The sequence below is a fragment of the Mycobacterium sp. NPDC050853 genome (assembly GCF_040653875.1).
GTDB lineage: Bacteria > Actinomycetota > Actinomycetes > Mycobacteriales > Mycobacteriaceae > Mycobacterium.
This window is the reverse complement of the sequence record NZ_JBFAGW010000002.1, coordinates 228,310-284,729: the sequence shown is the minus strand read 5'-3', so window position 1 is coordinate 284,729 and position 56,420 is coordinate 228,310. Positions and strand designations below refer to the sequence as shown.

Annotated in this window: 58 protein-coding genes and 3 tRNA genes (2 of these 61 only partly in view); 33 read left to right on the top strand and 28 right to left on the bottom strand. The window is 63.3% G+C overall.

Translation table 11 applies throughout. The annotated features are described in order from the left end of the window. The 10 genes in view from AB0H22_RS09680 to AB0H22_RS09635 are tightly spaced (at most 15 nt apart) and all read left to right on the top strand, a layout consistent with a single transcriptional unit that may run on beyond the window. Positions 1-11 carry the 3' end of a hypothetical protein gene (locus AB0H22_RS09680; RefSeq protein WP_358146456.1) on the top strand. Its footprint begins 961 nt before the window's first position, so the window shows 11 of its 972 coding nt (coding positions 962-972); its start codon lies off the left edge, out of view; it ends in the stop codon at positions 9-11. Further along, a complete protein-coding gene (locus AB0H22_RS09675) occupies positions 4-411 on the top strand; it encodes a hypothetical protein (RefSeq protein ID WP_358146455.1) in 408 nt (135 codons plus the stop codon). The genes AB0H22_RS09680 and AB0H22_RS09675 overlap by 8 nt, the downstream gene beginning before the upstream one ends. Next, the gene (locus AB0H22_RS09670; RefSeq protein ID WP_358146454.1) at positions 408-3,182 is read left to right on the top strand and encodes a hypothetical protein; all 2,775 of its coding nucleotides are present in this window, start codon (positions 408-410) and stop codon (positions 3,180-3,182) included. Before AB0H22_RS09675 ends, AB0H22_RS09670 begins: the two co-directional genes overlap by 4 nt. A gap of 3 nt (positions 3,183-3,185) precedes the next feature. Beyond that, on the top strand, positions 3,186-4,331 hold the full coding sequence (locus tag AB0H22_RS09665) for a hypothetical protein (RefSeq protein WP_358146453.1): 1,146 nt from the start codon (positions 3,186-3,188) through the stop codon (positions 4,329-4,331). 15 nt (positions 4,332-4,346) lie between these two features. After that, entirely contained in the window at positions 4,347-4,745 is a 399-nt protein-coding gene (locus AB0H22_RS09660; RefSeq protein ID WP_358146452.1) for a hypothetical protein, read from the top strand. A 10-nt stretch (positions 4,746-4,755) separates the two neighbouring features. Continuing rightward, on the top strand, positions 4,756-5,109 hold the full coding sequence (locus AB0H22_RS09655; protein WP_358146451.1) for a hypothetical protein: 354 nt from the start codon (positions 4,756-4,758) through the stop codon (positions 5,107-5,109). After that, entirely contained in the window at positions 5,106-5,249 is a 144-nt protein-coding gene (locus tag AB0H22_RS09650; RefSeq protein WP_358146450.1) for a hypothetical protein, read from the top strand. The genes AB0H22_RS09655 and AB0H22_RS09650 overlap by 4 nt, the downstream gene beginning before the upstream one ends. Beyond that, positions 5,249-6,682, top strand: a complete 1,434-nt coding sequence (locus AB0H22_RS09645) for a chitinase (protein WP_358146449.1) — start codon at positions 5,249-5,251, stop codon at positions 6,680-6,682. The genes AB0H22_RS09650 and AB0H22_RS09645 overlap by 1 nt, the downstream gene beginning before the upstream one ends. A 2-nt stretch (positions 6,683-6,684) precedes the next feature. Then, complete coding sequence (locus AB0H22_RS09640) at positions 6,685-7,122, top strand: hypothetical protein (protein WP_358146448.1); 438 nt, start codon at positions 6,685-6,687, stop codon at positions 7,120-7,122. Continuing rightward, complete coding sequence (locus AB0H22_RS09635) at positions 7,119-7,370, top strand: hypothetical protein (RefSeq protein WP_358146447.1); 252 nt, start codon at positions 7,119-7,121, stop codon at positions 7,368-7,370. The genes AB0H22_RS09640 and AB0H22_RS09635 overlap by 4 nt, the downstream gene beginning before the upstream one ends. Before the next feature lie 79 nt (positions 7,371-7,449). On the opposite strand, the gene AB0H22_RS09630 is transcribed toward AB0H22_RS09635, so the two are convergent. Beyond that, positions 7,450-7,830 carry a hypothetical protein gene (locus AB0H22_RS09630; RefSeq protein ID WP_358146708.1) on the bottom strand — a complete coding sequence of 127 codons (381 nt, stop codon included), beginning with the start codon at positions 7,828-7,830 and terminating at the stop codon, positions 7,450-7,452. 748 nt (positions 7,831-8,578) lie between these two features. After that, positions 8,579-10,240 carry a hypothetical protein gene (locus AB0H22_RS09625; RefSeq protein WP_358146446.1) on the bottom strand — a complete coding sequence of 554 codons (1,662 nt, stop codon included), beginning with the start codon at positions 10,238-10,240 and terminating at the stop codon, positions 8,579-8,581. A gap of 236 nt (positions 10,241-10,476) precedes the next feature. On the opposite strand from AB0H22_RS09625, the gene AB0H22_RS09620 reads away from it, so the two are divergent. Beyond that, positions 10,477-10,941: a hypothetical protein gene (locus AB0H22_RS09620; protein ID WP_358146445.1), complete on the top strand. Its 465-nt coding sequence runs from the start codon at positions 10,477-10,479 to the stop codon at positions 10,939-10,941. Positions 10,942-11,034: 93 nt separating this feature from the next. Here AB0H22_RS09620 and AB0H22_RS09615 read toward each other — a convergent pair whose 3' ends face one another. Next, on the bottom strand, positions 11,035-11,325 hold the full coding sequence (locus AB0H22_RS09615) for a helix-turn-helix domain-containing protein (protein WP_358146707.1): 291 nt from the start codon (positions 11,323-11,325) through the stop codon (positions 11,035-11,037). A 284-nt stretch (positions 11,326-11,609) separates the two neighbouring features. Continuing rightward, positions 11,610-12,179 carry a hypothetical protein gene (locus AB0H22_RS09610; RefSeq protein ID WP_358146444.1) on the bottom strand — a complete coding sequence of 190 codons (570 nt, stop codon included), beginning with the start codon at positions 12,177-12,179 and terminating at the stop codon, positions 11,610-11,612. 238 nt (positions 12,180-12,417) lie between these two features. Here AB0H22_RS09610 and AB0H22_RS09605 point away from each other — a divergent pair, with 238 nt between their 5' ends. Then, the gene (locus tag AB0H22_RS09605) at positions 12,418-12,894 is read left to right on the top strand and encodes a hypothetical protein (RefSeq protein ID WP_358146443.1); all 477 of its coding nucleotides are present in this window, start codon (positions 12,418-12,420) and stop codon (positions 12,892-12,894) included. A gap of 26 nt (positions 12,895-12,920) precedes the next feature. Here AB0H22_RS09605 and AB0H22_RS09600 read toward each other — a convergent pair whose 3' ends face one another. From AB0H22_RS09600 to AB0H22_RS09580, 5 genes are all read right to left on the bottom strand, one after another. Continuing rightward, positions 12,921-13,301, bottom strand: coding sequence for a hypothetical protein (locus AB0H22_RS09600; RefSeq protein WP_358146442.1), 381 nt, complete (start codon positions 13,299-13,301; stop codon positions 12,921-12,923). Between the two features lie 4 nt (positions 13,302-13,305). Beyond that, positions 13,306-13,866 (bottom strand): LppA family lipoprotein, encoded by a 561-nt coding sequence (locus tag AB0H22_RS09595; protein WP_358145262.1) that lies wholly within the window; start codon positions 13,864-13,866, stop codon positions 13,306-13,308. Positions 13,867-13,874: 8 nt separating this feature from the next. Next, a complete protein-coding gene (locus AB0H22_RS09590; protein WP_358146441.1) occupies positions 13,875-15,746 on the bottom strand; it encodes an alpha/beta hydrolase in 1,872 nt (623 codons plus the stop codon). A gap of 37 nt (positions 15,747-15,783) precedes the next feature. Continuing rightward, positions 15,784-16,140: a hypothetical protein gene (locus AB0H22_RS09585; protein ID WP_358146440.1), complete on the bottom strand. Its 357-nt coding sequence runs from the start codon at positions 16,138-16,140 to the stop codon at positions 15,784-15,786. 502 nt (positions 16,141-16,642) lie between these two features. Further along, positions 16,643-16,718, bottom strand: a tRNA-Lys gene (locus AB0H22_RS09580). A gap of 158 nt (positions 16,719-16,876) precedes the next feature. Here AB0H22_RS09580 and AB0H22_RS09575 point away from each other — a divergent pair. Next, positions 16,877-18,094 (top strand): Ig-like domain-containing protein, encoded by a 1,218-nt coding sequence (locus AB0H22_RS09575; RefSeq protein WP_358146439.1) that lies wholly within the window; start codon positions 16,877-16,879, stop codon positions 18,092-18,094. Here the strand turns inward: AB0H22_RS09575 and AB0H22_RS09570 are convergent, their stop codons facing one another. Then, positions 18,095-18,982 (bottom strand): DivIVA domain-containing protein, encoded by an 888-nt coding sequence (locus AB0H22_RS09570; protein WP_180751695.1) that lies wholly within the window; start codon positions 18,980-18,982, stop codon positions 18,095-18,097. Between the two features lie 670 nt (positions 18,983-19,652). Between AB0H22_RS09570 and AB0H22_RS09565 the strand changes: the two genes are divergently transcribed. From AB0H22_RS09565 to AB0H22_RS09535, 7 genes are read left to right on the top strand one after another with little or no spacing between them, the layout of a single operon-like run. Then, positions 19,653-20,090, top strand: coding sequence for a DUF2000 domain-containing protein (locus tag AB0H22_RS09565; RefSeq protein WP_219603396.1), 438 nt, complete (start codon positions 19,653-19,655; stop codon positions 20,088-20,090). 7 nt (positions 20,091-20,097) lie between these two features. Further along, positions 20,098-21,504: a hypothetical protein gene (locus tag AB0H22_RS09560; RefSeq protein WP_358146438.1), complete on the top strand. Its 1,407-nt coding sequence runs from the start codon at positions 20,098-20,100 to the stop codon at positions 21,502-21,504. After that, complete coding sequence (locus AB0H22_RS09555; RefSeq protein WP_180751697.1) at positions 21,504-22,475, top strand: branched-chain amino acid transaminase; 972 nt, start codon at positions 21,504-21,506, stop codon at positions 22,473-22,475. The genes AB0H22_RS09560 and AB0H22_RS09555 overlap by 1 nt, the downstream gene beginning before the upstream one ends. Continuing rightward, positions 22,472-23,119 (top strand): hypothetical protein, encoded by a 648-nt coding sequence (locus tag AB0H22_RS09550; protein ID WP_358146436.1) that lies wholly within the window; start codon positions 22,472-22,474, stop codon positions 23,117-23,119. Before AB0H22_RS09555 ends, AB0H22_RS09550 begins: the two co-directional genes overlap by 4 nt. Further along, positions 23,119-23,463, top strand: a complete 345-nt coding sequence (locus tag AB0H22_RS09545) for a Dabb family protein (protein ID WP_180751698.1) — start codon at positions 23,119-23,121, stop codon at positions 23,461-23,463. Before AB0H22_RS09550 ends, AB0H22_RS09545 begins: the two co-directional genes overlap by 1 nt. Further along, a complete protein-coding gene (locus AB0H22_RS09540) occupies positions 23,460-24,476 on the top strand; it encodes an ornithine cyclodeaminase family protein (RefSeq protein ID WP_358146435.1) in 1,017 nt (338 codons plus the stop codon). Before AB0H22_RS09545 ends, AB0H22_RS09540 begins: the two co-directional genes overlap by 4 nt. Then, positions 24,473-25,588, top strand: coding sequence for a histidinol-phosphate transaminase (locus AB0H22_RS09535; protein ID WP_358146434.1), 1,116 nt, complete (start codon positions 24,473-24,475; stop codon positions 25,586-25,588). Before AB0H22_RS09540 ends, AB0H22_RS09535 begins: the two co-directional genes overlap by 4 nt. 107 nt (positions 25,589-25,695) lie before the next feature. Here AB0H22_RS09535 and AB0H22_RS09530 read toward each other — a convergent pair. After that, a tRNA-His gene (locus tag AB0H22_RS09530) sits at positions 25,696-25,771 on the bottom strand. Positions 25,772-25,800: 29 nt separating this feature from the next. Beyond that, a complete protein-coding gene (gene orn, locus AB0H22_RS09525) occupies positions 25,801-26,457 on the bottom strand; it encodes an oligoribonuclease (protein WP_358146706.1) in 657 nt (218 codons plus the stop codon). 139 nt (positions 26,458-26,596) lie between these two features. Here orn and AB0H22_RS09520 point away from each other — a divergent pair, with 139 nt between their 5' ends. Beyond that, entirely contained in the window at positions 26,597-28,150 is a 1,554-nt protein-coding gene (locus AB0H22_RS09520; protein ID WP_358146433.1) for a helicase HerA-like domain-containing protein, read from the top strand. 2 nt (positions 28,151-28,152) lie between these two features. Here AB0H22_RS09520 and AB0H22_RS09515 read toward each other — a convergent pair whose 3' ends face one another. Beyond that, positions 28,153-29,103 (bottom strand): diiron oxygenase, encoded by a 951-nt coding sequence (locus AB0H22_RS09515; RefSeq protein WP_358146432.1) that lies wholly within the window; start codon positions 29,101-29,103, stop codon positions 28,153-28,155. 137 nt (positions 29,104-29,240) lie between these two features. Between AB0H22_RS09515 and AB0H22_RS09510 the strand changes: the two genes are divergently transcribed. After that, positions 29,241-29,900 carry a TetR/AcrR family transcriptional regulator gene (locus AB0H22_RS09510; protein WP_358146705.1) on the top strand — a complete coding sequence of 220 codons (660 nt, stop codon included), beginning with the start codon at positions 29,241-29,243 and terminating at the stop codon, positions 29,898-29,900. On the opposite strand, the gene cmrA is transcribed toward AB0H22_RS09510, so the two are convergent. Beyond that, positions 29,897-30,700 (bottom strand): mycolate reductase, encoded by an 804-nt coding sequence (gene cmrA, locus AB0H22_RS09505; protein ID WP_180751703.1) that lies wholly within the window; start codon positions 30,698-30,700, stop codon positions 29,897-29,899. The two genes, AB0H22_RS09510 and cmrA, sit on opposite strands and share 4 nt — an antisense overlap. Before the next feature lie 149 nt (positions 30,701-30,849). On the opposite strand from cmrA, the gene AB0H22_RS09500 reads away from it, so the two are divergent. Then, a complete protein-coding gene (locus AB0H22_RS09500; RefSeq protein ID WP_180751905.1) occupies positions 30,850-32,169 on the top strand; it encodes an MFS transporter in 1,320 nt (439 codons plus the stop codon). Here the strand turns inward: AB0H22_RS09500 and AB0H22_RS09495 are convergent. Then, on the bottom strand, positions 32,166-32,897 hold the full coding sequence (locus AB0H22_RS09495; RefSeq protein WP_180751704.1) for an MmpS family transport accessory protein: 732 nt from the start codon (positions 32,895-32,897) through the stop codon (positions 32,166-32,168). The two genes, AB0H22_RS09500 and AB0H22_RS09495, sit on opposite strands and share 4 nt — an antisense overlap. A 135-nt stretch (positions 32,898-33,032) precedes the next feature. Between AB0H22_RS09495 and AB0H22_RS09490 the strand changes: the two genes are divergently transcribed. Continuing rightward, positions 33,033-34,427, top strand: coding sequence for a cation:dicarboxylase symporter family transporter (locus tag AB0H22_RS09490; protein WP_180751705.1), 1,395 nt, complete (start codon positions 33,033-33,035; stop codon positions 34,425-34,427). A gap of 18 nt (positions 34,428-34,445) precedes the next feature. Here AB0H22_RS09490 and AB0H22_RS09485 read toward each other — a convergent pair whose 3' ends face one another. Beyond that, complete coding sequence (locus tag AB0H22_RS09485; RefSeq protein ID WP_358146431.1) at positions 34,446-36,281, bottom strand: APC family permease; 1,836 nt, start codon at positions 36,279-36,281, stop codon at positions 34,446-34,448. A 157-nt stretch (positions 36,282-36,438) separates the two neighbouring features. On the opposite strand from AB0H22_RS09485, the gene AB0H22_RS09480 reads away from it, so the two are divergent. Beyond that, positions 36,439-36,780, top strand: coding sequence for a DUF732 domain-containing protein (locus AB0H22_RS09480; protein ID WP_180751707.1), 342 nt, complete (start codon positions 36,439-36,441; stop codon positions 36,778-36,780). A 22-nt stretch (positions 36,781-36,802) separates the two neighbouring features. On the opposite strand, the gene cysC is transcribed toward AB0H22_RS09480, so the two are convergent. From cysC to AB0H22_RS09455, 5 genes are all read right to left on the bottom strand, one after another. After that, complete coding sequence (gene cysC / locus AB0H22_RS09475; RefSeq protein ID WP_180751708.1) at positions 36,803-38,680, bottom strand: adenylyl-sulfate kinase; 1,878 nt, start codon at positions 38,678-38,680, stop codon at positions 36,803-36,805. Then, the gene (gene cysD / locus AB0H22_RS09470; RefSeq protein WP_358146430.1) at positions 38,680-39,609 is read right to left on the bottom strand and encodes a sulfate adenylyltransferase subunit CysD; all 930 of its coding nucleotides are present in this window, start codon (positions 39,607-39,609) and stop codon (positions 38,680-38,682) included. Before cysD ends, cysC begins: the two co-directional genes overlap by 1 nt. Further along, the gene (locus AB0H22_RS09465; protein WP_180751710.1) at positions 39,606-40,409 is read right to left on the bottom strand and encodes a Stf0 family sulfotransferase; all 804 of its coding nucleotides are present in this window, start codon (positions 40,407-40,409) and stop codon (positions 39,606-39,608) included. The genes cysD and AB0H22_RS09465 overlap by 4 nt, the downstream gene beginning before the upstream one ends. 76 nt (positions 40,410-40,485) lie before the next feature. Beyond that, a complete protein-coding gene (locus tag AB0H22_RS09460; protein ID WP_358146429.1) occupies positions 40,486-41,847 on the bottom strand; it encodes a sulfatase in 1,362 nt (453 codons plus the stop codon). 109 nt (positions 41,848-41,956) lie between these two features. Next, positions 41,957-42,901 carry a LysR family transcriptional regulator gene (locus AB0H22_RS09455; RefSeq protein WP_358146704.1) on the bottom strand — a complete coding sequence of 315 codons (945 nt, stop codon included), beginning with the start codon at positions 42,899-42,901 and terminating at the stop codon, positions 41,957-41,959. 83 nt (positions 42,902-42,984) lie between these two features. Between AB0H22_RS09455 and AB0H22_RS09450 the strand changes: the two genes are divergently transcribed. Next, a complete protein-coding gene (locus AB0H22_RS09450; RefSeq protein ID WP_358146428.1) occupies positions 42,985-43,251 on the top strand; it encodes a hypothetical protein in 267 nt (88 codons plus the stop codon). Between the two features lie 12 nt (positions 43,252-43,263). On the opposite strand, the gene AB0H22_RS09445 is transcribed toward AB0H22_RS09450, so the two are convergent. Then, complete coding sequence (locus AB0H22_RS09445) at positions 43,264-44,463, bottom strand: AAA family ATPase (RefSeq protein WP_358146427.1); 1,200 nt, start codon at positions 44,461-44,463, stop codon at positions 43,264-43,266. A 57-nt stretch (positions 44,464-44,520) separates the two neighbouring features. Here AB0H22_RS09445 and AB0H22_RS09440 point away from each other — a divergent pair, with 57 nt between their 5' ends. Continuing rightward, positions 44,521-45,249, top strand: a complete 729-nt coding sequence (locus AB0H22_RS09440; protein ID WP_358146426.1) for a hypothetical protein — start codon at positions 44,521-44,523, stop codon at positions 45,247-45,249. 6 nt (positions 45,250-45,255) lie between these two features. Here AB0H22_RS09440 and AB0H22_RS09435 read toward each other — a convergent pair whose 3' ends face one another. The 3 genes from AB0H22_RS09435 to AB0H22_RS09425 all read right to left on the bottom strand — a co-directional run bounded on the left by AB0H22_RS09435 (position 45,256) and on the right by AB0H22_RS09425 (position 49,149). Further along, positions 45,256-47,610 carry a Tex family protein gene (locus tag AB0H22_RS09435; RefSeq protein WP_358146425.1) on the bottom strand — a complete coding sequence of 785 codons (2,355 nt, stop codon included), beginning with the start codon at positions 47,608-47,610 and terminating at the stop codon, positions 45,256-45,258. Between the two features lie 54 nt (positions 47,611-47,664). Then, positions 47,665-48,117, bottom strand: a complete 453-nt coding sequence (locus tag AB0H22_RS09430) for a GNAT family N-acetyltransferase (RefSeq protein ID WP_358146424.1) — start codon at positions 48,115-48,117, stop codon at positions 47,665-47,667. Positions 48,118-48,246: 129 nt separating this feature from the next. After that, positions 48,247-49,149, bottom strand: coding sequence for a hypothetical protein (locus tag AB0H22_RS09425; RefSeq protein WP_358146423.1), 903 nt, complete (start codon positions 49,147-49,149; stop codon positions 48,247-48,249). A gap of 98 nt (positions 49,150-49,247) precedes the next feature. Between AB0H22_RS09425 and AB0H22_RS09420 the strand changes: the two genes are divergently transcribed. Continuing rightward, positions 49,248-49,841 carry a TetR/AcrR family transcriptional regulator gene (locus AB0H22_RS09420; protein ID WP_180751716.1) on the top strand — a complete coding sequence of 198 codons (594 nt, stop codon included), beginning with the start codon at positions 49,248-49,250 and terminating at the stop codon, positions 49,839-49,841. A 45-nt stretch (positions 49,842-49,886) separates the two neighbouring features. Here AB0H22_RS09420 and AB0H22_RS09415 read toward each other — a convergent pair whose 3' ends face one another. Further along, positions 49,887-50,948 (bottom strand): ferredoxin--NADP reductase, encoded by a 1,062-nt coding sequence (locus AB0H22_RS09415; protein WP_358146422.1) that lies wholly within the window; start codon positions 50,946-50,948, stop codon positions 49,887-49,889. Positions 50,949-51,022: 74 nt separating this feature from the next. Here AB0H22_RS09415 and AB0H22_RS09410 point away from each other — a divergent pair, with 74 nt between their 5' ends. From AB0H22_RS09410 to AB0H22_RS09395, 4 genes are read left to right on the top strand one after another with little or no spacing between them, the layout of a single operon-like run. Further along, on the top strand, positions 51,023-51,886 hold the full coding sequence (locus AB0H22_RS09410; RefSeq protein WP_358146703.1) for an SDR family NAD(P)-dependent oxidoreductase: 864 nt from the start codon (positions 51,023-51,025) through the stop codon (positions 51,884-51,886). 35 nt (positions 51,887-51,921) lie between these two features. Beyond that, complete coding sequence (locus AB0H22_RS09405) at positions 51,922-52,842, top strand: ferritin-like domain-containing protein (protein WP_180751718.1); 921 nt, start codon at positions 51,922-51,924, stop codon at positions 52,840-52,842. A gap of 11 nt (positions 52,843-52,853) precedes the next feature. Further along, positions 52,854-54,353 (top strand): NAD(P)/FAD-dependent oxidoreductase, encoded by a 1,500-nt coding sequence (locus AB0H22_RS09400; RefSeq protein ID WP_180751719.1) that lies wholly within the window; start codon positions 52,854-52,856, stop codon positions 54,351-54,353. Then, complete coding sequence (locus AB0H22_RS09395) at positions 54,350-55,117, top strand: MerR family transcriptional regulator (RefSeq protein WP_180751720.1); 768 nt, start codon at positions 54,350-54,352, stop codon at positions 55,115-55,117. Before AB0H22_RS09400 ends, AB0H22_RS09395 begins: the two co-directional genes overlap by 4 nt. A gap of 217 nt (positions 55,118-55,334) precedes the next feature. On the opposite strand, the gene AB0H22_RS09390 is transcribed toward AB0H22_RS09395, so the two are convergent. Both AB0H22_RS09390 and AB0H22_RS09385 read right to left on the bottom strand, forming a co-directional pair. Beyond that, positions 55,335-55,847 carry a hypothetical protein gene (locus tag AB0H22_RS09390; RefSeq protein ID WP_358146702.1) on the bottom strand — a complete coding sequence of 171 codons (513 nt, stop codon included), beginning with the start codon at positions 55,845-55,847 and terminating at the stop codon, positions 55,335-55,337. A 213-nt stretch (positions 55,848-56,060) separates the two neighbouring features. Further along, positions 56,061-56,134 (bottom strand) — tRNA-Arg (locus tag AB0H22_RS09385). Positions 56,135-56,207: 73 nt separating this feature from the next. Between AB0H22_RS09385 and AB0H22_RS09380 the strand changes: the two genes are divergently transcribed. Beyond that, a protein-coding gene (locus AB0H22_RS09380) for a cytochrome c oxidase assembly protein (protein WP_358146421.1) crosses the window boundary here: on the top strand, positions 56,208-56,420 show its beginning. Its footprint extends 1,797 nt past the window's final position; only the first 213 of its 2,010 coding nucleotides appear in the window; the start codon lies at positions 56,208-56,210; its stop codon lies off the right edge, out of view.

The following is a 56,420-nucleotide window of genomic DNA, read 5'->3' as shown; positions in this document are numbered from 1 at the left end:
ACAATGCCTGATCTCGAGCAGGCCCAGCAGTGCGAGCAGCTGGCCAAGGCGCTGTGGTTCCTGGCCCCGCCGGCGCGTGGCCCTGTCGCGGCAGGCCTCTACAGCCTCGGGGTGCGGATCCACCCCGATCTGGCCACGAAAGCCCTGGAAACCGAGGGTCCGTCGAACTGGGGCAACCATGCACCTTCTCGGCTCGTGAGCAAGGCGGCGACCACTACAGATCCCATCGCGCTGCTGCGCAGCATGGGGCAGGTGCAGCCCAGCCTGGCCGAGTTGGCCGACAAGATGGAGGCCGCCAAGACCGAGAAGGACAAGCAGCTCCTGATCGCCGAGATCCGCGCCCAGTTCCCCGACATGATCAAGAGCACCGAGGACCGCATCGCGCAGTCGCGGCCGGAGGACTTTGAGTGACCACTCCGGGCGGACCCGGATCGCTGAACCCCAACGCGCGATTCGGCATCACCGGCAGCAGCGCGCACGGAGAGACCGCCGCGGACCTGTCCCAGCGTCTACAGGGGGAGATGGAGGACCGCCTCAAGGCGGATATTAAGGGCTCGTCGGGATGGAAAGGCGCCTCTGACGCGGCATTCGGCGGCCTGATGCTCGGGGGGACTCCCGGGCAGCCGGTGTCGATACCGCTGGCGATTGTCGCCTCCCTGGCCGCCCGGCTCCTGGGGGTGGACCCGCAAAGCTGGGTGATCAGCACCGACCCCCACGAGAACCTCGAACGCGTCCTGGCTGACCTCAAGAAGGTGCCGCTCCTGGGCGATCTGATCGAGGTGATCACCGGTGTCGAGGATGGCGACGAATCCGATCTCGGCACCTGGGCATTGGGTATCCGCAACGCGCTGCAGGGCATCGACCTATCGGATCCCGGGTCGATCCTCACCGCGATAGGCAAGGCCGCCGGTCAGTTCTTTAAGGGCGTCATCCCGGTCTCCTGGCTCGCCGATGTCATCCAGGATCTGATCAACGGTGCCGGCGAGTTCCTGAACCCCAGCAGCGTCACGGCCAACCCCTACTGGTCCTGGGACTCGGTCATGCCGGGCTGGCACGGCGGCGGCTCGGTGCGGGCCACCGCGAACGGAACCCAGCAGGTGCTGCGCGTGGAGGATCCAACCGACGTCGTCGCAGGCCAGATCCTCAAGATCCAGTCCGGGGTGCGCTGGACCGGCCTCACCGCCACCGCGGGATCGAACCCCATCAAGGTGGGCTGGACCCCGTACGACGCCAACGGAAATCCGCTGGCCGACGTGATCGTGAGCCAACTACAGCCATCGACCACCGACGGCGCCTGGCAATGGGTTCCAGCCATATCTGGTCTGGACAAATGGACCGTGCCCGCCGGAGTGTCCAAGGTGACCCCGCTGCTGATCCTGGACTCTGGCGCCACCGCGGGCAACGTGTGGTTCTCCAACGTGCTGCCCTGGCTCTCAAACCTGGCTGGGCAAGAGCTGATTCACAACTTGCCCGATGATCTCGGAGATCTAGCTGACGGTATCGCGGCCAATGTCGTTGCCCTGGCGGGAAAGCTGGCACAAGGCGACTTCGACGGGTTCCTCGCAGCGATCTTCGGGATCGTCAACCCATCGCACTCGGCCATTGCCGCCAAGTTCCAGGCCTTGGGTGCTGACGGAAAGATCGATATCACCAACATCATTGGCCTGGCCGCCCAGCTGGCTGCCTACGCACTGCAGTCGGCGGTGCAGACGTTCATGGACACCGTCGGCGGCACCGTCGGGGCGTCCATGACCGACATCTTCAACCGGCTCTCAAAGCTCAGTTCCACCGGCACGATTGCCGGTGCGGCCATCACGGGGAGCATCTCCAGCGCGGTGACCGGGTTGGGGGCAGCCCTTGATGCGATCGGTAACGGGCTCGGGCTGATTGGTTCGGGGCTTACGAATCTTCAGGTGCAGAATCAGACGACACTCAACACGCAGATTGCCGCGCAAGCGGCGGCGGCAACGTCGGCACTTCAGGCCCAGTTCCTGCGCAATCAGGTGACCGTTCCGGCTGGCCTGATGACTTACATCACCACCTTTGGCGGCTCGGATGGTTCGGCGCTGCCTGCCGAGTTCACCGGCTCGGATCTGAAAATCCGCACCGCGAACGGCTATTGCGGTATCGACGCATCTAAGGCCGATGGCACCTACTACGTCGCCTGCAACAAGGCGACCACCACCGACGACGTACAGACCACAGTCGTCATCGGGGATGCGGGCGGCCTGAATTCCATTGCCACGTACACCCTGTTCAGCGCCGATAGCACCTACTCGACCGGTGCGTATCTGGCGGTAAGTGGCAACTCGGTGCAGGTCGGCAAGTTCACCCGCTCGGGTGCGACGTTCACGTTCGCGGCGCCGTTCATGTCGTGGTCGGGGCCGCTCGGGCAGGGCATCGCGGTCACGACGTACCGCAAGACGAACAACTGGGTGCTCGACGTGGGTGGCGACGTCAAGGCCACCGCAACAGACAGCACCGTGACCACCGGGGCATCGAACCGCTACGGCGGCGGCATTGCGATGATCCGCAAAACCGCTAGCACCGGCTGGTTTTCGGGCAACTACCAGTACGACTCGCTGCGGCTGGCATCTGTGTTCCTGGGCGACTTCTACGCCAAGGCCACCAACTACACCGGTGCCCGGTTCACACGCGCCACCGGGGCGGCCAACACCGCTGGCCCGACGCATCCGTATTCGTTGGCGGGCAACGCCTCTGTCACAGTCACCGGCGCCTGGGGTGCGGGCGCCTTTGGCATCATCGGCTTCAGTTCTGATGACATGGTGGCCAATACGGCCAACGGCACCATCACCGTCAACACCTCTGGGCTCTACTACGTCGAGCATCGTGACCCCGCCTGGACATGGTCGGCGGGCACGGCCATCGAACCCTCCGCGTCGGCACTCGATGTTGTGGTCAACACGGTCAATCACATCACGCTGGAAGGTGACTACAAGCTGCTCGATGGCACGGCGAGCACTGACACGGGTCTTTGGGGAGTGACCGGTCACACCGCTGTCCCGATACCGGCGTTCCTGCGTCTCAACGCAGGGGACGTGATCCAGCTGGGGTACACGGTAACCCTGAAAAACACTGGCGGATCGTCGCGATCAGGCAATGCCGTGTTCACCCTAACCGGGACCGTGCCGGGCCTCCTGGGCATCTACAAGATGGGCTAGCCGATGCCCTGGTCCCCGAACCCGACCATCCCGCCAAGGCGGTCGGGCGGTAAATGGTCGCCGAACCCGGTAGTTCCGCCTAAGGCCTCTGGCGGGCGCTGGTATGCGGTCATCGGCATCAACGCCTCACTGGCGGTCATGGCTGTTGGCGAGGTCGAGCTGATCGCCATGCAGGCGCTCGGCGTTGTGCTGTCGATCCACGTGACCCGCGACCTCGCATTGCAGGCGGTGTATCAGCTAGCCGTCAATCGGTCGATCGTCGTGACCCGGAACCTGCAACTACAGGCCACGTTCCAACAGGATCTCGCGCTGGCCGTCACGATGGAACGGGCCCTGTTCCTGTCCAAGGTGATGGGCATCGACCTCGCGCGCGCCGTGGCGATGACCGGCACGGTGAACCTGGCCCGAGTCGCCCCCATCGACCTGACGCAGAACCTCACCGCGCCAAGCTCAATCAGCTTCGACAAGATCCTTCCGATTGGCCTGACGCGCACGATCACAACGTCGGCGACGTTGGTGGTCGAACGGGTGGCGAAGATCGACGCGGCGCTCTCAGTGACGACGGCGCGCGCCTGCACGATCGGATACCCACCCACCGGACTGCCTTCGAGTCCAACACCATTCACCGCTGCGGGGGCCTATGCGTACACATTCCCGCGCAACTGCGACTTCATTGACGGGATCTGCGGAGGTGCGGGGCGCGGCGGCACGTCAGGCAGTGGGGCTTTCAACGCCGGTAAGGGCGGCGCATGCGGCAACTGGGCCACGGCGACGCTCGACCGCTCCACGATCCCTGTGACGGCCACTCAGATCACCGGCACCAACGGCGCGGGCGGGACTGGCGGTGCCGCGAGTGCCATCAACAACCCGGGCGGCAACGGCGGGAACACGACCGCCACTGCCACGGGGTGGGCGGGTATCACCGCGGCTGGTGCGACGGCCGAGCGCAGTTCGGGGCAAAACGGTGAAGACCGCAGTGCAACCACATTCAACGGCTACGCCAGCGTCACCGGCACAGGCGGTACCGGCAACGGCGGCAACGCCACGGGCAACGGCGCCGGGGGCGCTGGCGGAAACGGCGGTTTCGGAGTCGGCACCAAGGGCGGCAACGGCTCGCCCGGCGCCTCGATGTTCCGCGCATACCAATAGAAGGGAAATCTAGAAATGGCTGCAGCATGGGGTATTTCGACATATCTAGTCAACAAGCTGCTTGATCACATATGCCGCAACGTGGCGTACACGCCACCAGCCACCGTGTACGCCAAGATGCACACCGGCATCGCCGGTGCGGCGGGCACAGCCAACGCGTCCTCGGTCACCACCCGATACGCGTGCTCATTCGCGGCAGCGGCATCGGGTTCTATCTCACAGTCAAACACTCCCGAGCACACGCTCGGTGCAACGGAATCGATTGCTGGGGTGAGCTTCTGGGATACGCCTGGGCCATCCGGCGGCAACTTCATGTGGTCGTCGGCGGCGACGGTGAGCAAGTCGGGCGCCTCTGGGGACATCATCCGAATCAACTCCGACACATTGGCTTTCGGGCCACTCGCAAGCGACTAGGAGAACCAACATGCCAGATCTTGATTGGGCCGTGCAATGGGTAGCGGCCACCCCAGACCCAGAGATCCTTGCCGCCAAGCCCGAGCCGCCAACCTTCGTTGAGGTCGAGTCCAGCCCGGGCGCCGAGGCTGAAAATGATGCAATCAGAGCGCAATACATCGAAGCGGTACGCGCCCATGAAGCTCTCATCGAAGCCGATCTGGCCAACCCGGAGCGGTGGCAGACCGTGCAGTCGGTGGCCGCCAATGAGGCCGAGGCTCGGCGCCTGCTGGCCGACCTGCAGCGCCTGCACGCGACGAACCCACTGGCCCGGAACTTCGAGCTAGTGACCTCGCCGCCTCGGATGTGGTCGCCGGTCCAATGACCAAGCAACTAGCCGCATATGGCGCGTTCTACACCGCAGTCGCGGCCGCCGGGTTCCTAGCCGGATGGCATGCCTCGGCATGGCTGTCTTCATTCGCGGTCGAGATCGACCCCCGTATCGAACGGAAGTACACCAAATAATGGCAGCTACACGCACCAATGTTGAGTTCGCCAAGCGGATCTTCACCGACCGCGTCGGCAATGACTATGTGTACGGCGGCAACTGGAACCCGTTCAACCTCCGCATCGGCACAGACTGCTCAGGCTTGGTCATCGATGAGCTCGACGCCGTAGCCAACGGCACCGCGATGGCGTGGTCTCGGCACGGCATGTCCACCGAAAGCTGGCGACCGATCGAAGTCGGCCAGAGCGGCACTATCTTCAACACCGTCTGCGTGGCCTCACCCAAGGACTTTCCCGCCGACGCCGCGGTGAAGATCGCCATCCATCACGGCCCGGGCGGGGGAGCCAACAGCCACATGTGGTGCGAAGTCGACGGAATCCGCATGGAATCCAACGGCTCGGACGGGTGCGTAACCGGCAGCGCCGCGCGCTCGGTGTACGACACCACCTACGCCAACGACTGGCACTACCTGCCCGGCCCCATCGTGGACGCTGCTGGCGGGGGAGGGAGCGGCGCCGGGGTGCTGGCCGAGGCCACCGGGCTCTCGCTGGCCAGGGCCACTGAGATCTTGGCGGCGGTGAGCTCGGGGCTTGGGCAGAGTCAGTGCACCAACGTCAACCGGATCGCGATGTGGCTGGCCCAGGTTGGCCACGAATCGGCCGGGTTCAGCGCCACCGCCGAACACGCCTCCGGGGATGCCTACGACACCCGCACCGACCTGGGCAACACACCAGAGGTGGACGGCGACGGGCGGCTCTACAAGGGCCGCACCTGGATCCAGATCACTGGCAAGTCCAACTACCGCCAGTTCTCGCAGTGGGCCTACAACCGCGCTCTGGCGCCGACGCCAACGTATTTCGTGGATCACCCGCTGGAGTTGTCGAACCTCGAATACGCGGGGGTCGGTGCTGCCTGGTACTGGACGGTGGCCCGCCCCGACATCAACGCACTGTGCGACAGGCGCGACTTGGTAACCGTGACCTACCGAATCAATGGCGGCGACAACGGGATTGACCTGCGCCGTGACCGATACAACCGTGCGTTCCTTCTGGGCGACCGGCTTCTGCAACTACTCACGAACGGAGACGATGAATTCATGTCCGCACTCACCGCCGACGAACAACGCGAAGTGCTCTCGCTGCTGCGCGTTCTCGCTAAGAACCCCTACCCGTCCCGGTCCCCGCTGCGCCACCTCGGCGAGGGAGACGTCGACACCATCGCCGGAATCGGCCTCAACGAGGACGGCAATGTCCACGTTCTGTCGGTCATGGCACTGGCCCGGCTGGGGGATCGCGGCGCGCTGTCGCTACTGGCCGAGGTAGCAGGCGCCGGCCCTGTCGCCTATCCGGACCGGCAGCTCGACGCAGGCCTGGCCCGCACCATCCTTGCCGATATCGAGGCCACCAATCCTGCTGTCCTGCAACAGTTCATCAACCAGAAGGGAATCTAGTCATGACCGATCAAATCCGCAAGTGGTTCTACCTGCTCAGCGCCGTACTCGCCTCGGTGGTCCCAATCCTGGTGACACTCAAAGTCATCACTGACAACCAGGGCAACCAGTGGGTCAACCTGCTCGCCACCGTGGCCGGCGTTCTCGGTGTCGCCGCACCCACGACCGCGGGCGTTATCTTGCACAAGCAGATCAAGGGCGCCGCTGGCGAACCCATCGACAAGGTGGTTACCAGCCTGCAGGACGTGCAAGCCCAACTGGACTCGACCACCCAGGCCGCCCGCGACCAGCTCGCCACCGCCACTCAGGCCGTGGCTGACACCGTCAACCGGATCCAGCAGACCATCGGAGGCCCCGCTGCGGTGGCCAGCATCGCGCTGGGACCACTGGCGGCGCAGGTCATCGAGGCGGCGGTCAAGCAAGCCGGGCCACGGGGGTGAGCCCCGAGCAGATCCAAGCTGTGGGCGTCGCTGTCGCCGCGATCCTGGGCGGCTGGCAAGCACTCACCTCACGCAAGGTGCGCGACCTCGAGACCCGACTCAAAGCCGTGGAAACCGAGCGCGACAACTACCGCTCCAAGTTCATGATCGCCGTACGACACATCCGCCAATGGATGCGATGGGCTGCCCAACACCTACCCGGCATCCCCACACCAACACTGCCACCCGAACTGGCCGACGAGGTGTAGATCCCGTCCCGGACCCCGAAACGAAACGCGCCCCCACGCCCGAAATCCTCGGAGCGGGGCGCGTTTCGGCGTTCGTGGGCTACTTCTGTGCCTCCGTGCACACCGTGAACCGACGCTGCGGGTGCTTGTAGCCGCCGGACGGGCAGCCGTCGAGACTTGTGGTATCCAGAATCACTTTTAGGGGCTTGATCCGCTTAGCCGCGGTGGTATCGGTGCAGGCAACCTTGGTCACCGGCTGGCCCAGACTGATGCAGGACGACTTGTCCCAGGCCAAGTCTAGACACGCGGTGTACTGCCCGGTGGCCTGGGAATTGTGATAGAACGACCTGTCCGTATCGCCGCATTCTTTCGGAGTGTTAACCCGCTGAACGATCCGATACGTGTTCCGTTCCGAACCACAATCGACGATAGTGAGTGAGGAATTCACCAGCTCGCCGCCCAGATTCACACACCCACCCACCGGAGCCTCTGCCTGACCATTAGCCGTCAGCGACCCCGGGGTGGGAAACTGGCCGGGAATGTTCGCAAAATCAGTCGACTCCCGATGCCCAGGCGACGATGACGGCGTCTCAGTAGGTCCGGCACAGCCGGCGACCGCCAGAACGCACACACCGGCGATAACCCCCAGCGTCGTCAACAAAAGAACTCCCCTATATCCCGGTCAACCAGCCATCAGAAAACAAACGAGCCTGAGGGCTGCAACACGAAGCCTCGTCCGCCGCCCACTCTTTCGATGCAGGCAATCAAACCACCATCCCCGACAACGCATGTCACGTTCCCATACGACACCTTCTGGCCGGGATTGAGAACCTTCCAATTATGCCTGACATCTCTACAAGCACCTTTAGAGTGGCTAATTCCGAAAGTATTAACATTCCCAAAATCACATGGCCCCGACCCTACTGAAGGAACGTCCTGAAGCCCGCTAATGGGTCCGTTGCAAAATACAATTTGATTCTGGTCATTGGGGGTCTTGGGCGCTCCAAATGAACAGTCAACCCCATCTGGAGTTGAAAAAGCTAATGTTGGCGCGCCTCTTCCTTCAGTTGATATGTAAGGTTGCGCAGGCACTTCCGCGTAGTTGTTGAGGTCAGGGAATCCCGGTGGTTCGGCGGAAGCTTTATTCGGCGGTGTACATGCTAGGGCTGCGAAGGCAAGTAACGCTGTTGTATATGTGGCTATTGAGCGCATCATCGGAAGCCTTTCTTTCATTGAACCGTGCAAGTGGTGTTGTAGACGCGCGGGTCATAGGGCACTTTCGGGTTATCGGGGTTGGCGGCTTTCCATAGCGGGTCCCAGAACTGGCTGACCCTTAGCCCCAGGCTACCTGTGCCGGTGGCAGAGTCGAGGGTTTGGCTGGTGATAGTCGGCCCGTATACCCCAGCGACTTGTTCGGGGTTTTGTACCAAGGTTTGACCAGCGAGCTTTTGGGTGAGTTCTTGGGGAGTTGACGCCAGGACAGCTTCTATGGGGCCTTTATCTCTTGATCCGACGAAGAGGAATCCGTCTTTACCCTGCTGGCCAAGGGCGATGAGTTGGCTTTCTCGGTCTCCGGGCATGAGGTTTCCGATCTTATGCCAGTTGTTGATCCAGCTATTAGGGTTTTTCGGGTCGATCGGCGAGGACTGCCACAGTTCCCGGGCGCCATCACCAGGTGTAGCGCTGGGGTTTCCGGCGAGAAGCATGGTGTTGGAGGCTGGGTCGTAAGCGCCGCTGGTTTGTGCTAGGGGTGAGTTGCCAATGATTTTGGAAGGGTTGGCCAGGTCTACGATGGCCGAATTCGGGGTCACGTAGTTCTCGTTCAGACTCCCGCCTGGATTGTGATATTGGGGCGTGCTGTAGAACGCATATTGCTTCCCTTGTGGCCCGAGAGCTGTCCCAGTCGGGATTGGCCGCTGGTCTTTGGGCAGTAATTGGCTGTTTAAGGGGTTGTCGCTGCCGTTGAGTTGGGGCGGCTTATGCAGGCTTTCCTTGGGGTCGCCGCCGATGTTGATGTTCGTGTTCGGGATTGTGGAGTCAAGGTCATCGCCGACGGCGCCTTGTGTGGGCGGCTCACAATTGATCTTCTGGTCAGAACGTGGCGGTTGTTGCTGATCCGGTGACGGCTCGGAGTCTTGCGGCCCGGCTTGTTCAGGGGCGCAGTTGCATTCGCCACCGGGACCCACTTTCCGGCTGGGCTGCTGGAACATTGACCCGACACCACCGAACGCCGAAGCCATGAAACTGAGCATCTGCTCAGCGATCCCATAGTCCTGGGCCGCCGACATACACTGCTGTTGGCGCTGTTGCTGCTGCTGATCGAGCTGCTGCGTGGTGTCGTCCTGCTTGTTCTGCGGCTGCTGATTCTGTGACGGCTGCTGTTGTTGAGGCTGCTGGCCCTGTTGGGGCTGTTGTGGCGACTGCTGCTGGGGCGCCTGGACATCAGGGTTCGGCTTCCCGGGACCCTGCGTATATCCGGGATTGGACTGGTAATCGGGGATCTGACTTCCATGTTGCGGTTGCTGATTGCCTGGCTGTTGTTGCGCGCCTTGCTGACCGCCTTGCTGAGGTGCTTGCGGGGCGCCGCTGTTATAGATGGACACACCATTGTCCTGATTCAACGGCGGTTGATTCCCGCCCTGGTAATCAGGCTGCTGCGCAGGCATTTGAGGCGGCTGGAACTGCTGGCCCCCGTCCATGCCTGGCCCGCCGGTGGGTCCGCCCGGACCCGTTGGGTCCGCAGCGGCGGTCTGGACGGTTGAGAACCCTGTGCCGGGCATCGTGTGGTCGCTGGCGATCTTCGCGCCACCGATGGCAAGGGCGGCAATAGCGACAACAGCTGACGTTCGACGCAAACCTGGCGACATGCGCCAGCGGTCACTCATAACCATCTTGGGTAGACCCTCCCGATCCTTGCTGCATGCGGCCCGCGCGTGTAGCTGTTGCGAGGATCATGACAGACCACACCGGAATATGTCTAGAGAACCGTGTTTGCTGGACCAGGCCAGAGGGCGAGCTGTAGGCACCGAGTCTGTAAGTAATCTGCTATCACCTGGCAATATGTCGAACTCGATGTCAAACGTAGGGTGGCGAACCTGGCCCTCGGCTACTTATCCGGGTTCTGGGAGTGCCTGACGAGTTCGGCGTGGTGTTGCTCGATGAGTTGATGGATTTCCTGGGCCTGGCGCCATTGCAGCTCGTCGAGTGCCCCGGGTTGGGCTTGGCGCCGCACAAGGGTGATCCGGTTGCGTACTTGTTTGGTGGCGCGGCGCTGATCGGCCAACAGCCATGCGTGGTCCCCACCGGCCAAGGCTTCCCGATACTGGCGCTGACGCTCTACTTCCTGGGCCGCCTTCCGGCGTTGGCTCTCGATGACCCCTTGCTCCTTGTTCAGCAGCCGCTGCTCAAGTTCGGCGCGAGCCTGCGCTTGGCGTGCCGCGAGCGTTTGTTCGCGCTCCACGCGCCGACGCTCGCGCGCTACGGCCTCTGCTTCGCGGCGTTCCTGCATGGTTCGCGGTACGCGTCGGCCACTGTCTGCCCAGCGCCGCCGTTCCGCCTCCGCAATCGCGGCCTCCCGCACACGCTGCGCTGAAACGCACACCTCACATCGGCACCTGGCCGCATACCCGGCAACACCATGAACCGCCATATCCCGACCACCCTACAAACCCGGTGACGAGGCCGTTCAATCCAATGCATCCGGGGCCGCACTCAGGCCCCGGCGCCAACCGGCCTTCTCGGGTGGGATAGGCACCGGGTTGCGGTTGTTGGGCCCGCCCCGCCCGCGCAGCTGAGTACCCGTCTCAACGAGGGCATCATGGACGTAGCCGTAGGAGTGGCCATTGGCAACAGCCAGGGCGCGGATACTTGCCCCAGCTTCGTAGGCCGCTTTCAACGCCGCGCGTTCCTCGGCGCGCTGCGCCCCATGTGTTTTCATCCTGTGCCTTCCCCGATCTGCTACCCGCCCTGCCTGCAAGCGTCTGACCCCAGCTAAGCTTCTCACTGCCCCCGCGCTCACCTCACCCCCCCGATGGTTCGAGCGCGGGGGCACCCTAATTGTCTTGGGCGATCAGTGTCGCTAGTTCGAGGCGATTTCGTCGCGCCGATATCGGCCCCATTATTAAGCCGAAGACGACAGCGACGATGGGCCGCTGCGTCCAATCGGGTCGGGAATCGGCTGGTGTCGCTTAGAACGTCCACAGCGTGAAGAACAGCACTGAATAGGCCAGGGCTTGCACCCACCACGGGGCGAGCGGAGGCTCATTGTTGTAGCCGCAGTGGCTGGGTTGTGGACGAGTCGTCGCTGTCGCTGTTGAGGAATGCCTGCCGTTCGCTGGCCTGGATGAGTAGTTGAGCGCGAGCGTCCAGGCGGATCGGATTGATCCACGAATAGACCCCCATCGCAGCGAAGAGGGCGACCATCACTAAATCACGAACCTTGAAATGTCCGTCCAGATTGGCCAGCATCAGCAGCACGGCATAGACAGCCATCCATCTGGTCGGCGTGCTGCCAAGATTGGGTTGCGCCAGCTGTGTGGCGGCGCGCAGTGTTGCCGGATCGGTGGGGATCGGGCCAAACAGAGGTGCATTGAACGCTTCGGCGCGACGCTCTGGTTCCACCGTACTGAGAGTCTCGTGAACGAATGCCGCCCGCTTGCGGCCAATGCGCGCGAACCACAAGCCAAGCACGGCCGAAATCGAGGTGCTCGCAACGACTTTGATGGTGGAAGGCTCGCCGTTCCAGAAACCCACCGCCAGCGCTCCGAGTGTCAGCAGGAAGTACAACGCCCAATGCGCCCACCATGGAGCAATCTCTAACCGAAGCCTCACAAGGCGAGTCTAGGCCTACAGCGAAGTACTGGGCGCATGGAATCGGTGCTGCGAAGTGGCTGGCCCAGCGTTAGCTCCGTGCCCGCACTGCCTCGGGCACGGCCCGCCACAGGGTTACGCGGCACAGTCCCACGGCACTGGTCCACCGTGGTCGACGGCGCCCCCGACTCCTCGAGCGTTCGGGGAGTTGGGCGTTTACTGTGTTCAGCAAAGAAGACCAGCTGCGGAAGGAGAGATGATGACCGACGAGATAGCCGCGGCCTATCAGGCATCCTCGGACTGGCAGACGGCCCACGGGGCTCGCGGGGTGTTTATCAACGCCGACTTCGCCCCGCAAGAAGAGGCACAGTTCTGGGTCGAGGAACTCCTCAATGGGATGGTTGCGGCGATGACTGACGCGGGAGTCGTTGTCGAGTCCGGCAACGTCCGCACCGTCGAAGGCAAGGTACTCGCCACGCTGGAAGGGCGAGACTTTATGGTCCGCGATGTTGAAGCCGAAGGCAGCAAAGCTCCTGACAGTCTGGAGCGCGTGCTCGCGCGCTTCGCCAGGATCGCGGCCGACCGCGGATGCGCTCAGCGCTGGTACTACTTCTACGACGGCGACCCTATTGGGATGGCCTACTTCGTCACGCCCGACGAACTGAAAACCGCAGCGGGCCTTGATGTGCGCGAACTAGGAACCGCCGAGCAGTGGTACGAAGCGCAACCTGACTGAGGAAACGGGAGACGTAGTGGGGGTGTCTACCGGACCGATTGCATCCACGAAGTAGGGCCGCCGCCGTCATCATCGAGGTCGTCGGGTTGGTCGCGCTGGTGCAGGAAGGTGTGCCACTCGTGCTGGATTTGGCGGTGACAGTCCTGCTCGATCTGCTCGCGCACATCAGCGGGAACGGCTTGGCCGCGATAATCAGCCAGAGCGCCAACGTGATAGTCCTCGGCGGCAAGCCAGTCCGCGATCTTCTCGGCAACCATCGCCTGATAGCGCTCCCGGAAACGCGCCTGGCCGGCGTCCTCGATCTGCTCACCGTCACCCTCGGCGACAGGAGAGGTCACGCCCGGTGGCAGTTTCCCCGTCCGCAGCACATACACGATGTCATCGGGAAGCCCCGAAAGATCCGCCAACGCACTACTTCTTCGCGGCAGGCAAACGGCAACCCGTATACCCGCCAACGCTCAGGTTGCCTGCGTAGCCGAGCCTGATATACAAACCGGCGGGGCCGTAGAACCTGGCGTCATGGTTACCGGGTTTGTCCTGAAAAACATGGGGTGTGGTGGCGCCGAGCTTAGCGGCAGCAGTTTTCGTTACCTCAAGAATCTTGGGCCAATCATCTTCTGAAACAGACACACCCGCCGCCACGGCGTTCGGCGCGTACCAGGACCGGCCATCGCTTTGGTCGTAAGGTTTGAGGTTGGAGCAGCCCGCCGTTTCCCCATTGTCTTGATTGCTCCATGTGTTGGTCGTTGCGAGCGTCTTGCTGGCTGCGGTGGTGATTGACTCGATGGTGTCTTGTAGCTGTGTTTTGGTGTCTTCCAGGGAGGGAAGGGTTTTGAGTTCTTGGAGGGCTTTGGCGGATTCGTCGGGTGGTGTGGGTTCGTAGGGGGTGTTCACGTGACATCCTGTCATTGTCAGAAAAATTATCGCGGCGATGCATCCGATTGCTTTGCGGTTCAGCATGTTTCGGGTCATGTGATGATCTACTTCTCCTGAATGGCGTTTTGGTCGCCGAGGCCGGAGATGACTGCGGCGATGTTGTAGCCGGGGGTGTAGGGCTGTCCGTTGTTGGCGGTGCGCGGGTAGTCGCTGTGCCCGGATGCTGCTTCCAGGCTACGCCCGTCGGGGGTGGTGACTGCCCCGGTTTCTAGGTGTGTGAAGTTGGGATTGGTGGCGGGATTCGGGCCAAAGTCCCCCAAGCCCATGACTTCCCGGCCGAATATCAGACCAGCGGGCACTATCGGGATCACTGGCGCCAGCGGCAGTGAGGCCAACTCGGCTAGCGGTGGCCCGTCGTAGACCCATTGGATGGGGTCATTTGGGGTTTCCATGGTGTACACGTGGCCAGGTTGCACGCCCAGTTGTGCTGGCGTGGTGGCTTCGATGCCCGGGGAGCCGTAGAAGATGGCATTGGTGATGCCGTGCGCGCCGGGCTCTTGCAGAGCGAGTCCTGTGGTCAGTGAGCCGTAGGAGTGCCCGATGGCGGTGACATCGGCGGGTGGGCCTTGGTGGGTGTTGCCCAGTCCGTCGTAGAAGCGTGCCAGGCTGCGCGCGCCGTCGCGGGCTTGGTCGTCGTGCATGACATCCCAGGCCCCGCCAGCGTTTTGGCCGCCCCCTTGTGTGTCGTTGATCTGCGGCGGGTCGTATCCAATCCACGCAATCGTCGCCACCGACTCGCCCTGATGGCCAGGGGTATTGGATAACTGCGCAAGGCTCTCGCGTCGGAGGGTTGCCGCTTCGTCGGTCATGCTGGTGATGCTGGTGGCGGTGGTGTTGATGCCGGGGGTGGTGACCGCGATGTGATCGGCGGTATCGGGGTCACCGACCGCGACGGCGACGCGGGCTTGGCGCCCGGTTTGGGTGTCCAAGACCATGAGCTTGCGATCGGGGTTATCGCGCACCGCCTTATCGATAGCCTGTAGCTCGGGCAGGTACTTGGCTCGCCCGCTCGCGTCGTCGAACTGGCGCTTCCATGCCTCGTAGTCCTGGCGGTCCTTGAAGATAGCGCCCGGATGGTTGGGTTCGGGGACGTTTCTTCCCTGCGCCCAATCCGGGTGCGCGGAGGTGAGCGCATCGACCTGCTTGCCGGCCGTACTAGCGCGGCCGAGTTCGTCAACAAGTTTGAGACGGTTGAAACGGTCCCGATCAGCAGTAGGCATGTTGTCGTTGTTCCCGATGTACTGATCACGTTGGAAGACAGTCTGCTTTTGTGCCTCGGTCAGCGAATTCCACCACTGGGCGAACGCTTTCGGATCCTTCGGCGGGATCAGCCGCGCCTCCTGCACCGCAGCCGGGGACGGAAGCAGCGCAGCCAGCTCGGTTTTGGCGTCGGTGATGGCTTTGCTGGTGTCCTCGTCGGCGGTGCCGAGTTCATCGGCGAGCTTCTGCAAACTCGCGGTGCCCGTGGCGGCCTCGTTGGCCCGTTCAGTGTGTATCGCGGCGAGCCGGTCAAGGATGGCTTCATTGCCCGCCGCGAGGGTTTTGGCCAGCTCGTATGGGAATTTGTCGGTGACTGTCCAGTCCTCGGACACAGCGAAACTGTCGGCCTCAAACCCTTGCCCGTCAGCTTTGAGTTTGTCGATCATCGGCCCCATCGCGTTTTTGCCGTTGTCGTAGGCCTGGGCCAGCTTGTTGTAGCCGTCCTCGACAGCCTTGCGATCCTGCACGTATTCACGGTCCCCGCGATCGGTACACGCAGAGGCGGTATCGCCCTTCCAGTCCAGCTCATGGACCGCACCACGGACCTTGTCGGCCTGCTCCATCACCTTGGTGCCCACACCACGGGTTCCGGTGGCCATATCCCCCAACGGGGACACATCGAGCTTGTAGACCACACTCTTTTTCGGACGCCCCACCCCATCAACCCTTCACGATCATCAGTTTCGTGGTTGATCAGGCCGGCGTGGCCGAGTTCAGATCACCCATCGACGTAAACGACTTACCCACGATTCCGGTCAACGTCTGCGCCCGCGTCGAGGGCTCCAACGTCGCGGACACCAGCATGAACGCGAAGACCGCGCCCTCGATCAACTGGGCCATCTTGTCGTAGCGGCCCCCGATCACACCCAACGAGTCAGTGACCGCCTGCTGCACACCGGCCAACGCCGTCGCGGTCGCCAACCCCGACAACCCCGCCGTAGCCCCCGAAGCATCCGGCGAAGAAATCCCCGCCACCACCGACTTGGCGCCCGCGATCTTGGCCGCCCCCGCACGCACATTCTCAGGAGAAACCGCCAAAACCGGAGCCACAACCCACCCCTTCTCCGCCCCCACTCGGGCGCGAAACAGAATCGAGTGATACAGCCCACCCGATGTTGACAACAAAGGTAGTAGGCAAATTCACTGCCGTCCAGTGAACGGCGCAATCGCCGCTAAATCTGAACACGGCACACGCTGCTGCTGGCGGCCGCGACCCACACCCAGCGGCAACGTCGACACGCTTGGGGCGAGCTGCTTGAACGGCACGCGCCCGCTAACGCTCGCAGCTGCACAAGATGCCCGCCGCGCGGGCGCTTTGACAGTGTCAAGGAACTTCGTAAAAGCCCATGAAAACTCGCTCATTTTCATTGACAGTCGCGGCCTCAGGACCGGTATTTCCCCCGCTCGCAGCATATTTGAGCCGGGTTCAATCCCGGCATCCCTTGTCTCGAAACGAAAACCGCCCCGGTGCCCATAGGCGGGACCGGGGCGGTTCTCTTGAGCTTTGGCGGGAGTGTAGGCGGGACCAATTTCCAGCCTAACTACTCCTACCTGGTGCGCCGTCAGGGGCTCGAACCCCGGACCCGCTGATTAAGAGTCAGCTGCTCTACCAACTGAGCTAACGGCGCGTTAACGTGCGTGGAAGACCTTAGCAGCCTCGGTGCCCGTAACGAAAATTCTAATCCGCGCGATAGCCCGGTCACGTTGATTGAGGTCGTCGCCGACCATCGCGAAGCCGTACAATCATCGCTGAACTTGATGCATAAAGATTCAAAGGGAGCAAAGCATGACCCAGGGTCGTCCACGCCTGCTGGTTGGCGCGCGCCGGCGGTGGACAGCTGCGCTTGCTCTCTCTGTCGTGGCAACCGCTGTACTGGTCGGATGTGCGGGCACTGCGCCCCAGGAACCATCGAAAGTCATTGACAAGGCAACGCCTTACGCCGATCTGCTGGTGCCCAAGTTGGCGATGTCGGTTAAGGACGGAGCCGTCGGTGTGCCAGTTGATGCGCCGGTGACCGTGAGCGCCGGCGAGGGTGTGCTCGGAACCGTCACCATGGTCAACTCCGATGGCAAAGAGATTGCCGGCGAAGTCGGCCCCGACGGTGTGACCTGGTCGACCATCGAACCGCTCGGTTACGACAAGCAGTACACGCTCACCGCGGACGCCCGGGGCCTCGGCGGTGTGGCCCGCGCCAACGCGACTTTCCGCACCCACTCGCCGGACAACATGACGATGCCGTATGTCGTGCCCGGCGACGGTGAGGTGGTCGGGATCGGTCAGACCGTCGCCATCCGGTTCGACGAGAGCATTCCGAATCGGGCCGCGGCCGAGAAGGCCATCAAGATCACCACCAACCCGCCTGTCGAGGGTGCGTTCTACTGGTTGAACAACCGCGAAGTGCGTTGGCGCCCAGAGGCGTTCTGGGAGCCGGGAACATCGGTCGACGTGAAGGTCAACACCTACGGGGTGGACCTGGGCAGCGGCGTCTTCGGGCAGGACAACGTGACGTCCCGTTTTTCCGTTGGCGACGCGATCATCAGCCGCGTGGATGACAACAACAAGGTCGTCAACGTCGAGCGCAACGGCGAGATCATCAAAACGATGCCGACCTCGATGGGTAAGGACAAGGCGCCCACCAATAACGGTACCTACATCATCGGCGAGCGGTTCAAGGATCTGATCATGGACTCATCGACCTATGGTGTCGCGGTCAACTCGCCCGACGGGTACCGCACCAAGGTGCAGTACGCCACCCAGATGTCCTACAGCGGGATCTATGTTCATGCCGCGCCGTGGTCCGTTGGAGCGCAGGGTCGCACCAACACCAGTCACGGCTGCCTGAATGTCAGCACTGCGAACGCAAAGTGGTTCTACGAGAACACCAAACGCGGCGACCTCGTGATCGTCTCCAACACCGTGGGGCCGGTGCTTTCCGGCACCGAGGGTCTGGGCGACTGGAACATCCCGTGGTCACAGTGGAAAGCCGGAAACGCGCGGCTATAACTACCCCTCGATGACCTTCTGATCCAGGACTCGCTTGGACGGCACCATGATGATCGACTTCGAGTTGTCGCGATCGCGGTACGCCGACTCCAAGATCGACGGGATGCTTTCGAGCTTGCCGTGCACGCTCATCAGCTGTTCAAGGATCGAGATCCGCTGCTGGCCAACCTCTTCCACGGAGCGACGGGCCTGCTCCAGGCGACGTTCGATCTGCTCGTCGGCTAGCCGCAGGCGGCGATCTGCCTCGTCCCTGGCATCGGTCAGCCGCTTCTCGCACTCGGCCTGGATGCTGCGCCGCTGCTCGTCGACGGCCGACTGGGTCTCGGTGCGCAGCTTGGTCAGCTCCTCGTCCAACTCCGTCTCTGCCTTGTCGCGCCGCTTGTTCTCGGCGGCGCGCAGCCGCTCAGACTCGCTTACCGCCTGGGCGACAATCTGATTGGCTTCCTCACGGGCCCGCGCCATGACCTCGGTGTACTCGGTCTCCAGGGCGCTTTGCCGTGCCGCCATATCGGCGAGCATTTCCTTGTGCTTGGTGCGCATGGCTTCGGCATCGGACTTGGCGGAGGCGACCAGGGCGGCCGACTCGGTGCGCGCCTCGCTCTGCATCTCAGAGACCTCGTCGACGGCGATGCGGAGCATCTTGGCCATCCGGTCAGTCATCGCGTGTGCTGACGGTGAGGTGTCGCTGAGAGTAGACACCTCGCCCTTCAGTGAGGTGATCTGATTGGTGGAGTCCTCGAGTCGGCTCTTCAGCGTCTCGACATCGTTCAGCCCCGACTGGTGCATGATCGTCAGCCGACTGATGTACTCGTTGACCTCAATCGGGTCGTACCCGTTGCGGGTACGGGTGAAGTTCCGAGTGGACTCATTGGTGGTGGTCGCGGTCACGGGTACCCCTTGAAAACAGGTATGGAAGTAGTGGGAAGGCGTTAGCCCGCGAAGAGTATTACACGCGTGCCCACTTCACGTATAGCAGTGTTGGTAAATAGTGGTGCGCTGCGTTGCCAGATTACCCACCTCTGACATGCCTGGTCATAGCGCTGATATTGGTCGGCGTGTTCAAGAGTGATCAGGGCCAGCATGATGGATACGGATTCGCCACTACTGGCAGGGTTTACGGGTTGAATTTGCTAGCTATTTCTGGCAGAGATCACTGTGGACGCATGAGGTCGGTACCGTCTGGTTTGCCATAGACACGGTTTCAGAACGTGCGGCCTATAGAGGGCGTTTCCTGAAACCGATCTTGATTGCGCGAGGCCGGGTAGCGATGACGGGAAAAGCCTGATCGCGGTGTGATCGCCGGTCAAACGAAAACGTCGTCTACCTCGGTAGATGGCGTTCCTGTTGGTTGGGTGATGGTTCGATTTCCACGACCCGGGGCGTCAACGGGTCCTTGTCCACCACCGCACAGACCGAACGCGAAATCGCGTTCTGGCCCACGCCGCCCGGCGGGATCGTGGTTCGCGATGATCGGAGGGCGTTACCGCATTCGAGTAGCCAATTGTGATATTGCACACATGCTGTCGCTGTACACTCGAACCGCTGAAAGGAGCTCCTAGTGCGAGAGCCGGGCATGGCGTTCATTGCAGCGATTCACAAGTCGGTTGTTCTCGTGGACGAAGAGCTCCCCATCGGCCTTTCAGCCAACGCGGTCAGCGTGATCGGAGTCTCGATGGGTCGCGCTTTGGATGGACTAGTCGGTCCGCCACTGGAGAGTCGGGACGGGCACCGGTACCCGGGGGTGGTGCTCGCGCCACTACCGATCCTGGTAGCCCCGCAGATGGAGTTACGCGCAAAATATCTTCGCGCTGCCGACGATCCGGACATGATCGTCTTTCCGTTCAGCAACTTGGCGCAGTCCTGCAAGACCTACGACGAGTACGAGGCGCTCCTTTCGGCCGCTGACAGCGCTGAGATCCCGCTGTCAGCCGTAGGAATCGTCGGGCCACGCAAGAGCGTGAATAAGTTGGCCGGAAGCTTCTCGCTATTGAAGTAGGAGCGGAATGTACGCCTTCTTTCACCCAGAACTCGCAGCAGTAGCGACGCAGGTGTACGACGAACAACTCCGCTACGAGACCGGTGGGTACTCCACCACGTCCGTCGCGGCAGTTCAGCGCGACCGATTGAAATCCGTTCTCGAGTATGCCCATTCGAATTCGACGTTCTACTCGCGTCGCCTGGACGCTTTCGTCGCCGCTCACCCCAACGGATTCGAATTGGCGGACGTTGACCATATTCCCTTCACCACCAAGGACGACCTGCGGATGGCTCGGCACGATATCGCGTCGCAGCCGCTTGAAAAGGCCTGGGTGTACTACGAGACCACAGGAACAACCGGGCCTGCGACGCCCTGCCCGCGCAATGAGATCGACTCGATCGTCAACAACACGGCGCTCATCCTCCGCTATCGGGAGGTGCTGGCGCAGCATGGCGACGTACACATCATCGGCATCATGGGGCCAACCGAACTCCATTCCACGGGGGATACCTTCGAGGACGTCTTCCGGGCGCTCGGGCACACAGTCGTAAAAATGTGGCCACGATCTCCGTTGGTTGGCATCGAGCGCGCGTTGAACCTGATTGAAGATTTAGGGATCACCGCATTGGTGTGTACGCCCGGCGTTGCTGTTGAACTGGCCCGACACCTGATTCGCGCAGGCGAAAGCCCGGCCAAGTTGCGGTTGAAATGTTTGTTCGCCCTCGGCGAGCTGATAACACCGCAACTGCTGGCCAACCTCGGAACAATATGGAACACAACGATATACAACTGTATGTATGCCTCCCAGGAGGCGTCCATCCTGGCAGTGGTTTGTGCTGACGGTAAGCAACGCACGGTCCCGCTGAACAACTACTACGAGCTGATCGACCCGGATACGACTCGCCACATCGAAGTGCCTCTCGACGGCAGCGATGCCAGAGGTGAGTTGGTCGTGACCAATCTCTATCGCGGGCAAAAGCCGCTCATCCGATACCGCACCGGGGACATGGTCGTCGCCAGCGCGACCGGCGACGGTGGCTGGGTGATCGAGCCCGTCGGTCGGGTTCGCGACACGGTAGAGCTCTGCGGCCGAAAGTTCACGGCCTACGAGATCGAAGCTTCGATCTTCGAGCACCTCAATGGCTGCTTGGACTATCAGATCAGCGTGACGGACGGGGAAGGGGGAGAGTTCTTAGACATCGTGATCGAAATCCCTTATGCCAAAGATGATTCGCAGGTCGAACTGCTCGCGCGTCATGTCGAACTCCGCCTCGGTGTGCGCACGACGGTACGACGGGGTGAGACCGACGCACTGACCGGTACGGCCGCGATGGTCAGCTGGAAGGCCGCCCGGTTCCACGATCGCCGATCAACCGGCGTTGACGACGAACGTATTGTCGCGCAACGCCTTGCAGCGAGTCGGCGACAGTGATGCAACGCCTCGACGGGGTGCCGGGCCTGGTCTGCTTCAACGGGCAGCTGATCCCGCGAGACGATGCGCGCATTTCGATCACCAACCAAGCCTTCAACTATGGAACCGGCGTATTCGAGGGAATTCGCGCATATACAAACCACACCCGGTCGGCGCTGAACGTGTTCCGGCTGGAAGACCACATGAATCGTCTCAAGCGGTCGGCGAAGTTGATGCGGCTCGATCTCGATCTGTCGGCCGAGGAAATGTCCACGCTCGTCATCGATCTGCTGACTGCCAACGATGCGCAACATGACACCTACGTGCGTCCGATCGTGTTCAAGTCGGCCCTACTTCCGGGAGTGGGCTTCGGGGTCCGGCTGAGCGGTGTGAGTACCGAGTTCGCGATAACGATGATTCCGATGGGCAGCTACACCAACCCGGCCGGACTGCGGTGCGCGATCAGTACATGGCGCCGTGTGCCGGACGGCGCGCTGCCCGCCTGCGCCAAGATCACCGGCAGCTACGCGAACAACGCACTTGCCATGGAAGACGCCCAATCGGCGGGTCTCGATGACGCACTGCTCCTCAACATGCGGGGCACCCTATCCGAGGCGACCACCTCGAACGTGTTCGTCGTTGTGGGTGGGCGGCTGGTCACACCACCAGTTACCGCGGACATCCTCCCCGGGATCACACGACAAACGGTCATCGAACTGGCCGCGCAAGAACTCGATATGCCCACCCACGAAAGGGAGGTGCGACTCTCCGATCTCTACGACGCTGACGAATGTTTTCTGACCGGCACCGGCGTGGAGGTCGCGCCGGTGATCGAGATCGGCCACCGACCAATCGGTGCCGGCGTTATCGGCCCCATAACCGACGCCGTCCGCGGCGTCTATCGGGACGCAGTTCGGGGCGCACTACCCAAATATCGACATTGGATTACTTCCGCTGCAAGCCTGGCGGATCGACGATTGGTGCAGTCATGAACACGACGGTGCAAGTACCCCACATCCTCGACATAGCTCTGACACCCGGCGAGGCGATGTCAATCGCGACACTCGGACCGGCCGGGACAAGTAGTGAGGCAAGCGCTCAGCATCTGTTGGACTGGGCAGCGCAAGACCACAATGCCCGCGGCGGACCGGTCCAACTTTTTTCGACGTACGAACATGCCAAGGAAGCTGTGCTGACCGCAAGCGCAACGCACTTGCTCGTAGCGAATGCGTATCGGGAAATCAGCAAGTTTTACATGGATCCGAAGTTGAAAATTGCGGCAGCTTATCGCTTCAATACCCCGAATTACGGACTCGCCAAATGCCGCGGTGCGCAGATCCCCTCCCGCATTGTCGTCGCCACCCACCCATCGCCGATTCCGCTGATCGAAGAGCTGCTGCCGGCGGATATAACTGTCTCTGTCGTAGTCCCCATGTCGTCCACCAGCGCCGCAGCCGCCGCCGTCGACGGCAATGAAGTGGACGTGGCATTGACCACCGATATCGCCGCGGAGATCTACGACCTGGAGTTCATTTCGAGGACGAGGCCCATCGAAATGTTGTGGACCGTCTTCCGTCTGACCCATAACAGCGTGGAACCGCCACTGGAATCCGCGCACGCGGTGAAGGATGGCTAATGATTCGTCACATCGTGCTGTTCAAACTTCACCCGGCGGTGACTTGGGACGAATCGAGAACCAAGCTGGCTATGGAGTATGCAAACCGCGTCGGTGACGAAGTGCCGGAATTGATGAGCTGGTATGCGGGCCGCAACATTTCGCATCGCCCTGTGGCTTACGACTTCGTCGTGATGGGCATGGTCCGAGACCAACATGATCTGGACCGCTACCTCGTGCATCCGTTCCACCAGAAAGCCATCGAGCGCTGGCGCGAGATCAGCGATTGGGTCATTGCAGATCTGGTCGAGGAGGACGCCGTCACTCTCGTGCGAAACGGCAGAAGTCAGGGAGCCCGGCAATGAACAGCAATGCACTGCACGCGGTCGCTGCTCCACGGTTTCTCGACTACGCCGCCGTAAGGGAAGCCCTGCCGATGGCGGTGGCGATCGACCTGATGGCAGAGGCGATGCGCAGGTACAGCTCAGGTCTGATCACTCAGCCGCTGCGTACCATCGTGCGGCCGGAGACCGAGACGGGACTTCTCGGAGCCATGCCGTGCCATGTCGGCGGCGATGACTTCGCCGGTTTCGGGCTCAAGGTGATGGTGCTCAAACCAGAAAATCCGTCCCGCGGGCTGCCGCTGCATGTCGGTGTCGTGATGGTGTTCGACCCGCAAACCGGGTCACCGTCGGCCGTCATGGACGCAGGTGCGATCACAGAAATTCGGACCGCTGCGGTATCGGCGGTCGCCACCCGTGCCCTGTCCAGACCTAACAGCGGTGATCTCGCGATTTTGGGTGCCGGTGTTCAGGCCCGCAGCCATCTTGAGGCAATCTCGGCAGTGCGTTCGTTGCGACGGGTCCGGATCTGGAACCGGACGCTGGAGCACGCGGTCGAGTATCGGGATTGGGCCTCCACGTGGTTGGGCACACCGGTCGAGATCATGGCCGATCCGGCCGGCGCACTCGATGGAGCAGACCTCATCTGCACGACTATGGCAACCAAAGAGGCCGTCGTCCAGGCTGATTGGCTGAGTACGGGTGCGCACGTCAACGCCGTGGGTGGATCCTTCGCCGATGCCAGGGAGTTCACCTCGGAGGCCGTTGCGCGAACGACCATATTTGTCGACAGTCGAGAATCGGCGCTCGCAGAATCGGGCGATCTGCGGAATCCGCTGCAGGAAGGGCTGATACAGCCCACCGATCTGGTAGCGGAGCTGGGCGAGGTGCTGCTTGGAAAGCATCCCGGCCGAACGAGCGACAGCGAGATCACTTTCTTCAAATCCCTCGGCCTCGCCGTGGAGGACATCATGTCAGGGCTCTACGTTGCCCAAGTCTTGGACAGGTCGAGCGCGGGTACCGGCGACCGACCGTGAAGGTGTCGACGGAGCGGGACGAGCAGGCCGGCATCCGCGGCGCGTGGGAGGGGCCGGTACCACGCGCGGCATTGCAGACCGTGCCCCTCTATGTGCCGAAGCCGCCGCAACCGCGCGTCGGAGCGGAGTCGCATCGGCTGTTCCTCAATGAGAATCCCTATCCGCCGCTGCCGTCCGTGACGGCGGTGATTGCCGGCGCCGCGGTCGAGGTCAACAGGTATCCGGAGATTGCGCCCACACAGCTCGTCGCGCGCCTCGCGGAACACCTCGATGTCCCTGAATGTCACGTCGTCACCGGGCCCGGCACGATGGGAATCTACCAACAAATTGCTCAGGCAATGCTCCGTCCGGGTGACGAAATCATCTATGCCTGGCCATCTTTCGAGGCCTATCCGATTGTTACCAACGTCGCGGGCTGTGTGGCACGCGAGGTGCCGCTGCGCGACTGCGCGCATGACCTCACCGCAATGGCGGCACAGGTCACCATGCGAACCCGAGCGGTGTTTGTCTGCAACCCGAACAATCCCACGGGAACCATCGTCTCGGGGAACGACCTCGACGCGTTTATCGCAGACCTTCCGAAGACCGTGTTGGTGGTGATCGACGAGGCATATGCCGAATTTGTACCGAATCATCGAGGCCCTTCGGGGGTTGACCTCTATCGCAAACATCAGAATGTCGTCGTGCTGAGAACCTTTTCGAAAGCCTATGGACTCGCGGGACTACGCGTGGGGTACGGGCTGGCACATGAGCTACTCGCCGACGCCTTCCGGAAATGTGCCGTGCCGTGTGGCGTGAGCTCCATCGCGGTCGCCGCCGCTCTGAAATCACTGACACTTGAGGATGAATTGTTCGAGCGCGTGCGGAAGATCTCCCTGGAACGTGACCGACTATGGAAAGTCCTCGGTGTACTGGGAATCGACATACCACCGAGCGGCGCGAACTTCCTGTGGTTGGGCGTCGGGTCCGCAGCTGCAACGCTCAGCGCGCAACTCGAGGCGGAAGGCGTCATGGCGCGACTGATATCCGGCCACGGAATCAGGTTGACGGTGGGAAACGAGCACAGCAACTCCCACGTCGAGCAGGTACTCACGACGATAATGGCCGCCTAGATAGCCAGGTGCAGCGGACGGCTTGTCGCTTGGTTTGCCTGGGTGTACGAGGTGGCAAGTGCTCGTGAATACAAAAGGTGGGAGGACAAAAATGCCCTCCCACCTGCTGGGGTGGCTGACGGGGCTCGAACCCGCGACATCCAGGATCACAACCTGGTGCTCTACCAGCTGAACTACAGCCACCATTGCCGCGCGAAGCGGCGTGGACGATCTTAACCGGTGGCGGTGCCTTCAGCCGAATCGTTATCCGGCGAGTTGGCCGAAGCGGCATCCAGCTCGGCCACGATTGCGACAAGATCGCTGGTCGTAGGTCCGGGATCGGGTACGAAGGCTGCGCGACGGTAATAGCGCAGCTCTCGGATCGACTCTTTGATATCGGCGAGGGCCCGGTGCGCCAGGCCCTTGTCCGGCTGTCCGAAGTAGATCCGCGGGTACCAGCGGCGGCACAGCTCCTTGATGGAGCTGACGTCGATCATCCGGTAGTGCAGGTAGCCGTCGAGCTGTGGCATATCCCGCGCGATGAATCCGCGGTCGGTGCCGATGGAGTTCCCGGCCAGGGGAGCGACCTTGGCCGAGGGCACGTGCTCACGGATGTAGTCGAGCACCAGTGCCTCGGCCTCTGCCAGGGTGACCGTCGACTTGCGGACCTCATTGGTGAGCCCGGACTTGGCGTGCATGTCCGCGACCACCGGAGGCATCGCGGCCAGGGCCGCGTCATCGGCGTGAATGACGAGGTCGATGCCCTCGCCGAGGATGTTGAGGTCGCCATCGGTGACCAGGGCGGCGATCTCGATCAGCTTGTCGGAGCCGAGATCAAGCCCGGTCATCTCGCAGTCGATCCAGACCAGTTCTTCACGTGGGGCACTCACAGTCTGACCACAGTAGCGGTACCCGCGATCCGTGAGTGCGACGTCGGTGCGGAAATTCGCAGGCAGTTTCAAGCAGAAACTCGCGGTGACGTCGCACTCGGCGATGACGGCAAGTGTCCGGGGCATTAGGGTCGTGGCCATGGCCGAGCAGACCACCGCGGGAACCACGCCCGCACAGCAGATCGCCGCCGGATACGCCACCACAGGTCAAGCACTTGAACTGGGGTCGGTCGTTGTCGATGGCACCGTGGACCCGGCCGCGCGCATCCGCATCCCGTTGGCCACCCTCAACCGGCACGGCCTGATCGCCGGAGCCACCGGTACCGGGAAGACCAAGACACTCCAGGTGATTGCCGAACAGCTCAGCGCCGCGGGAGTTCCCGTCGTGATGGCTGACGTCAAGGGTGACCTGTCCGGTCTGTCCAAGCCGGGCGAGGCGAACGATAAGACCGCCGCCCGCGCCAAGGACACCGGAGACGACTGGGCGCCCTCGTCGTTCCCCATCGAGTTCATGTCCCTCGGGACGACCGGCATCGGCGTCCCGATCCGCGCCACCATTCACAGCTTCGGTCCCATCTTGCTATCGAAGGTGTTGGGGCTCAACGCTACCCAGGAGTCGACGCTGGGCCTGATCTTCCACTGGGCAGACCAGCAGGGGTTGGCACTGCTGGACCTCAAGGACCTGCGTTCGGTCATCACCTACCTCACCGGCGATGAGGGCAAGGCCGATCTGAAGTCGATCGGCGGCGTGTCGGCCGCGACGGCTGGAGTGATCCTGCGCGCGCTGGTGAATCTGGAGGCCGAGGGTGGTGACACCTTCTTCGGGGAACCCGAGATCGAGCCCGCCGACTTGATGCGTACAGCCGGCGGCCGCGGGATCATCACCCTGCTCGAGTTGGGCGCCCAGGCGGCACGGCCGGCGTTGTTCTCCACGTTCCTGATGTGGATTCTGGCCGACCTGTTCACCGTCCTGCCCGAGGTGGGTGATGTCGACAAGCCCAAGCTCGTCTTCATCTTCGACGAAGCGCATCTACTGTTCGCCGACGCCTCGAAGGCGTTCTTGGAGCAGGTCGAACAGACGGTGAAGCTGATCCGCTCCAAGGGGGTGGGTGTCTTCTTCTGCACCCAGCTGCCCACCGATATTCCCAACGATGTGCTGTCGCAGCTCGGTGCGCGGATCCAGCATGCGTTGCGCGCCTTCACCCCTGATGACCAAAAGGCGCTCACCAAGACCGTTCGTACGTATCCCAAGACCGATGTGTACGACCTGGAGAAGGCGCTGACCTCGCTGGGGATTGGTGAGGCCATCGTCACCGTGCTCTCCGAGGTGGGCGCCCCGACTCCCGTGGGTTGGACCAGGATGCGGGCACCGCGTTCCCTGATGGGTGCCATTGGCGATGACGCGATCAAGGCGGCCGCCACGGCGAGCCCGTTGCAACCCAAGTACGGGCCGACCATCGACCGGGAATCGGCCTACGAACGCCTCGCCGCCAAGACTGCCCCGCCGCCTCCGCCTGTCGATGCTCCGGCACCCGCCGACGCGCCACCACCGCCCGCCGAACCCGAGGGGCCCAGCATGGTCGAGAAGGTGCTCGGCAACTCGGCGGTCAAGAGCTTCCTGCGGTCGGCGGCCACGGCCGCCGGACGCGAATTGTCCCGCAGCATTTTCGGCACCGGTCGGCGCCGCCGCTGAGGCTAGGCGGCCGCCGCCTTGGCTGACCTCGGGACAAAGTCCACGGGCAGCATGCGTGAGCGCCGCCAGAGGTACTGGACCAGCTGGCCCTCGATCATGTTGGCTTCGTCCATAACCCGCACGAGGCGCTCGCCGAAGAACCGCAGGTTCGCGTGATAGTGCGGATTGCGCAGTGCGGCCCACGCCGTCCGCAGCGGCGGAAGACCCGCATCGCGGTATACGGCGGGCTGCACCATGACCAGCGGAACCACTGACGCACCCGCGGCAACGATCAACCGTTCCACAGCCAGTCGGGCGCGACCGGTTTTCTCGACGGCACGGTTCAAGGCCACCCGTGCGTAGCTGATATGCCGAGCTTCCTCGATGACGTGAATCTTGGCTATTGCCCGGGTTCTTGGCTGCAGGGTCTCGTCGTTCATGGTCTGGCGCTGCAACCGGTCCAGTATTTCCTCGACCATGAGCATCATCGAAAAGATCGTCGCGGATAGTGGTGCGAGCGCGGTGGCGCCCACCAGGGCCCGGGCAATCATGGGCGGGTCGTAGCTGCGGTCGCTGAGTGTGTTGATCTGGCGGCCGAACATCACCGAGTGGCGACACTCGTCGGCGACCTCGGTCAGGGCGTATTGCGCTGTGGCACTGCGGGGATCACTGACCGAGGCCAGTTTGAGCATGGGATGCATCAACGCGCTCTCGGCGAGGATGCCCCAGCTGGCCAGGGCCGACGCCTCCAGGCGTCCAAGCCGAATCTTCTCTTCCTCGGTCAACTGGTCGAAGATTTTCGTGCCGTATAGCGAGATGTACTTATCGGGTACATAGCGCAGGCCGGGAACATCGGGCGCATCCCAGTCGATGTCTACCACCGGGTCGTAGGAGCGCTCGACCGACGAGCGCAGGAGCCGAGCCGCGGTGCGTTCGACGGCTGATTCGTCCAGGGTGATGGGTGTTTCTGACATGAGATGCCTCCCGCGGTTCAGTGGCCGGCTACCCGCCCTGCTGTATGTAGTACCAAAAAGTACCGGGTACTTAAGGTAGCGTCAATGGCATGCCAGTTAGTGGTGATGCCCGGCGTGACCGCTGGGCGCAGCACAAGGTGCGAGTGCGCCGGAAATTCATCGCCGCCGCGCTGGTTGCGATAGAGCGGAACGGCCCGTCGGCAACTGTGGAGGATGTCGTTCGCGTGGCTCACTCCGCTAAACCCAAGCTGTACAGGCATTTTGAGGACCGCGCCGATCTCTTCGACTCGGTGGCGCAGACCATGGTGGCGGCGCTTCGGCGCCAGCTGACGGCGGCCGTTGATATACGCACCGCGCCGCGTGAGTCCGCGCAGCGCGCCGCATCCCGCCTCATCGAGCTGGTGGAACGGTTCCCGGAGTCATCGCGCTTTCTCTTTGAGCACCAGATGGTGAGCGTGCGCAGGAAGCCCGCTCCGGCGCTGCGAGAAGGCGGGGCCATCGCCGAACTTGCGGCGACGATCTCGTCGTTTCTGGAGCGCGTCAATGTGCACCCGGCCGGTGCCGATCAGCTGGCCGCCGGATTGATCGGCACAGCGGCCACCACGGCGATATGGCTAGTGGCCCGGGATGCCACACCGGATGAGGCCGCCAGCGGGCGCCTCGCCGAGACGCTATGGGCCTCGGTCGACGTGTTTCTGCGGTCTAAGGGTGTCATCGTCGACGCGGACCGGGCGCTCGACCCCGGAAAGGCGGAGACTGCTCGGGCGGCGTTACTGGACCTGCGGGGCGACGGTTAGTCGCCAAGCTTTTTGTAGAAGCTGCCCACTATCGGGGCGACGATGGCACGGGGGGCATAGCCCGCGGCCACCGACATCGCCTTGGATGTGATACCGGGGACGACACGCATTTTGTTGCGTTCCAAAGCATCCAGCGAGACCCGTGCGGTGTACTCACCATTGATCCACAAGAAGTCCGGCACCACCTTGTCGACGATCGACGCCTCCGCGGGATCGGGTTCGACGGTTCGCACCGGCCCGGGCGCCAGCAGCGTGACGTGCACACCGGTGCCCTTGAGCTCACCACGCAACGACTCGGAGAAGGTGTTTGCAAATGCCTTGGTCGCCGCATAGGTGGCGTTGTTGGGAATGGGGGAGTTGCCTGCCGCCGATCCCGAGGTCAGGATGCCGCCGGCCCCGCGCTTGAGCATGCCGGGCAGCACTGCCAACGTAAGGTCATGTACTGCAACAGCGTTGAGCAGCACCTGCTTACGCTCACCCTCGGGATCCAGCGTGCGGATCGGTCCGAACGTCGCCGTCCCGGCGTTATTGCACAGGATCGAGATGTTGCGTTCGGACAGTTCCTTGCACAGTGCCTCGCGGGCGCCGCTGTCGGCGAGGTCCACCGCGCGTACCTCGACGATCACCCCGGTCTTCTCGGTCAGGGTGTTGGCCAGGTCGTTGAGGATCTCGCCGCGGCGGGCGGTGATGATCAGGCTGTGTCCGCGGGCGGCAAGCTCTTCGGCCAGCGCCGCGCCGATCCCTTGGGAGGCGCCGGTGACGACGGCGCGGGCATCGGGGCTGGGGGCGGGTATCGGCATGGGGCAATCGTAAAGGGTTTGCGAAGAGCTTCAGGCGGCGATGAGCGCTTGCAGGGAAGAGCGCCGGGCCGGGATCGGTCGCCAAGCTACGCTGGTCGGTGATGAGCATGCCTGGGGTCGACGGGCCCGTAGGGCGTAGCGACGAAGTAGTGGACACCCTCTCCGCACGCGGTCGAATAGCCGCGTGGGCGTCGTTCGATTGGGGCTCTGCGGCCTTCAACACCGTCATCGTGATGTTCATCTTCACGCCGTACCTGACCGGTCGCGTGGGTGCGGGGATGCCCGACGGTGTGCCGCAAGGCCTGCTCGGCTGGATGATGGGCCTGGGCGGGTTGCTGGTCTTCCTGCTCGCGCCGCTGACCGGCGTGTGGGCAGATACCCCACAGCGTCGGCGCACCGCATTGGCCGTGCTCACCACCCTGGTAGTGGTGGTCTCCACCTCAATGAGCCTGGTGCGCCAGGACAATCGCTACCTTTGGCTGGGCCTCGGGTTGTATTGCGCGGGTTCGGTGTTCAACGAGCTGGCGCAGGTGCCCTATAACGCGATGCTGCATTCGCTCACCACACCGGCCAACGCATCCCGTGTCTCGGGATTCGGCCTGGCGGCCGCCTATATCGGCGGTGTCGTGGTCCTACTCGTCTGCTACGTATTTTTCATCTCCGGAGACGGGCCGACGCGTGGCCTCCTTCAGATATCGGCAGCCGACGGTTTCGATGTGCGTGTGTCAGTCGTGTTGGCGGCGGCATGGTTCGCGGTGTTTGCTCTGCCGTTGGTGCTCACTCGACCGGTTGTCGATCTGGGGGCTCCGCCTCCCAGCTCGCCCGGACTGCTCGGGGTGTATCGGGAGTTGTGGCGCGATGTCGTCGAGCAGTGGCACCTGGATCGGCGAATCATCTATTTCCTCATCGCCAGTGCGATCTTCCGCGATGGGCTGGTGGCAATGTTCGCGCTGACCCCGGTTATCGCGAACGCGGTGTTCCATTTGTCCGGTGCGGACATCACGCTTTTCGGGGTGGCCGCGAATGTGATGGCGGCAGTCGGCGCGGTTCTGGGGGGCTTGATCGACACCCGGTTCGGTTCCAAGCGGGTCATCATCGGCTCGCTCGCGGCAATAGTCACCCTCGGCACCGCGATGATGTGCATGTCGGGTCCGTCGGCATTCTGGATCTGTGGGCTCGCGATCGCGGTCTTCGTCGGGCCTCCTCAGTCAGCGGCCCGCACGCTGGTGTTGCGGATGGCCCCGGCCGGTCGGGAGGCGTTTGTCTTCGGTCTGTACACCATGACGGGTCGCGCCGTCTCGTTCGTCGGCCCCTGGCTGTTCGCCACCTTCGCGCTGGTGTTCCACGCGACCCGTGCTGGTATCGCCGGGCTGGTGTTGATGATCGGGTTGGGAATGGTGGTGCTGACTTTCGTGAAGGTGCCGCGTTATGACCCTGTCAGCGGTCGAAACGTCAGCGACGCAAGCTAGCCCGCACTGCTGCAGGTGGCCATCTTCCCCGAGGTGGTGCTCTTCTGTGTCCCGTTGATCACCAGCGAGCAGGACACCTCATGAGAGAAGTCGGAACCGATCACCATCGCGGTCTCTAGCTGCTGGGGGCTCAGCTTGACCTCCTTGCGCCAGGGCAGCTTGACGTTGAACTCCGTCTGCAGCGACCCGGTGGTGTCGATGTAAGTGATGTTGAAGGCGTATCCCGTACCGCCGACCTCGTAGACCACGGTTTCTGTCGCGGCTTGGCTTCCTTGAGTCGGGGGATTCACCGGGATGGGAGGGATGGTGAAGCTTGGTATCGACGGGATGTGCGGCATGGTGGGCGCGGTCGTCGTCTGGGTCCGGGTGGACGGCGTCGCGACAACCGTTGGCTGCCTGTCGTCTTCGCGCTGGATCAGGACGAATAGCGTGATGATCAGCGCGATGATGACCACCAGCGCGCCGAGGCCGACCACCCACAACCAGAACGTATTCGATCGTCGCGGCGGCTCCGGATCCTGCGGCGGAGGGCCATAGGAACCGTATTGCTGCGGCAGCACCGCCGTTTGGTTGGGCTGGGCGGTGCTGGACAGCGCGGGATACTCGTATGCCTGCGAGGCGTAGGCCGGGTCGTCCGGGTAATCCAGCGGCTGGTTGGACTGCGGCCACGAACCGTATGACGCGGATCCGCCCGAGGCGGCCGCATCGGTGCGGCGGTTGCTGTCCATGGCCGCAAGGGTACCCGTCAAGCCATCAATGCAGGTGAAAGCAGGTCAGATGTGTTTTCGGCGGTTCGTCGCGGGACGTCGCCGAATGGCGACAATCGGCTGTGATCCCAGTCACCGTGCGGCACGATAGGACACATGACAGTGCCCGAATCGCCTGCCGCTCCCGAGTCGACGCCGAAACCCAAAAAGGACCGAACGCATTGGTTGTATATCGGGGTCATCGTCGCGGTGGTACTCGGTGTGATCGTCGGCATGTTGTGGCCGGGGTTTGGAAAATCGGTCGGTGTGCTCGGCGAGATCTTCGTCAGCCTCATCAAGATGATGATCAGCCCGGTGATCTTCTGCACGATCGTGCTGGGCATCGGATCGGTGCGCAAGGCCGCCAGTGTGGGACGGGTCGGTGGGTTGGCGTTCGTGTACTTCCTGGCGATGTCGACCGTCGCCTTGGCCATCGGGCTCGTCGTGGGCAACCTGCTGAAGCCCGGTACTGGCATGCATGTGTCGGGGGCGAACCAAGCAGCGGGCGCCAAGTTCGCCGACCAGGCCCACGCGGCCGGCGGCAGCTGGCATTTCATCAAATCGATTGTGCCGGAGACCATGTTCTCCGCGCTGACCTCCGGCAGTGTGCTGCAGACGCTGTTCATCGCACTGCTGGTCGGGTTCGCGGTGCAGGCCCTGGGCGCCACCGGTGAATCGATTGTGCGCGGTATCGGGATGCTGCAGAAGCTGGTCTTCAAGGTGCTCATCATGGTGCTGTGGCTGGCACCCATCGGCGCCTTCGGCGCCATCGCGAATGTGGTGGGCCAGACCGGGTGGGAGGCCGTGACCCAACTCGGCGAACTGATGCTCGGTTTCTACGCAACATGCGTGATCTTCATATTCGGTGTGCTGGGGACACTGCTGTGGGTGGTATCCCGGGTGTCGATCTTCAAGCTGGTGCGCTACCTGGCGCGCGAGTACCTGCTGATCGTGTCGACGTCGTCCTCCGAATCGGCACTACCGCGGCTGATCGCCAAGATGACGCACTTGGGCGTCGAGAAGTCGACGGTGGGAATCGTTGTCCCGACCGGATATTCGTTCAACCTGGATGGGACGGCGATCTATCTGACGATGGCTTCGTTGTTCGTTGCCGACGCGATGGGTAAGCCACTGTCGTTAGGGGAGCAGATCTCGCTGCTGGCATTCATGATCATCGCCTCCAAGGGTGCCGCCGGGGTGACCGGTGCCGGAATGGCCACGCTCGCAGGTGGATTGCAAAGCCACCGCCCGGAACTCGTCGACGGTGTCGGCATGATTGTCGGTATCGACCGGTTCATGTCCGAGGCGCGGGCGTTGACCAACTTCTCCGGTAATGCGGTGGCCACACTGCTCATCGGGACCTGGACCAAGACCACGGACCGCGACCGGATCACGACGGTGCTTTCGGGTGCCGATCCGTTCGACGAGACAACCATGCTCGACGATCACGCCGGCAGCGACACCGTGGAGGCCCCTGCCCCTGCCGAGAAGGCAGCCGCCACGACTGGCTGATCGCGTGAGGTGCGGCGGTCAGTTCATCCGGTAGGGATAGTTGGCGACGATCGCGTCGGTGCGGTCAATGAGGTTGGCGGTCAGCACGATACCGGTCTGATTGTGCAGGATCTGCTGCCAGCGCCGTTTCGTCTTGATCTCCGTGATGAGGACCGTCACCTGCCGACCGTCGGACTGCCGCTTCTTGACGTACTCGACTAGCGGGGTCACCAGGGACCGATGCCCGGTAGGCAGGACGACGAGCTCAAGCCCTGGATTCCATTGCGCCCAACGCGTGGTGATCGCCTCCGCCTTCTGATCCGTGCGGCTGATGATGACCGGTACCACCTCGCCGCCAAGGTGTAGTGCGGCCTCCAACAGCTGGACTGTCCGCTTGTTGATGTCGTCGATCGGCACGATCACCAAGGGTGTCTGGTCCGGGGGATTGGGGGTGAGCGGGGGCAATTTATCCAGCGCCAGTTCGCGTTTGACACCCTGGTAGTAGTTCTCGGTACGCCCGAACAGCAGGACCAACAGCGGGATGACGATGAGGAGCAGCCAGGCGCCCTCGGTGAACTTACTGGCGAAGAAGACGATCATCGCCACGGCCGATAGCACGGCACCGAACCCGTTGAGGGCAGCCTTCCAGTGCCAGCCGGGGGTGCGCGCACCGAACCAGTGCTTGACCAAACCGGTTTGGCTGATGGTGAATCCGATGAAGACGCCGATCGCGAACAGCGGTAACAGTCGGTGGGTGTCGGCGGCACTGGCGATGAGAATCAGCGCCGCGAACACGGCGAGCGCCCCGACACCGTATCGATAGACCGGCTTCTCCGCCCGCAGCCCGAACAGGTGAGGCATCCGGTCGTCCTTGGCGAGCAGGCTCATCAGCACTGGCAGTCCACCGAAACTGGTGTTGGCGGCGAACCCGAGGATCAGCGCCACGGTTACGTTCGTGATGTAGAAGGGCAATCCTGTGCCGAACGCCGCCGCGGAGAGTTGCGCCAGAATGGTGACGTCACCGCGGGGCACCACATGGTGCGCTTTGATGAGGATGCTGAGCCCGATCAGCATGACGCCCAACAGGATTCCGAGGGCAACCTCGGTGTGCTGGGCCCGCTTGATGGCGGGTGTCTTGAATGCGGGGACACCGTTCGCGATGGCTTCCACACCCGTCAACGACGAGCATCCGGCCGCGAATGCCTTGAGAACCAGGATGATTCCGAGCGCACTGACAGGCTCGATGGGGCCGAGATCCGTGCCGATGACGGCGACCGGAGTGGAGTGTGCGAGCCCGAAGACGATGACCGCCACGATGCAGACGATGAAAACGAATGTCGGCAGCATGAGCACCTTGGCCGACTCGCTGATTCCGATCATGTTGAGAACGGTCAGGATCGCCAGGCCGATCAACGTGATGGACAGCAGATGCGGAGCCAGGGTGGGGAAAGCGCTTGCCAGGCTTGCCGCCCCCGCAGCCAGGCTTACCGAGACGGTCAGTACGTAGTCGACGACCAGACTCGCGGCAGCCAACAGGCTGGCCCCGCGGCCGAGGTCCTTCTTGGCCACGGCGTACGAGCCCCCGCCCTCGGGGTGGACCGCAATCACCTGACGGTAGGAGAAAACCAGCACGATGAGCAGCACCGTGATCGCGATGGCCACCGGCAGGGTGAAGGCGATGGCGCCGACACCGCCGGCGATCAGGGCGAGCACGATGGCCTCCGGGCCATAGGCCACAGAGGACAGTGCATCCAGGGACAGTGCGGCGAGCCCGCCGACGGAGGTCAGTTTGTGTGCGTCGTCCTTCAGGACACGTCGCAGTCGCGGGTCGGCGACGCGTTGCGGTGCGGGACGGGTGGGCGGGGCAGGAATCACCGGGGGAGAGTAGGCCCCGAAACCGCGAATTTCACCCGTCTTGGCAACATCTTGAGGTGGGGAGCCCCGATCGCCAGATCGCGCTGACAGTGGTGTCAATCACGATGACATCCGCGAACCTATGTCCCGTGAGGTCAACGGATGTAGACTCACAGCCATGAAGGGACTCAGTCTTACTGCAGCGATCGCTATGGGTGCTGGCGCCGCCGCGATCGCCATGGCCTCTCCGGCACATGCCGATGACGTCAGTTTCAACGAGACGTTGCACTCGTACGGCATCTACGCGCCGCCGGACAAGACCGCGTACCTCGGCAAGATCGCCTGCCACCGGCTGGATACCGGCATCGACAAGGACGCCTACCAGGCCGCCGATTTCCTGGCCAAGAGCCTCGATCGGAAGTCCAGCACCGAGCAGAAGTGGCAGTTCCTGTCTGCTTCCATCGACGAGTACTGCCCCGAACAGCGGCCCGTCCTCGAGCGCGCAGCCAACCGCACTTAAGCCAGTTTGTTCTCAACCGCGCTCAGCGAGCGCGGTTGAGAACATCAAGCACCTGGGCGACCAGCCCGTCGATATCGGCACCGGTAGTGTCGAGCACCAGCTCGGGATTCTCCGGAGCTTCATAGGGTGCCTCGACACCCGTTAAACCCTTCAACTCACCCGCACGTGCCCGCGCATACAGACCCTTGGGGTCCCGCTTCTCGCATTCGGACAGCGGTGTGGAGATGTACACCTCGATGAACGGCAATTTGGCTGCGGCGTTGATACTGCGCGCGGTCTCGCGGTCTGAGCGCAGCGGCGACACCAGCGATGCCAGCGCGACCACCCCCGCATCGGCGAACAACCGCGTCAGGTGCGATACCCGGCGGATGTTCTCGGCGCGGTCGCCCGGGGAGAACCCGAGGTCATCGGATAGTCCATGGCGCAGGTTGTCGCCGTCGAGCAGATAGGCCACCTGCCCGGACTCCACCAGTGCTCGTTCGACCGCCACCGCGATGGTGGACTTTCCGGATGCGGGCAGGCCGGTGAACCAGATGATGGCGCCGCGCTGAGTGGTGCTGTCCCAACGATATTCGCGGTCCAGCGCCGAAGGGTGCCAGCGGATATCGGTGCGTGAGTGCGTCTCGGGCTTGACCTCGCGCGCCTCCGTGATGGTGCCGGCGCCGACGGTGTCGTTGGACGCCTCGTCGATCAGGATGAACGCGCCGCTGTCCCTGCTCTCCGCATACGAATCGGCCACCACCACCGAACTGGTGCGCAGGGTGACCGAGCCGACGTCGTTGAGTGCCAACTCAACCGGGCCGTCCAGCTCGTCGAGGGTCTCCGGATCGAGGCGGGTGTGCAGTGCCTGAACGGTGGCCCGCACCGTTCGGGTGCCCTGTTTGAGCGCCAACCGGTCGCCCGCCCGCAGCGGGCCATTGGTGAACCAGCAGACCGTGGCATCCAGTTCTCGGGCCAGCACCGGCCATTCAGCGTCTTCGGCGCCGCTCACCAACACATCGCCGCGGCCCACGTCGATATCGTCGGCCAATTCGATCGACACCGATAGTGGAGCCACACCGGTGGAACGGTTTTCGTCGAGGGTGTCGACCACTGTCACCGTCGAGCGTGCACCGGACGGCAGGTTCACCACCGGATCTCCGACGCTGAGCGTGCCGGCTGCGAGCCGGCCGGTGTACCGGCGGCGCTGATCGGCGGTGGGCCGCGAGACCCACTGCACGGGTAGGCGAAGCTTGGCGGCCTCTGGCTGTGGGGGCGAAAGCTCGACGCCTTCAAGGTATTCGAGCAGGGTCGGACCGGCGTACCAGGAGGTGTTCTCGGAGCGATGCACCACGTTGTCGCCGTGTTTGGCCGCGATCGGTATGACCGTGATGTCCACCTTGCCGAGCCGGTCGGCCAGCAGATGCAGCTCGCGAGCCACCTCGTCGAAGCGCTGGGCATCGAAGTCCACCAGGTCGATCTTGTTCACCGCGGCCACGAAATGCTTGATACCCAACAGCTTTGCGATGCGGGCGTGGCGGCGAGTCTGGCGCAGCACCCCGGCCCGTGCGTCGACGAGCAGGATCGCGACATGCGCGTTGGAGGCGCCGGTGAACATGTTGCGGGTGTAGCGCTCGTGGCCGGGGGTGTCGGCCAGGATGTAACTGCGGTTCTCGGTGGAGAAGAAGCGGTAGGCGACGTCGATGGTGATGCCCTGTTCGCGTTCGGCGCGCAGACCGTCCGAGAGTGCGGCGAGATCGGCCACGCCCTCGTCATCGGTGACGGCTTCCAGGTGGTCGACCGGCAGGCTGTCGGTGTCATGCAGCAGCCGCCCGATGAGCGTGCTCTTGCCGTCGTCCACCGAACCCGCGGTGGCGATGCGCAGCAGTTGGCGGGTGTCCACCGCAGTCTGAGTACTCATCAGAAGTAGCCCTCTCGTTTCCGGTCTTCCATGGCGGCCACCGACGTGCGGTCATCGGCGCGGGTCTCGCCGCGTTCGGAGACGGTGGCCGCAGAGATTTCCGCGATCACCCCTTCGATCTCGGTGGCCTGGGACCGGACGGCGCCGGTGATGGTCATATCGCCTACGGTGCGGTAGCGCACCCATTCGGTGGCTGCCTTCTCCTCGCCGAGCGGGGTGGCGTACTCGGAGGTGGCCAGCAAAATGCCGTCACGCTCGAATACCTCGCGCTGGTGTGCGAAGTAAATCGGCGGCAGCGCAAGGTCTTCCAGCTGGATATAGCGCCAGATATCGAGCTCGGTCCAGTTGCTCAACGGAAAGACGCGAACCTGTTCGCCCTTACGGATGCGGCCGTTGTACAGCGACCAGGGTTCGGGCCGCTGCGCCCGCGGGTCCCACTGCCCGAACTCATCCCGGAAGCTCAGGATGCGTTCCTTGGCGCGGGCGCGTTCCTCGTCGCGGCGTGCACCGCCGAACGCCGCGTCGAAACCACCGACCTCCAAGGCGTCCAACAACGTTCGGGTCTGCTGCCGGTTCCGGGAGGCACCCGGGCCCGGGTCGGCGACGCGCCCGGCGTCGATGGTTTCCTGAACCGAGGCCACGATCAGCTTGTGGCCATGCGCGGCGGTGCGGTGGTCGCGGAATTCGATGACCTCGGGGAAGTTGTGCCCGGTGTCCACGTGCAAGACCGGGAAGGGCAGCGGCGCGGGCCGGAAGGCCTTCTCCGCGAGCCTCAGCAGGACGATCGAGTCCTTGCCCGCCGAGAACAGCAGTACCGGGCGTTGCAGCTCGGCCACCACCTCGCGGATGATGTGCACCGCCTCGGCCTCAAGCAGCCGAAGCTCGTTGACCTGCAGTGGGTTTTCCAGTGTCGTCGTGGTGTCGCTCATAGTGGCAGCCCCTCCTTTTCCGCATCGGCTCGGTATCGGTCCACCCAGTCATCGGACCGCTGATCTGCCTGCCGTTCCAGGGCCGGTGCCGGCGCGAGCCGCGGGTCTTCCCCGAGGGCCTCGAGAACGGTGGCGACCACCTGGGTCAGGTTGCGCCACAGGTACGGGTAGGAGATATCGATGGGCTGGATGTTCTCCTCGGCGAACCAGCGGCGCCACCCGGCCTCCTGTGCCTGCAGCATCGTGATGACGTGGGCGATGGCCCCCGCGTGGTATTCGGCGCGGGCATCGCGCACCGGGTCGGGACGTCCGCGCCACACTCGGGTCTGCACCGCACGCCAAAACGAAACCGCTTGGGAAACAACGTCCGGCCGGTAGACATGCACCAGCACTGGGTCGCTCCCGACGGTGTCACGGATGGCGTCGACCAGCCCGTCGCCGGAACGGTCGGGGAGCCCCTGGGCGCGGTTGAGCAGCAGCGGCGTCTGATTCCACATGAGCTTGCCGCCCCAGATTCCGTTCGGGGTGCGCCCGACGGTGCGGATGTAGTCGCGCCAGATTGTCGCGGGCGCGAGATCGGGCTTGCCCTGGTCCAACGGGTCAAGCAGACGCAGGATCGAGTCGTCCTGGACGCCGGCGAACCATTCCCGCGGCTGCGGGGCCTGGCTGGTTGTGGGCAGGTACTGGAAGAACTCCTGCGGTTCGCCGGCCACACCGGTCGCGCGCAGGGATTCCACCAGCAGGGTGCTGCCACTGCGCTGCGATGCAAGCACCAGATATGCGGTGGGATGGTCGGGCATGCGCAGTAGCCTAACCGCAATTGTTTTGCATTCGACTAATTGGGTTCGCCGTGAATTGCAATCACCGCGAAAATAACTATTGCTCGATACCGCGTTCGTCGGCGATGGCTGAACGGTTGGCGCCGGGCCGACCATGGACGCGCAGGAATGTCTCGGTGTATCGCGCAGAAATGCGCGTGCCCGCAAAATCCGAGGGAATGACGTCGAGGGTCTTCTCTCGCCAGTCGTTGAGGCGCAGCGCCAGATCGTCGGCGATGGCCGTCGATTCCTGATTGGTGTCGAGTCCGAGCAGGTTGTGCGTCTCTCCTGGATCGGTGTCGAGGTTATAGAGCTCTCGATGCGGGCGCGGATTGGTGATATGCGCGGCAACTGCCCGGCCCGGTGGACTATCGGCAATATCCCACGGCAAGTCGAGGATTGGTCGTTGCGCGTAATTCTCTATATAGCTGTATTGCTTTGTTCGAATAGCTCGAATGGGATCGAAGGAATCATGATATGTCTTCGCGGTAAATAGCTCAGAACGAACGTGCTCTAGTTCGCCCGATGCCTTAGCGATATTGCGGGCGTGTGAAACTCCCTGCACCTCCTCGGGAATCTCCACACCGAGTAGCTCTAGAAGCGTGGGTAGCAGATCGACACCGCTGAAGAGCTCGTCGTACCGGCGGGATTCGGTGGCATGAGCCCGCGGGGGCCGCACGATCAACGCGATACCGGTGCCGGCGTCGTACAGGGTGGACTTGGCCCGTGGCAATGCCGGGCCATGGTCGGTCATGAACACGACCCAGGTGTTCTGGTCGAGGCCGGTCTCGGTCAATACGTCGAGCAGCTCGCCGACCTTGGCGTCGGCCACCGAGATGGAGCCGTAGAACTCGGCGAGGTCCTCGCGCACCTCCGGGGTGTCGGGCAGATAGTCGGGGACGTTCACCGTCTGGGCGTCGGACGGTTCATAGCGCTCCCGGGGGAACGGGCGATGCGTCTCGAAGAATCCAGCAGTGAGCAGAAACGGCTTGTCGGGTGAATTGCGCAACCAGCGTGTCGCCTGTTCCACCACGTATTCGCAATACGAGTTCGACACGTCGTACTCGTCGAATCCGAGCTTGGCCGGATACGCGGTCTCGTGCTGCATTCCGAACAGTGCTGTGTGCCAGCCCGATCCGGACAGAATTTGGGGGAGGGTGCGCACACCGGCGCGGTATTCCCAGCCATGGTGGGCCAGGCCGATGAGGCCATTGCTCTGTGGGTAGCGTCCGGTGAAAAGGGAACCACGTGAGGGTGAGCACAGTGGTGCCGTGGCATGGGCGCGGGTGAAGAGGATGCCGTCGGCGGCCAGCTGATCCAGGTGTGGGCTGGACACGTCGGGATGTCCGTAGGTGCCCAGGTAGCGACCAAGGTCGTGCCAATGCACGATCAGTACGTTGTCCCGTGACGCTTCTGGCACTTCGTTCCCTTCCCGAGGTTCGACCGTTCACCCAACAGTCTGCATCGGCGGCCTGGCAACCCTTCGGCTCACCGGGAGCAACTCGCCCGCGGTGGGCGTGCAGGTGCGGCTACCGCCGCTCGCCCCGGAACCCCACGATATGGCTGAGTAGGTCACGAACGGCGCCGGCGGGCGGTACCCGTGCGCCGCGCCAGATGGCGCGAAGGTCGCGGTGCAGATCAGCGTCCGCCACCGCGATAGCGCGAAGCCTGCCCAGTGTCAGGTCGTCGCTGACCGCCAGCGTGCTCATCACCGCTGGACCGGCTCCGGCACGTACCGCCGACCTAACCGCCGCGGCGGAGGACAGCTCCAGGACCGGCGCGGCCTGCTCGGTGGTGCCGAGCGCGTCGCGCAATGCCGCGGTGAGCCAGTCGCGGGTGCCGGATCCGGTTTCGCGTGCGACAAGCGGTGTCTGGGCCAGCTCGAGTGCGGTCACCGGGCGGGTGCGCTTGGCCCACTTGTGATCTGGTGACACCACGACAACCAGTTGGTCGTGGGCGACCACCCTGCTCCGTAAGCCCTTGGGCGCGAGGGGGCTCTCGATGAATCCGACATCGGCGCTGCCGTCCTGCACCGCTTCGGCGGCATGCTCACTGTTGGTCGCGGTGAGCACGACGGTGGCGGCAGAGGTACCCAAACGGGCCGCCGCAGCCTGCAACGACACCAACCAGCGCGGCATGAGCTGCTCGGCGATGGTCTGACTCGCTGCCACCTTGACGCGGGCCCGGCCCTGTTCACGGAGCGAGGCCAGCGCGGTGTCCACCTGGGTCGCGACGGTCAACAGCTTGGCTGCCCACTCGGCCACGGCCACGCCGGTCGCGGTGAGCTGAGAGCCGCGTGGAGTCCTGGTGACCAGTGGTACGCCGGTCTGGGCTTCGAGGGAGGCAATGCGCGCCGATACCGCCTGCTGGGTCAGGCCGAGATCGCGGCCCGTCGCGCCGAGGCTGCCGGTCCTCGCGATTCCCAGCAGCACCTCGAACGCGGACAGCTCTGGCATGCGAGCGCTCAACATGATCCATGTTAGGCACAAATCAGCTTTGTGAGCCCACAAATTCGTGGGGTCTACTGCCCGATCGCTGCCGGATCGACGATTAGTTCATGAGCAAGACATCCTCCACCGCAAAGGAAATGGCCATGAAGAATCTCGTCGTCAACGCAGCCGGCAAGCTCGTCATCTGGACCGGTTTGGTACTCGCAGTCCTCGCCCCCGCAGTGGCCGCCTTCTGGATGATGGCCGCCCCGAGCGTCGTCGCCGAAGGCGGCAGCCAGAGCGCCCACCATCACCACGCCGTCACCCAGACCGGCGACGCGAGCCACCAGAGCGTCATCAACGGCGGAGGCGCGAAGTTCAACAACCAGTGGTGACCCGGTACGCGCTCAGCGGGAACCCCAATGCCACGACGGGGCCCTCAGCGCGTCGAGTCCCACAATCTGAGTCTCGCCCCAGTCCTTGACGAGTTCGAGCCGCACCGCCGAACCCGCATCGTCGAATCGGTCCTCATCGCCGGCCAGGATCTCGCGCAACGGCCGCGCGGCAAGATGATCCACCAGAGCGCTGGCGTGGGTGATCACCACCACCTGGGTCTTCGCGGCCGCCGCGCGAATGAGCGTCGCGAGTGGAGCGATGAGATCAGGATGCAGCGAGGTTTCCGGCTCGTTGAGCACCATCAGCGGCGGCGGTTCGGGGCTCAGCAGCGCGGCAGCCCACAGCAGGAAACGTAGGGTGCCATCGGACAGCTCCGCGGCACGCAGCGGGCGCAGCATGCCGGACTGCTGCACCTGCAGATCGAAGATCCCTTCGCGGACACCGACCGCCACCGAGGCGCCGTCGAACGCTGCGGCAACGGCCTTGTCCAGGGTGTCGCTACGGGTTTCGATGATCGTCTGGATGGCAGCCGCCAAGTCACTACCGTCATTGGAGAGAACCGTTGTGCGCGTACCGATCTGAGGTTGGCGCGCAGGCGCGAGCATGTCCACACGAAACCCGTCGTAGAACCTCCAGCCGCGCAGGGTGTCCCGGACCGCACCCAATTCGGGGAACCTGCCGGGGAATTCGGAGAGCACGCTGCGGTACGTCGGCAGTGAGCGGCTGAAACCTTCGAATCCGCGACCCGAATCTGCACGCGCCTCCACCACGGGGCGGGTTCGTCGCACGAGGGTCGCGCTGGGGCGAAGCGATGGCCCGGTGAACACAGCCTCTCGCTTGATCTCCGGATCCCGACCGAAGGCGGAATCGCTCGGAATCGGCAGGCCGAGGTCCACCAAATAGCCAAAATCCGTTGATGCATAACCCAGCTCGATCGACACGGGCCGAGTGCGAACCGTGCCCTGCACCGTGCCGGTGCGGCGCGCGCCCTTGAGATTCTCTGGTCCGGCCCACATCGCCGATTGCAATCCGCCCTGGCGCGCCAGCGAGCCGATGATCTCGCCACGGCCGCAGTCGGCCAGTAGCTGAAGTGCCCGGTACAGCGAGGACTTTCCGGTGCCGTTGGCGCCGGTGACGACGGTGAGTTGGGCAAGCGGCAGCACAAGATCGCGCAGCGATCGGTATCCCCGGATGGCCACGGTGGTGAGCACGGGGCCACGTTAACCAGGGGCACCGACATGCGGCGGTCGTGCGATTACGCTGCGTCTGTGTTCTGGGGACGGTTACTGGCGGCTGCTGCGGCGCTGCTCTGTGCCACCGGGGTGGAGGCGTGCCGAGTTGAGACCGTTTCGCTTGCGCAATGCGGAAACGCGTTCGGCAGTGGTGGTACTAAGGATTGTCAGCTCAGTTCGATTGACTCGCTAGGACTCCGATTCGAGAAGCGGATCGTCGGTACGTCAGCCCAGATTCGGATCTTCACCCGGACCGGGATGATGGTTCAAACCGTTAGCGAACGCATCGAAGGCTCTAGCGAGTCCGGTGTCATGCTTCTGCGTGACCTGGACGGTGACGGTCGAGACGAGCTTCTCTTGTCTCTCGATACGGGTGGTGTGCACCCAAACTCGCACTGGGCATTGTGGCGGGCGACCGGCGATTCGACGCAGTTCCGCGAAGTGCGCGCTCCAAAGCTGCGCGATGACGTGATGCATGACGTCGGGACACTGTTTGGCAGTGATTTCTGGCATGCAGGGGAGGGGCGTGTCGCCGAGTACGGGACCGGACCCATGCGCAGCTGGCTCATGCGCGTCTACACGTTCGAGAACGACCAGCTGGTACCGATTGTGTCAGTTCAGAACGACGGGCGACGGGTGGACGGCAGCACGCCACCGTGTCGGCTGGCGACGTCGTACGACCTCGTGCGGATAGGTCTCACCGGCGACGAGGCGCGAGATCGATTCTGCACTGCCGCACAAGAGCGGATGAATTTCGGGCGGTAATCGTGATTACCGCCCGAAACCGGCGTTGCGTAGTGCCTCCGCCATAGCCCCTCCTGGCGGGCTGTCGTCCCGGCGTCCAGAATTCTTGCCGCGGTTCTGGTTTGGCCGACCCTGATTCTTGTTGTCGCGTTGGGGTGCATCGCCGCGGTCGGGACGCTTGCCTTCGGTGCGCTGTGGCTCGTCGTTCAGGCGCAGGCTCAGACCGATCCGCTGACGCGGAATGTCGACATCGGTGACCTTGACCCGCACCACCTGACCGGACTTGACCACCTCGTGCGGGTCGGACACGAATCGATCCGCCATCGCCGAGACGTGTACGAGGCCGTCCTGATGCACGCCGACGTCGACGAAGGCGCCGAAGGCCGCGACATTGGTCACCACACCCTCGAGCACCATGCCGACCTTCAGGTCTGTCACCTTTTCGACGCCGGCGGCGAAGGTGGCCGTCGTGAACGCGGGCCGCGGATCCCGTCCCGGCTTCTCCAGCTCGCCGAGAATGTCTGTCACGGTGGGAATTCCGAACCGCTCATCGGCGAAGTCGGTGGGCTTCAGTGACCGCAGCGAGCGTTCGTTGCCAATCAGCTTGGCGAGGGTAATGCCCGAGCGGTCCAGGATCTTGTGCACCACCGGGTAGGACTCCGGATGCACCCCGGATGCATCGAGCGGATCGTCGCCCTCGCGGATACGCAGGAATCCGGCGCACTGTTCAAAAGCCTTGGGGCCCAGTCTGGGAACCTTCAGCAGCCCCTTGCGACTGCGGAACGCGCCCACCTTCTCGCGATGCGCGACGATGGATTCAGCGAGGGATTCGGTCACCCCGGACACGCGCGCGAGCAGCGGCACCGAGGCCGTGTTCAGGTCGACTCCGACGGCGTTCACCGCATCCTCGACGACCGCATTCAGGCTGCGGGCGAGTGTCCCGGGGGTGACATCGTGCTGGTACTGCCCGACGCCGATGGACTTGGGCTCGATCTTCACCAACTCGGCCAACGGATCCTGCAGGCGTCGTGCGATCGACACGGCGCCGCGCAGCGTCACATCGAGGTCGGGCATTTCATGTGCGGCATAGGCGGAGGCGGAGTAGACCGAAGCGCCGGCTTCACTCACCATCGCCTTAGTTGGAGCCTTGGCGCCCGCCGCTTTGATATCGGCGATGAGTTCGGCTGCCAGGGCATCGGTTTCGCGGGATGCGGTTCCGTTGCCGACGGCGATCAACTCGACACCGTGGCGGGCGACGAACGCCGCCAGGGTCGCCTTGGCCTCATCCCACTTCTTCTGCGGCTGATGGGGGTAGACCGCGCAGGTGTCCACTACCTTGCCGGTGCTGTCCACAACGGCCACCTTGACACCCGTCCGGAAGCCGGGGTCTAGGCCGAGCGTGGCGCGGGTACCTGCGGGAGCGGCGAGCAGCAGATCCTTGAGGTTGCGGGCGAAGACCGCGACGGCCTCTTCCTCGGCCCGTTGACGCAGCTTCAAGCGGGCATCGACGGAAGCGGAGAACATGAGCTTGGCGCGCCAGGCGACGCGAACGGTACCGGCCAGCCACGTTGTCGCCGGGGTCTTCGCGGTGAGATTGACCCCGAGCGATTGCGCGATCATGGCCTCATACGGCGCGTCGTCGCCGCCATCGAAATTGAGGGCAAGGACCTGCTCCTTCTCACCGCGCATGACGGCGAGAACGCGGTGCGAGGGCATGGTCTCCAGCGATTCGGAGAACTCGAAGTAGTCACGATACTTCTGTGCTGCATCGGTTTTCGCCGACTCCTCGGACCAGGGTGCGGTCCGCAGGGCGCCCTCCGACCAGAATTTGGTGCGAGTGGTACCGACGAGCTCGGCATCCTCTGCCGCGCGCTCGATGAGGATGTGGCGGGCTCCGTCGAGTGCGGCCGTGGTGTCGGCGACGTTCTCGGTGAGGAACTCGGCGGCCACCTCATCGGGCACCAGGCTTGGGTCCGCCAGCAGCCGATCGGCCAGTGGGGTGAGCCCGGCCTCGCGAGCGATCTGTGCCTTGGTGCGTCGCTTGGGCTTGTACGGCAGGTAGATGTCCTCGACGCGCGCCTTGGTATCGGCCGACAGCAGCGCCGCCTTGAGATCGTCGGTGAGCTTGCCCTGTTCCTCGATGGAGGCCAGGACCGTGGCGCGACGGTCGTCGAGTTCCCGCAGGTACCGCAGCCGTTCCTCCAGATCGCGCAGCTGGCCGTCGTCCAGGCTGCCGGTGACCTCCTTGCGGTAACGCGCGATGAACGGGACCGTCGAGCCCTCGTCGAGCAGCCGCACGGCGGCCGCCACCTGGGCTTCGGCGACAGCAAGTTCCGCAGCTAGGCGGGCATTTACAGATTTCACGGTCACGCTCTGAGTCACGCGCAGGGACCCTACCGAATACGGACGACAGAACTCGGCAGCGGATGGCGTGAGTCAGGTCAGTACGAGGCGGAAGGTATGCATGCCGTCGTCGATACCGAAGTGCTTCCAGCCCTGCTCGGTGAAGAATCCGAAGGCCGCAGGGTTTGACGGATGGACGTAGGCCACCCACCGCGATACCGGGGGATGGCCGCGCCAGGTCAACACTGCGCGCAGCGCCAGGCTGCCCACACCCGACCGGCGCAATGAGCGCGGCACCGCGATATCGGACACGGTGTGCTCGATTGGGCCCCAGACACATCCCACCAGAGCGACCGGTTCGCTCTCCCGAATGACGACCAGCTCAGCGCTGCCGGGGTCGGTGAGGACGTGCTCTAACCATTCGTCATCCAGCGGGCCGAGTTCCTGATCGAGCACGGGGTCCCGGAACCACTCCTGTACCCAATCCCAGTCATCACGGCAGAAGCGGCGTACGAGGAGCACCCCACCGGTTCTACCGGAGAGCACGGCTCACCGGTAACAGGTGTCTTGGATCGCCCCGGTCTCGTCGAGTATCTGTTTGATCAGCAGTAAGTAGGTGGCTTGCTGACTGTCATGATCTGCTTGCAGTCTGGGTGATTCCCGGGTCGTGCTACATCAGTGGTTTCGGTCTTGCTCCAGCACGGCTGCCGTGAATCGGTAGAGGGAGAGCAGCGAAACAAATCCGAACATGAACAGGATGACGCTGCCGGTGGTTTGGTTTACCGGGTTGAGGAACAGTCCGACGGCGTATGCCCCGATGACCACGATGGGTGCGGCGTCTACCCAGCTGAGCGGACGCTGTTCCGACCGCGCGAGGGCATCCTTGCCCAGGATGGGCAGGAGCACGAAGGAGATGATGAGGGTGATCAGGAAACCCCAGATTGCCCAGCCGATCGGCAGTGCCGGATCTCCGAAGAACGAGTCCTCGGGGGCTAGGGCCTTGGACTTGCCGACCCATTCATAGATGCCGAACTTCGTGCAAAAGCCGTCGGCTGTGAAGGCGATCCAGGCGTGCAGCGTGCCGTAGAGCACGCAGTGCCACACGACCTGCCACGGACGCAGTGTGCGGGGGTCCACCACGATCTTCCCGTCGAGTATCACGTTGATGATCACGTAGACCGGCCACAGCAACGCGACCATTCCGATGGGAACCAGTAGGGGAACACTGCCGATATGCGGGCCCATCATCGGTATGTCGCCGTAGCGCAGATCTCCCCAAATGAACCCGCCGAAACTAATGTTTGCCTGCTCGAATGCCCACTCGACAACAGACGCGATGACGAAATATGCCAAGGCGAGTTTGACGCCCAGGTGTTTGAGCATGTGCCCGAAGACCGCCACCACCAGTGCCAATGTGGTGATCGTCTGCGCGATGACAGGTAGACCCGCGCCGCCGGTCGAAATGCCCGACCACAGCGTCATGACGACCCACACCACGCAGGCGACGCCGAGGGCGATGTCGAGGGGAGTCGTTCGTTGCGCGTCATTACTTGTGCGGTCGTCGGTGCTCGTGCTCATCCGCCACAGTCCTTTCGGTGATCCGATGGGGTTTCGTGACTAGAAAAATATTCTAGAACAATTCTCCAGTCAAGAGGCGGGACAGTATTGTCTTGGTGGTGTCCACTGCCTCGAATGCCGGCGTAGCGCGCCGGCGCGCGATCCTTGATTCGGCGCTGACGAGCTTTCTGAAGAATGGGGTGGCGGGCACCACAATCGAGGCCCTGCACCGTGAGTCCGGGGCCAGTGTGGGCAGCATCTACCACTTCTTCGGAAGCAAAGAGCGTGTGGCCGCCGAGCTGTACCTCGAAACGTTGCGGGATTACTACAACGCCTATCTTGCTGTGCTGCAGGGAAATTCGAGTGCTCGCCGCGGGATCGAAGGCACCGTTCGCTTTCACCTGGAGTGGGTTGCCGCGAACGAATTGCGGGCCCGTTTTCTCTTTCACTGCAGGGAGTTCGAAGTCATCGAGGAGTCGCGATCGGCGATCGCCGCGCTGAATGAGGATTTCTACGGCAAGGCGAGTGCGTGGTTACAACCGCACGTCGAGAAGCGTCGTATCAAGCCCCTGCCGCCCAGGTTGTGCCAGTCGTTATGGATGGGGCCCTGTGTGGAATATGCCCGGCTGTGGCTGGCACGTTCGGCCGATTTTGACGTTCTTTCCGCGGCTCCGGTTCTGGGGCAAGCGGCCTGGGATGCCGTGAAGGCGTAATCAGTATTGGCGTTTGAGCGGCGGATGCCAGGCAGTGGAGTTCTGTCAGCGGTCGAAGGCGATGCTGAGTTGATCCGATTGCGGCAGCGACTGGCACGCGAGGCGCACGCCGTGGCTGATCTCATGGTCATCGAGGGCGTCATTGACCTGCATCGTCACCTCGCCCGCTCGGAGGGTGTACGAGCAGCCTCCGCAGTTGCCCTCGCGGCATACATAGGGCGCGTCGATGCCCAAGCCCAGGAGTACGTCGAGGAGGATCTGCGATTTCGGCCAGCAGATCTGGTGGGTGTCCCCATCGATTTCCACGGTGGCGCTTACCGCGTCCGGATCGGCCGGCACGGCCGCAGGCTCCGGTGCGGCGGCAAAGGCATCGGTGGTTAGCGACACGAAGATCTCGCGATGGATGTCCTCGCGCGCCAGGCCGATACCGCACAGCGCGGTCGCTGCGACGTCCATGAAGGCGGCTGGGCCGCACAGGTATGCGACCGTGCCGGTGCTGGCGGCTGGCAAGAGTGCACGCAGCCCGTCGGCGGTCGGCAGCCCGGATTCGGCCTCAATCCAGTGCAAGACGGTCAGCCTGCGTCCGTGTTCTGACTGCAGTGCTGCAAGTTCGGCATCAAAGATCACCGAGTCGCGGTCTCGGTTGGCGTACACGAGGACGGCGTCTAGCGCGGACTCGGGCAGCACCGTGCGGATCATGGACATGATCGGCGTGATGCCACTGCCGGCCGCCACGAACACCGGAACCGCTGCGGTATCGCGCATGGTGAATGTTCCTGTAGGGCGCAGTGATTCGAGTACCATTCCGGCTCGGGCGTTGTCGCAGAGCCAGTTCGAGGCCCGACCGCCGGCGGTTCGTTTGACGGTGACCTTCAGGTGTTCATCGATGCTGGGTGCGCTCGATAGTGAATAGCACCGGGACACCGCATCGGTATCCGTGCCAACCGGCACGCGCAGGGTCAGGAACTGCCCAGGCTTGTAGGCGAAGTCTGCTTGGGCATCGGGCGGTGCGGCGAACACGATCGAGACCGCATCGGGTGTCTCGGCGATGACTTCGAGCACCTCCAGCGCGTAGGCGCCGGGTGCGGTGGCCGTGTGCGTCGGCATACGAGTTCCTTCCGGAGTGGTGAAGACCTCATTGTCATCATGCACTGTGCCGTTGACAAATGGCACAGTTGGTGATGTTGTATTCCGCCATGGGGCTTCTTGACGTCTTCAGACGCCAGCCGATTTCGGTAGATGCAAAAGCGGTAGTCACCGGTGCTGGCAGCGGTATCGGGCGTGCTTTTGCCCTCGAATTGGCCCGGCGCGGTGGCCACGTGGTCTGTGCGGATATCAACGCTGAGCGGGCCGCGGAGACCGCGGCTCTGGTGGACCGGCTTTCCGCAGGCCGTGCTCATGCCGTTGCCTGCGATGTTGCTTCACGAAGCCAGGTGGAGGCGCTGGCATTCGAGGCACAGGAGGTCTTCTCCGGACCGCCCACCTTGGTGATCAACAACGCGGGCGTCGGGATCGGCGGCAGACCGGTCGGGGAGATCGGTCTGGACGACTGGAACTGGGCGCTTGGCATCAACCTGTGGGGCGTCATCCACGGATGCGAGCTGTTCACGCCGTTGCTCCGCGCGGGCGGGCGCGGCGGGATCATCAACGTCGCCTCTGCGGCGGGGTTCGCCGCGGCGCCGGCGATGGGCGCGTACAACGTGTCGAAGGCGGGCGTCATGTCACTGTCGGAAACCCTGGCCGCCGAACTGAGCGGCACGGGGATCAACGTGACCGTGCTGTGTCCCACCGTCGTCAAAACGAATGTCTTCAAGGATGGGCGCCTCACCGGGGCGGCCACATCGGGCCTGCTTGACCGGATCATCGAGCTAACCGGCTTCTCCCCGGAGAAGGTCGCTGCCCGCACCCTCGATGCCCATGACCGCGGCCGTCTGTATGTGCTGCCGCAATTCGACGCCAACGTCATCTGGCACCTCAAACGGCACTTTCCCACCCTGTACACGCGGGGAGCCGGCCTGCTGGGCCGGCTCCTGCCCACCGACTGAACTTCTCACTACCTCGCTGAAAGGGAAAACATTCCATGGCAATGGATCTCGACAACATGCTGCAGATGATCAAGGACAAGCAGTGGGCACTTGCTGATATCGACTGGGAGGCACCTGGCGCCGAGCTGATCGAGCCTGAGCTGCATGCGAAGCTCAAGCCGTTCATCGCGGACCTGATGTGGATCGAGAATGTCGGGGCACGCGGATTCGCGGCGCTGGCCAAGAAGGCGCCGACCCCGACGCTGAAGAGCATCTACGAGCACTTCCATGCCGAGGAACAGAAGCACGCCAACGCCGAGCTGGCGCTGATGCGCCGGTGGGGGATGCTCGAGAACGACGAGATCCCTTCCCCGAGTATCAATGTGCAGCTGGTGATCAACTTTCTCGACAAGTACTCCGACGGGATGTCGCTGTCCTTTCTCGGCACGGTGATCCCGATGCTGGAGGTCGCCCTGGACGGAGCCCTCATCAAGTTCATTACCGACGAGGTCAAGGACCCGATCGCGCAGGAAGCATTCAAGCGGATCAACTCTGACGAATCTCGTCATCTTGCAGTGGATTTCGAGGTCATGGATATCCTGGGCCACTCCAAGATGCGCAAGTTGCTCACTGAGCTCGTCGGCGGCTGGCTCAAGCCCAGCCTGCTGATCGGCTTGCTGAGCTATGTGCCGCTGCTCAATAAGATGCGCGACAACATCGTGGCCATGGGTGTCGACGAGGAGCGCCTCTACGGTGCGATGAAACGCTTCAAGAGTGTCGGTGAGCGCAGCGAATACGTCCGGCGGCTGCCGATGTACCGGTTGATCTCCTGGCATGCGATGAAGGTGATCAACCGCAAGTCGAAATACCACTGGATAGCGGACTCGCTGGTCAAGATCACCGGCGTCATCCCGATGCGACTGGTGGAGCGCACCCCCACCTGGTCCCAGGAACTCACCTACGAACCCGTCGCGTGAAAGCAGCCAGCATGAATATCTCCGTAGCCATCATCGGCGCCGGGTTCGCCGGTATCGGTGCCGCCATCCGCCTGAAAGACAAGGGCGTCAACGACTTCGCGATCTTCGAGCGCGGCGACCGGGTGGGCGGTACCTGGCGCGATAACACCTACCCCGGGGCGGCGTGCGATATCCCCTCGCGGTTGTACTCGTACAGCTTTGCCCCCAATCCCGAGTGGTCGCACACGTATTCCGACAGCGGCGAGATCCTCGGCTACATCGACCAGATGGTCGAATCCTCGACGCTGTCGCCGTATATCCGTTTCGGCCACAACGTCGTCGGGGTTACATACGACGAGGGCGCAGGGGAGTGGACCCTAGAGTTCGATAACCAGGAACCGGTGCGTGCCCGCAGCGTCATCATGGCCTCCGGCCCGCTCGCGAACGCGAGTTTTCCGGCGATCCCGGGTCTCGACACGTATGAGGGCCACAAGATCCACAGTGCCCGCTGGGATCATGACTACGACTTCACCGGTAAGCGCGTTGCCGTCGTCGGCACGGGAGCCAGTGCCGTCCAGATCATTCCGGAGCTGGTGAAGACCGCCGAAATGGTGAAGGTGTTCCAGCGCACGCCCGGCTGGGTTCTGCCGCGTCTGAACCGCACAACTGGCGGGCGGCTCAAGCAGCTGTACCGTGACTGGCCGCTGAGTCAGCGGCTGGCGCGTGCGGCGTGGTTCTGGGGGCACGAGTCGGTGGCGCTGGGCGTGGTCTGGGACACCCCCTTCACCCGCATCGTCGAGGCGGTCAGCTCCGCACATCGGCGGCGACAGGTGAAGGACCCCTGGTTGCGCCGGCAGCTGAAGCCCGATTTCTCGGCAGGGTGCAAGCGCCTGCTGATGACCAGCGACTATTACCCCGCGCTGCAGGCAGAGAACTGCAAGCTGGTCACCTGGCCCATCGCCCGGCTGGCCCCGAAGGGCATCCGCACAGTCGAGGGCATCGAGCATCAATTCGATTGCATCGTCTTCGCAACCGGTTTCGACGTGTGCAAGGCAGGTACGCCCTACCCGGTCATCGGGCTCGACGGCCGGGACCTGGCCGCCGAGTGGGGCGGTGGCGCCTACGCCTACCGCAGCGTGGCGGTATCGGGCTACCCGAATCTGTTCTTTACCTTCGGCCCCAACTCAGGACCCGGGCACAGCTCGGCGCTGGTGTACATGGAGGCGCAGATCAACTACATCACCGACGCGATCTCTGCGCTGATCACCAACGACTGGAAATCGGTGGACGCACGCCCCGAAATCCAGGAACGCTACAACCAGGACATCCAACGTCGGCTGCAATCCACCACGTGGAACTCAGGGTGCCAGAGTTGGTACCTCACGGACGACGGGTTCAATGCGACGATGTTCCCTGGATTCGCCACGCAGTACGTCAACCAACTCAAGAGATTCGACCTGCAGGACTATAAAATCACTGTCTCGCACACCAGCGACGAACTGATACTGACAGGGCCAGCCTCGAAACCATGACCGAGTACCGGATCGACGACCTCGCACAAGCCTCGGGGACGACGACGCGGAATATCCGCGGGTACCAAGAACGAGGGCTCCTGCCCCGGCCGCTGCGCCGGGGCAGGACCGCTATCTACAACGACTGGCATCTTCGGCAATTGCGGGCGATAAATCGCTTGCTCAGTGAGGGTTTCACCCTTAAACACATCACCAAGTTCTTCACCGGGCTGCAGCGGGGTGCCCAGCTTGCCGATGTTCTCGATCTCTCGGATCTTGAGGGCCTGCTTGAGCAGCGGTGGTCCAACGCGGACCAAGGGACGCTGTCGATGGGGAAGCTTGAGGAGCTACTGGGCCCCATCGATCCCGCGGTACTGGCACGGTTGGTCGATGCCGGGCTACTCGAACCCGTTGATGCTTCCGACTCATACCTCGTCAATGATCTGGACACGATCGACACCTTCGCAGCGTTGATCTCGCGCGGAATGGCGCTGGCCAACCTGGTCGATATCCACGTCAAGATGAACGAGAAGCTCGACGATGCCGCGCGTGTACTTATCGGTGCCGCGCATGACGAGGTGACCCGCCAGCGCGGGCCCGGCTGGATTCCGGGCACCGATGACGAAATCGCTTGGGCTACAGACCTTGTTGGGACAATGCGGCGGGCCGCGAGCCATTCAACACACGCCGCCATGAACCGTGCGCTTGACGACGCGCTGAGTGCCGAAATGGAGCTGTACCGGCAGAAGGCCGAATTGACGGCAGAAGCACCGCCCCAGGACTGACAAGCGCGCAGTTGGTAAGTGCCCCGGCAGGAAACCCCATACCTGTTCCGTGTACTAGATAACCGCTAGCTCCAGACAGGGGCAGACACCAGGACATTCCCACGGCCTCGGCACCGCCCCGCTCTGCTAGCGCTGAGATCAATGATGAGCGAGGTACTCGACAGGTGCGGGGTGCATCATCCGGGTCGTCGCTGGAAGCGCTATCCCGGGCGACGCCTTATGTGGGCAGCGTGACAGACTGCCCGGTAGCCGCATGAGGTTTCCCGTAGACGGCTTCCGAAGGGCCGGGTAGGTCGGACCCTGCGGCCACTTGAGTCAAGGAGCACATGTTGTCCCCGTAGGCGGCGGGTGCGTTGGGTCTGCTGTCGTTGGGTATCTCGTCGGGCTTACCTGCCACCACGAAGTACTCCGTACCAATGTCGTACCCACGCCCGCAGGATGGCCCGAAGTTCTCTACCTTGACTGTTGTCACTGCACCGACATCACCCTTGTAGACCTCGCGGACTGCGAACTCGTAGATGGTGCGGCCGGTGTCGGGGTTGCCGATCCCGAAGGTGTCAGTAGGTGTCCCGACGAAGATTGCTTGCGCGTGCCCGAGCCATTCCTTGACCGAGGCCGCGTCCTTGCGGACAGCGACGCATGAGCAAGCACACGCTACGCCCGGCGCTACAACAGCAGATGCGGTAATACCCCCGGCTGCAAGTGTGAAGACGGTCGCGGCGGATCCCATCCAGCGAATCATGAGCAAAGTATGCACGGAGCAATCCGCGAATGTAACCGCACCCACAGATTTCAGGACAAAAGTGTGTGCTGTGGGCGTGGCTTTTCCCCGGCCGCCAGTGCAAACCTTGCCGGGAACGCGCCATTGATCCGCGCGAGGACGCTGCGCGGGCACGAGCCTTCTCACAGCGGATAATTACGGTGAAAAACAGCATCTGAACTGCGCCCCCGGCAGGAATCGAACCTGCGACCTAGGGATTAGAAGGCCCTTGCTCTATCCGACTGAGCTACGGAGGCATGTGGCGCTAGCCGGACCGTAGTCTATCGAACCGGTGACCGTGCGGATCGCATCTCGCCATACCCTTGACTGGTGACGACGACCCCCACCGCCAGGCAGACCGATTCGCCGATCTGGACGGTCGTTGTCGGTGCCGCCGCGTTAGCGGGCCTGGTCGCGGCCACTATCGGGGCGCTTTCGCTCACCGACGCCCTGCTCGCGACCGGTCTGCCAAACCCGGGCCTCGTCACCTCCTACGGCGTGCCGTTCGTTCGGGCCGCCGCCGAAATCTGCGCCGTCGGCGCC

Coding starts and splice junctions, on each gene's coding strand:
- AB0H22_RS09675 (WP_358146455.1), top strand. CDS start 4: ATGCCTGATCTCGAGCAGGCCCAGCAGTGCGAGCAGCTGGCCAAGGCG.
- AB0H22_RS09665 (WP_358146453.1), top strand. CDS start 3,186: ATGCCCTGGTCCCCGAACCCGACCATCCCGCCAAGGCGGTCGGGCGGT.
- AB0H22_RS09660 (WP_358146452.1), top strand. CDS start 4,347: ATGGCTGCAGCATGGGGTATTTCGACATATCTAGTCAACAAGCTGCTT.
- AB0H22_RS09655 (WP_358146451.1), top strand. CDS start 4,756: ATGCCAGATCTTGATTGGGCCGTGCAATGGGTAGCGGCCACCCCAGAC.
- AB0H22_RS09650 (WP_358146450.1), top strand. CDS start 5,106: ATGACCAAGCAACTAGCCGCATATGGCGCGTTCTACACCGCAGTCGCG.
- AB0H22_RS09645 (WP_358146449.1), top strand. CDS start 5,249: ATGGCAGCTACACGCACCAATGTTGAGTTCGCCAAGCGGATCTTCACC.
- AB0H22_RS09640 (WP_358146448.1), top strand. CDS start 6,685: ATGACCGATCAAATCCGCAAGTGGTTCTACCTGCTCAGCGCCGTACTC.
- AB0H22_RS09625 (WP_358146446.1), bottom strand. CDS start 10,240: ATGGTTATGAGTGACCGCTGGCGCATGTCGCCAGGTTTGCGTCGAACG.
- AB0H22_RS09605 (WP_358146443.1), top strand. CDS start 12,418: ATGACCGACGAGATAGCCGCGGCCTATCAGGCATCCTCGGACTGGCAG.
- AB0H22_RS09595 (WP_358145262.1), bottom strand. CDS start 13,866: ATGACCCGAAACATGCTGAACCGCAAAGCAATCGGATGCATCGCCGCG.
- AB0H22_RS09575 (WP_358146439.1), top strand. CDS start 16,877: ATGACCCAGGGTCGTCCACGCCTGCTGGTTGGCGCGCGCCGGCGGTGG.
- AB0H22_RS09560 (WP_358146438.1), top strand. CDS start 20,098: ATGTACGCCTTCTTTCACCCAGAACTCGCAGCAGTAGCGACGCAGGTG.
- AB0H22_RS09555 (WP_180751697.1), top strand. CDS start 21,504: ATGCAACGCCTCGACGGGGTGCCGGGCCTGGTCTGCTTCAACGGGCAG.
- AB0H22_RS09550 (WP_358146436.1), top strand. CDS start 22,472: ATGAACACGACGGTGCAAGTACCCCACATCCTCGACATAGCTCTGACA.
- AB0H22_RS09545 (WP_180751698.1), top strand. CDS start 23,119: ATGATTCGTCACATCGTGCTGTTCAAACTTCACCCGGCGGTGACTTGG.
- AB0H22_RS09540 (WP_358146435.1), top strand. CDS start 23,460: ATGAACAGCAATGCACTGCACGCGGTCGCTGCTCCACGGTTTCTCGAC.
- AB0H22_RS09520 (WP_358146433.1), top strand. CDS start 26,597: ATGGCCGAGCAGACCACCGCGGGAACCACGCCCGCACAGCAGATCGCC.
- AB0H22_RS09515 (WP_358146432.1), bottom strand. CDS start 29,103: ATGTCAGAAACACCCATCACCCTGGACGAATCAGCCGTCGAACGCACC.
- cmrA (WP_180751703.1), bottom strand. CDS start 30,700: ATGCCGATACCCGCCCCCAGCCCCGATGCCCGCGCCGTCGTCACCGGC.
- AB0H22_RS09495 (WP_180751704.1), bottom strand. CDS start 32,897: ATGGACAGCAACCGCCGCACCGATGCGGCCGCCTCGGGCGGATCCGCG.
- AB0H22_RS09490 (WP_180751705.1), top strand. CDS start 33,033: ATGACAGTGCCCGAATCGCCTGCCGCTCCCGAGTCGACGCCGAAACCC.
- AB0H22_RS09480 (WP_180751707.1), top strand. CDS start 36,439: ATGAAGGGACTCAGTCTTACTGCAGCGATCGCTATGGGTGCTGGCGCC.
- cysC (WP_180751708.1), bottom strand. CDS start 38,680: ATGAGTACTCAGACTGCGGTGGACACCCGCCAACTGCTGCGCATCGCC.
- cysD (WP_358146430.1), bottom strand. CDS start 39,609: ATGAGCGACACCACGACGACACTGGAAAACCCACTGCAGGTCAACGAG.
- AB0H22_RS09465 (WP_180751710.1), bottom strand. CDS start 40,409: ATGCCCGACCATCCCACCGCATATCTGGTGCTTGCATCGCAGCGCAGT.
- AB0H22_RS09450 (WP_358146428.1), top strand. CDS start 42,985: ATGAGCAAGACATCCTCCACCGCAAAGGAAATGGCCATGAAGAATCTC.
- AB0H22_RS09425 (WP_358146423.1), bottom strand. CDS start 49,149: ATGAGCACGAGCACCGACGACCGCACAAGTAATGACGCGCAACGAACG.
- AB0H22_RS09415 (WP_358146422.1), bottom strand. CDS start 50,948: ATGCCGACGCACACGGCCACCGCACCCGGCGCCTACGCGCTGGAGGTG.
- AB0H22_RS09410 (WP_358146703.1), top strand. CDS start 51,023: ATGTTGTATTCCGCCATGGGGCTTCTTGACGTCTTCAGACGCCAGCCG.
- AB0H22_RS09405 (WP_180751718.1), top strand. CDS start 51,922: ATGGCAATGGATCTCGACAACATGCTGCAGATGATCAAGGACAAGCAG.
- AB0H22_RS09400 (WP_180751719.1), top strand. CDS start 52,854: ATGAATATCTCCGTAGCCATCATCGGCGCCGGGTTCGCCGGTATCGGT.
- AB0H22_RS09395 (WP_180751720.1), top strand. CDS start 54,350: ATGACCGAGTACCGGATCGACGACCTCGCACAAGCCTCGGGGACGACG.
- AB0H22_RS09390 (WP_358146702.1), bottom strand. CDS start 55,847: ATGGGATCCGCCGCGACCGTCTTCACACTTGCAGCCGGGGGTATTACC.